The 57,671-nt window shown below is 58.6% G+C and carries 48 protein-coding genes; 21 read left to right on the forward strand and 27 right to left on the reverse strand.

Translation table 11 applies throughout. The annotated features are described in order from the left end of the window. The first annotated feature begins 298 nt into the window (after window positions 1-298). The 8 genes from PZA18_RS17040 (at window position 299) to PZA18_RS17075 (ending at window position 10,228) form a co-directional block, all read left to right on the forward strand. The gene (locus PZA18_RS17040; protein WP_284102076.1) at window positions 299-856 is read left to right on the forward strand and encodes a hypothetical protein; all 558 of its coding nucleotides are present in this window, start codon (window positions 299-301) and stop codon (window positions 854-856) included. Beyond that, on the forward strand, window positions 820-1,320 hold the full coding sequence (locus PZA18_RS17045; protein WP_284102077.1) for a hypothetical protein: 501 nt from the start codon (window positions 820-822) through the stop codon (window positions 1,318-1,320). Before PZA18_RS17040 ends, PZA18_RS17045 begins: the two co-directional genes overlap by 37 nt. A gap of 363 nt (window positions 1,321-1,683) precedes the next feature. Continuing rightward, window positions 1,684-2,877, forward strand: a complete 1,194-nt coding sequence (locus tag PZA18_RS17050; protein ID WP_284102078.1) for a phosphatidylinositol-specific phospholipase C — start codon at window positions 1,684-1,686, stop codon at window positions 2,875-2,877. A gap of 154 nt (window positions 2,878-3,031) precedes the next feature. Next, window positions 3,032-3,688 carry a head GIN domain-containing protein gene (locus PZA18_RS17055; RefSeq protein ID WP_284102079.1) on the forward strand — a complete coding sequence of 219 codons (657 nt, stop codon included), beginning with the start codon at window positions 3,032-3,034 and terminating at the stop codon, window positions 3,686-3,688. Between the two features lie 172 nt (window positions 3,689-3,860). Further along, window positions 3,861-4,346, forward strand: a complete 486-nt coding sequence (locus PZA18_RS17060) for a GNAT family N-acetyltransferase (RefSeq protein ID WP_284102080.1) — start codon at window positions 3,861-3,863, stop codon at window positions 4,344-4,346. Window positions 4,347-5,000: 654 nt separating this feature from the next. Continuing rightward, window positions 5,001-6,824 carry a S8 family peptidase gene (locus PZA18_RS17065; protein ID WP_284102081.1) on the forward strand — a complete coding sequence of 608 codons (1,824 nt, stop codon included), beginning with the start codon at window positions 5,001-5,003 and terminating at the stop codon, window positions 6,822-6,824. Between the two features lie 720 nt (window positions 6,825-7,544). Next, window positions 7,545-9,389, forward strand: coding sequence for a S8 family peptidase (locus PZA18_RS17070; RefSeq protein ID WP_284102082.1), 1,845 nt, complete (start codon window positions 7,545-7,547; stop codon window positions 9,387-9,389). 143 nt (window positions 9,390-9,532) lie between these two features. Further along, window positions 9,533-10,228: a class I SAM-dependent methyltransferase gene (locus PZA18_RS17075; protein ID WP_284102083.1), complete on the forward strand. Its 696-nt coding sequence runs from the start codon at window positions 9,533-9,535 to the stop codon at window positions 10,226-10,228. A 91-nt stretch (window positions 10,229-10,319) separates the two neighbouring features. Here PZA18_RS17075 and PZA18_RS17080 read toward each other — a convergent pair whose 3' ends face one another. Beyond that, a complete protein-coding gene (locus PZA18_RS17080) occupies window positions 10,320-12,491 on the reverse strand; it encodes a restriction endonuclease (RefSeq protein ID WP_284102084.1) in 2,172 nt (723 codons plus the stop codon). 238 nt (window positions 12,492-12,729) lie between these two features. Between PZA18_RS17080 and PZA18_RS17085 the strand changes: the two genes are divergently transcribed. Further along, window positions 12,730-13,617 (forward strand): LysR substrate-binding domain-containing protein, encoded by an 888-nt coding sequence (locus PZA18_RS17085; protein ID WP_284102085.1) that lies wholly within the window; start codon window positions 12,730-12,732, stop codon window positions 13,615-13,617. Window positions 13,618-13,740: 123 nt separating this feature from the next. Then, window positions 13,741-14,532: an SDR family oxidoreductase gene (locus tag PZA18_RS17090; RefSeq protein WP_284102086.1), complete on the forward strand. Its 792-nt coding sequence runs from the start codon at window positions 13,741-13,743 to the stop codon at window positions 14,530-14,532. 134 nt (window positions 14,533-14,666) lie between these two features. Here PZA18_RS17090 and PZA18_RS17095 read toward each other — a convergent pair whose 3' ends face one another. Beyond that, on the reverse strand, window positions 14,667-15,140 hold the full coding sequence (locus PZA18_RS17095) for a DUF4214 domain-containing protein (RefSeq protein WP_284102087.1): 474 nt from the start codon (window positions 15,138-15,140) through the stop codon (window positions 14,667-14,669). A gap of 343 nt (window positions 15,141-15,483) precedes the next feature. Continuing rightward, a complete protein-coding gene (locus PZA18_RS17100; RefSeq protein ID WP_284102088.1) occupies window positions 15,484-15,975 on the reverse strand; it encodes a DUF4214 domain-containing protein in 492 nt (163 codons plus the stop codon). A 643-nt stretch (window positions 15,976-16,618) separates the two neighbouring features. Between PZA18_RS17100 and PZA18_RS17105 the strand changes: the two genes are divergently transcribed. Both PZA18_RS17105 and PZA18_RS17110 read left to right on the forward strand, forming a co-directional pair. Beyond that, window positions 16,619-17,326 carry an SIR2 family NAD-dependent protein deacylase gene (locus PZA18_RS17105; protein WP_284102089.1) on the forward strand — a complete coding sequence of 236 codons (708 nt, stop codon included), beginning with the start codon at window positions 16,619-16,621 and terminating at the stop codon, window positions 17,324-17,326. Window positions 17,327-17,429: 103 nt separating this feature from the next. After that, entirely contained in the window at window positions 17,430-18,257 is an 828-nt protein-coding gene (locus tag PZA18_RS17110; protein ID WP_284102090.1) for a TIGR02452 family protein, read from the forward strand. 100 nt (window positions 18,258-18,357) lie between these two features. Here the strand turns inward: PZA18_RS17110 and PZA18_RS17115 are convergent, their stop codons facing one another. After that, complete coding sequence (locus tag PZA18_RS17115) at window positions 18,358-19,059, reverse strand: DUF2278 family protein (protein ID WP_284102091.1); 702 nt, start codon at window positions 19,057-19,059, stop codon at window positions 18,358-18,360. A 565-nt stretch (window positions 19,060-19,624) separates the two neighbouring features. On the opposite strand from PZA18_RS17115, the gene PZA18_RS17120 reads away from it, so the two are divergent. The 4 genes from PZA18_RS17120 (at window position 19,625) to PZA18_RS17135 (ending at window position 27,323) form a co-directional block, all read left to right on the forward strand. Beyond that, window positions 19,625-20,896 (forward strand): O-acetylhomoserine aminocarboxypropyltransferase/cysteine synthase family protein, encoded by a 1,272-nt coding sequence (locus PZA18_RS17120; protein ID WP_284102092.1) that lies wholly within the window; start codon window positions 19,625-19,627, stop codon window positions 20,894-20,896. 105 nt (window positions 20,897-21,001) lie between these two features. Then, entirely contained in the window at window positions 21,002-23,368 is a 2,367-nt protein-coding gene (locus PZA18_RS17125; RefSeq protein WP_284102093.1) for a hypothetical protein, read from the forward strand. Window positions 23,369-23,531: 163 nt separating this feature from the next. Next, window positions 23,532-25,718 carry a tetratricopeptide repeat protein gene (locus PZA18_RS17130; RefSeq protein ID WP_284102094.1) on the forward strand — a complete coding sequence of 729 codons (2,187 nt, stop codon included), beginning with the start codon at window positions 23,532-23,534 and terminating at the stop codon, window positions 25,716-25,718. 168 nt (window positions 25,719-25,886) lie between these two features. Beyond that, window positions 25,887-27,323 carry a vWA domain-containing protein gene (locus PZA18_RS17135; RefSeq protein ID WP_284102095.1) on the forward strand — a complete coding sequence of 479 codons (1,437 nt, stop codon included), beginning with the start codon at window positions 25,887-25,889 and terminating at the stop codon, window positions 27,321-27,323. A 34-nt stretch (window positions 27,324-27,357) separates the two neighbouring features. On the opposite strand, the gene PZA18_RS17140 is transcribed toward PZA18_RS17135, so the two are convergent. The 3 genes from PZA18_RS17140 to PZA18_RS17150 form a co-directional block, all read right to left on the reverse strand. Next, window positions 27,358-28,131 (reverse strand): hypothetical protein, encoded by a 774-nt coding sequence (locus tag PZA18_RS17140; protein ID WP_284102096.1) that lies wholly within the window; start codon window positions 28,129-28,131, stop codon window positions 27,358-27,360. A 177-nt stretch (window positions 28,132-28,308) separates the two neighbouring features. Beyond that, window positions 28,309-29,352 (reverse strand): hypothetical protein, encoded by a 1,044-nt coding sequence (locus PZA18_RS17145; protein WP_284102097.1) that lies wholly within the window; start codon window positions 29,350-29,352, stop codon window positions 28,309-28,311. A gap of 9 nt (window positions 29,353-29,361) precedes the next feature. Beyond that, window positions 29,362-29,826 carry a type III secretion system chaperone gene (locus PZA18_RS17150; protein ID WP_284102098.1) on the reverse strand — a complete coding sequence of 155 codons (465 nt, stop codon included), beginning with the start codon at window positions 29,824-29,826 and terminating at the stop codon, window positions 29,362-29,364. A 444-nt stretch (window positions 29,827-30,270) separates the two neighbouring features. Here PZA18_RS17150 and PZA18_RS17155 point away from each other — a divergent pair, with 444 nt between their 5' ends. Next, window positions 30,271-30,837, forward strand: a complete 567-nt coding sequence (locus tag PZA18_RS17155; protein WP_284102099.1) for a hypothetical protein — start codon at window positions 30,271-30,273, stop codon at window positions 30,835-30,837. Window positions 30,838-30,899: 62 nt separating this feature from the next. On the opposite strand, the gene PZA18_RS17160 is transcribed toward PZA18_RS17155, so the two are convergent. Beyond that, the gene (locus tag PZA18_RS17160) at window positions 30,900-31,211 is read right to left on the reverse strand and encodes a Dabb family protein (RefSeq protein WP_284102100.1); all 312 of its coding nucleotides are present in this window, start codon (window positions 31,209-31,211) and stop codon (window positions 30,900-30,902) included. Window positions 31,212-31,536: 325 nt separating this feature from the next. Here PZA18_RS17160 and PZA18_RS17165 point away from each other — a divergent pair, with 325 nt between their 5' ends. Further along, entirely contained in the window at window positions 31,537-32,757 is a 1,221-nt protein-coding gene (locus PZA18_RS17165; protein WP_284102101.1) for a glycosyltransferase, read from the forward strand. A 21-nt stretch (window positions 32,758-32,778) separates the two neighbouring features. Here PZA18_RS17165 and rlmD read toward each other — a convergent pair whose 3' ends face one another. Then, window positions 32,779-34,095: a 23S rRNA (uracil(1939)-C(5))-methyltransferase RlmD gene (gene rlmD, locus PZA18_RS17170; RefSeq protein WP_284102102.1), complete on the reverse strand. Its 1,317-nt coding sequence runs from the start codon at window positions 34,093-34,095 to the stop codon at window positions 32,779-32,781. A 359-nt stretch (window positions 34,096-34,454) separates the two neighbouring features. Then, window positions 34,455-34,973, reverse strand: coding sequence for an RNA 2',3'-cyclic phosphodiesterase (gene thpR, locus PZA18_RS17175; protein ID WP_284102103.1), 519 nt, complete (start codon window positions 34,971-34,973; stop codon window positions 34,455-34,457). A gap of 780 nt (window positions 34,974-35,753) precedes the next feature. Between thpR and PZA18_RS17180 the strand changes: the two genes are divergently transcribed. Continuing rightward, complete coding sequence (locus PZA18_RS17180) at window positions 35,754-37,022, forward strand: HD-GYP domain-containing protein (protein WP_284102104.1); 1,269 nt, start codon at window positions 35,754-35,756, stop codon at window positions 37,020-37,022. An 84-nt stretch (window positions 37,023-37,106) separates the two neighbouring features. Here PZA18_RS17180 and PZA18_RS17185 read toward each other — a convergent pair whose 3' ends face one another. Continuing rightward, window positions 37,107-37,832 carry a DUF4214 domain-containing protein gene (locus tag PZA18_RS17185; protein WP_284102105.1) on the reverse strand — a complete coding sequence of 242 codons (726 nt, stop codon included), beginning with the start codon at window positions 37,830-37,832 and terminating at the stop codon, window positions 37,107-37,109. A 630-nt stretch (window positions 37,833-38,462) separates the two neighbouring features. Here PZA18_RS17185 and PZA18_RS17190 point away from each other — a divergent pair. Further along, window positions 38,463-39,569, forward strand: coding sequence for a sensor histidine kinase (locus tag PZA18_RS17190; RefSeq protein ID WP_284102106.1), 1,107 nt, complete (start codon window positions 38,463-38,465; stop codon window positions 39,567-39,569). Window positions 39,570-39,697: 128 nt separating this feature from the next. Next, window positions 39,698-39,901: a hypothetical protein gene (locus tag PZA18_RS17195; protein WP_284102107.1), complete on the forward strand. Its 204-nt coding sequence runs from the start codon at window positions 39,698-39,700 to the stop codon at window positions 39,899-39,901. On the opposite strand, the gene PZA18_RS17200 is transcribed toward PZA18_RS17195, so the two are convergent. The 16 genes from PZA18_RS17200 to PZA18_RS17275 form a co-directional block, all read right to left on the reverse strand. Continuing rightward, window positions 39,846-40,751: a hydroxymethylglutaryl-CoA lyase gene (locus PZA18_RS17200; RefSeq protein WP_284102108.1), complete on the reverse strand. Its 906-nt coding sequence runs from the start codon at window positions 40,749-40,751 to the stop codon at window positions 39,846-39,848. The genes PZA18_RS17195 and PZA18_RS17200 overlap by 56 nt on opposite strands. A gap of 326 nt (window positions 40,752-41,077) precedes the next feature. Further along, a complete protein-coding gene (locus PZA18_RS17205; RefSeq protein ID WP_284102109.1) occupies window positions 41,078-41,668 on the reverse strand; it encodes a hypothetical protein in 591 nt (196 codons plus the stop codon). Next, entirely contained in the window at window positions 41,665-43,659 is a 1,995-nt protein-coding gene (locus tag PZA18_RS17210; protein ID WP_284102110.1) for an acetyl/propionyl/methylcrotonyl-CoA carboxylase subunit alpha, read from the reverse strand. Before PZA18_RS17210 ends, PZA18_RS17205 begins: the two co-directional genes overlap by 4 nt. A gap of 57 nt (window positions 43,660-43,716) precedes the next feature. Then, entirely contained in the window at window positions 43,717-44,508 is a 792-nt protein-coding gene (locus tag PZA18_RS17215) for an enoyl-CoA hydratase/isomerase family protein (protein WP_284102111.1), read from the reverse strand. Window positions 44,509-44,598: 90 nt separating this feature from the next. Then, window positions 44,599-45,039 (reverse strand): GFA family protein, encoded by a 441-nt coding sequence (locus tag PZA18_RS17220; protein WP_284102112.1) that lies wholly within the window; start codon window positions 45,037-45,039, stop codon window positions 44,599-44,601. A gap of 11 nt (window positions 45,040-45,050) precedes the next feature. After that, on the reverse strand, window positions 45,051-46,172 hold the full coding sequence (locus PZA18_RS17225) for an ABC transporter substrate-binding protein (protein ID WP_284102113.1): 1,122 nt from the start codon (window positions 46,170-46,172) through the stop codon (window positions 45,051-45,053). Between the two features lie 465 nt (window positions 46,173-46,637). Then, window positions 46,638-48,245 carry a carboxyl transferase domain-containing protein gene (locus PZA18_RS17230; protein WP_284102114.1) on the reverse strand — a complete coding sequence of 536 codons (1,608 nt, stop codon included), beginning with the start codon at window positions 48,243-48,245 and terminating at the stop codon, window positions 46,638-46,640. After that, window positions 48,242-48,616 (reverse strand): antibiotic biosynthesis monooxygenase family protein, encoded by a 375-nt coding sequence (locus PZA18_RS17235; RefSeq protein WP_308447415.1) that lies wholly within the window; start codon window positions 48,614-48,616, stop codon window positions 48,242-48,244. Before PZA18_RS17235 ends, PZA18_RS17230 begins: the two co-directional genes overlap by 4 nt. A 5-nt stretch (window positions 48,617-48,621) precedes the next feature. Continuing rightward, the gene (locus PZA18_RS17240; RefSeq protein WP_284102115.1) at window positions 48,622-49,761 is read right to left on the reverse strand and encodes an acyl-CoA dehydrogenase family protein; all 1,140 of its coding nucleotides are present in this window, start codon (window positions 49,759-49,761) and stop codon (window positions 48,622-48,624) included. A 61-nt stretch (window positions 49,762-49,822) separates the two neighbouring features. Then, window positions 49,823-50,422, reverse strand: coding sequence for a glutathione S-transferase family protein (locus PZA18_RS17245; protein WP_284102116.1), 600 nt, complete (start codon window positions 50,420-50,422; stop codon window positions 49,823-49,825). 1 nt (window position 50,423) lies between these two features. After that, a complete protein-coding gene (locus tag PZA18_RS17250; RefSeq protein WP_284102117.1) occupies window positions 50,424-50,891 on the reverse strand; it encodes a MaoC family dehydratase in 468 nt (155 codons plus the stop codon). A 29-nt stretch (window positions 50,892-50,920) separates the two neighbouring features. After that, window positions 50,921-51,685 (reverse strand): substrate-binding periplasmic protein, encoded by a 765-nt coding sequence (locus PZA18_RS17255; protein WP_284102118.1) that lies wholly within the window; start codon window positions 51,683-51,685, stop codon window positions 50,921-50,923. A 126-nt stretch (window positions 51,686-51,811) separates the two neighbouring features. Next, entirely contained in the window at window positions 51,812-52,996 is a 1,185-nt protein-coding gene (locus tag PZA18_RS17260) for an acetyl-CoA C-acetyltransferase (RefSeq protein WP_284102119.1), read from the reverse strand. 439 nt (window positions 52,997-53,435) lie between these two features. Then, complete coding sequence (locus PZA18_RS17265) at window positions 53,436-54,485, reverse strand: GNAT family N-acetyltransferase (protein ID WP_284102120.1); 1,050 nt, start codon at window positions 54,483-54,485, stop codon at window positions 53,436-53,438. 22 nt (window positions 54,486-54,507) lie between these two features. After that, window positions 54,508-56,211: an AMP-binding protein gene (locus PZA18_RS17270; protein WP_284102121.1), complete on the reverse strand. Its 1,704-nt coding sequence runs from the start codon at window positions 56,209-56,211 to the stop codon at window positions 54,508-54,510. Between the two features lie 138 nt (window positions 56,212-56,349). After that, on the reverse strand, window positions 56,350-57,513 hold the full coding sequence (locus PZA18_RS17275) for an isovaleryl-CoA dehydrogenase (protein ID WP_284102122.1): 1,164 nt from the start codon (window positions 57,511-57,513) through the stop codon (window positions 56,350-56,352). Window positions 57,514-57,671: the final 158 nt, after the last annotated feature.

Raw genomic sequence — 57,671 nt, forward strand, 5'->3', positions numbered from 1 at the left:
ACCAAAGCAAAACCCCGCCCGATTCTCCACAACATCCAACTTTTAAAAACCCCCCCCCCCCCCCCACCCCCCCGCCAAACCCTCCGGGCCGGGTCGATTTTTGGGGCATGGCGTCGTTAGGGTTCGTTTATTTAGCTCGCTAAACTGCACTCACCCTGCCTCGCCCTGCCCCAAAACTCGGCCCGGCGCGACCGGAAACAAAATGTCAACAGAGCCTAATACGCAACAGATGGTCAGACTGCTTTGAGAAACTGCTGTAATCCTGTCAACAGATTCGTGTCAAAGGAAGCCAACGAAGATGTTATTGCGATTATTCCCCCTCGGGCTGCTGGTCGCCAGCGGGTTTGCGACTGCGGCCCCCATGCAGAAATTGTCGCAGAACGAGTGCAAGCCGGTTGGCGAGAGCCTGATCCGTCAGCTCCCAGAGGCCTGGATTCCTTATCTGGCGCACACCAAGGCCTGCCCGCTGGCCAAACGCGGCGGCAAGGCTGCGGTGACGCTGGTGTCGATTTTTACCATCGAATACTACGAAAAACAGCCCGACTCTGCGCCCTGGGAGAATTTTCCACGTCCGCTGTTGCTGGATCGCCAGGGCAAATGCCTTGGCCAGCTGGCCGAGCTTTATCCTGACGAGCAGCCCCGTGAACTGATCCTGCATTACGGAAAATGGCAAGGCGCGCTGCCAGGGCTGATTCAGGTGCAGGTCAAAGACCCGACACCGGGTGGCGATTACCGTCTGCCCGATCTGAACTGGAATGCCCGGCAAGGCAAGTATCTGGTTGCCGATACGATTGATCCCGACCTCAAGGAGAAGATGCAATGCCCAATGATTTCGAAATCGCAGTCAGCAAACTGAAGGGCGCCGAAGAAGCCGCTGCCGCCGCGCATCCTGGCTCCTGCAGCCACGCGGTTTGGGCGGTTATCAAAGAGTATGTGCCCGACCAACCTTATATGACTGCCAACGCCCTTGTGCATTTTCTGGAAGGTTCGCCCAAGTGGAAGCTGGTGCAGCCGGCCGAGCTGGCCGGGTTGGCCAACCAGGGGATTCTGGTGGTAGGGGGCAAGACGGAAAGCGGCAATGGCCATGTGATTGCCGTTTACCCCGGCGAGATGAAACCCGCAGGCGGATACAGCTACACCAAGGATGGCAAGACCATCAAGATGCCGCCGCGTGGCCTGTATGCGCGTGCGATGTCCACATCGCTTGGTGGTTGGGCTGGCGCGAAGAGTGTGGGCGACAAAACGGTTTGGGATTCCTGGGCCAACGATGCCAAATTCAAGCAGGTTAAATTCTGGCGTTACGACCCGGAAGGCAAATAATCAGATTTTGTCCTGCGAATCGGTATCCATAAACGGGCGAAAGGCCCGTTTATTTTTTTGGGCATGTAACCCGGATAAAAACAGTTTTAATCTGGAATGCAATAAAGGCATTCGAATGCCCGAGGGGTGGTCAGGAATATTGCCTGAAAGGTGGATTTGTAATGCTGAAATCAGGCGCTGAATGAATGGTTGATTGATTTTTATCCTCTGTATGAATAATGGATGGCGAAATAAATTGGACGTGATAAGCGCCAACACCATGCATGGCTGAATATTGTCGATCCAGATTCCTCTGCCTTACATTGGTCGTGGCCCGATTCAGATGACTGAATCGGCAGAAAATGGAAGAGACGAGGAAAATAAATGCTGACAATCAAAAGGCTATTCATGGCATTGGCGTTGTTGCCCGCCATCGCACAGGCGCACCTGCATCCGGCTTATTCCCACGATGCCGATACGGGGTACCGCAATCCAGACTGGATGAGCGTCGTGCCTGACAGCACACCATTGCGGCTGATGTCGATTCCTGGCACGCATGACACGATGTCGTTTTATGGTGGCGATATAGTGCAAACGCAAAGTGCGTCGCTACCCGTGCAAATGGAATCAGGCATCCGGTATTTTGATATTCGATGCCGCCATATCCAGAATACTTTTGCGATTCACCACGGTCTGGTTTACCAGAAGACCATGTTTGGGGATGTCCTCAATAGCATGGTTGATTTTCTGAAAAGGCATCCTGGTGAAACCTTGCTGGTAAATGTTCAGGAAGAATATACCCCCGCCAATAACAGCCGCAGTTTCGAGCAGACTTTTGCCGAGTATCACACCCGCTACGCGGGATATATCTGGTTACCCACCAGCCAGAAACCGATTCTTGGAGAAACCCGCGGCAAGATCGTTTTTGTGCAGAATTTTGCCGGCGAGAAAACCTGGGGCCTGAAAGGGGATTCATTTCAGGGAGATAACCCCTGGGTACTCAACACCAATTGGGATTTGTATAACAAGTGGGAAAAGGTCAAGGGCAATCTGCGGCTGGCGGCAGCCAATGCCAGCACTGGCAGCATTCTGAACGGGTTGTCCGGCTCGACTGGTGCTTTTCCCTATTTTGTGGCGAGCGGCCACTCCAGCCCTGGCACCGGTGCGCCGCGTCTGGCGACGGGGCTGACCACTCCTGGCTGGAACGGCAGTTACCCTGACTTTCCGCGCGTCAACTGCTTCTGGGGCATCTGCACGATTGCTTTCGAGGGCACGAATACGCTGACCTATCAATATATTCAGGCCACCCGGCCCAGCTATGTTGGCATTGTCGTGGCCGACTTTCCGGGGGGCGGGCTGATCGACAGTGTGCTCGAACTCAACTACCGGGCTTGCGGGCGCTGGCAGGACAGAGGCGTTGCCACCTTGGGGCAGGTGTTTATCCACTACCACGCGCCAACCGGGCGTCACCGCTACTTCAAGGCGCGGAAAACCGGGCCCTATGCGGCCTTCCCAGGTAGCCAGACCAGCAACGCCGATTGGCAATATCTGGGCGAAGACAAGCGCTGCCGTGCCTGATACCCGGCGTTAAAACGTCACCCACCCCAGGGGCCGATCGCTGCATTCCATCGGCCCTATCTGCATTGTGTCGTGCCAATCTTGCCCGAATTGTGCAAATGCCCGTAAAAGGAGGGATGACAAATCAAGCAACAGAACCTAATCGGAGATCCCCATGCAAAAGTCACTTCTCTTCATCGCCGCCACCCTGGCCTCACTGGCCTGTCAGGCTGAAACCGTCAAGGGCAACGGCAAACTGGCGGAACAAAACCGGCAGTTGGGGGATTTTCAGGCTATCCGCAGCGAAGGCGCATGGAACCTGGATGTAAGCATCGGTGCTGCCCCTTCGATTCGCATCAAGGCCGACGAAAACCTGCTGCCGGTGATTGAAACGCTGGTCGAAGCCAATCAGCTGGTGATCCGCTTCAAGGATCGCCAGGACGTGCATGTCAAGAATACCAACAGTTTGAAGATCGAAGTCACCGTGCCGGAATTGCGTGCCTATAGCCATGCCGGTGTTGGCAAGACGGCGTTTCACGGGCTGAAGGGTGAGAAATTCTCGGTGAACTACATGGGGGCTGGGCTGGTGTCGGGTACGGGCAAGGTGGATAAATTCGACGTTGTTGCCAAAGGAACGGGCGCGCTGGATTTCTCGGCCCTGAAGTCCCGTGAGGCGGTGGTCGGGCTGTCAGGTGTGGGGTCGGTGAGTGTTTACGCCAGTGATTCACTCTCCGCCAAGGTCGATGGCATCGGCTCGCTGACCTATTACGGCAATCCCGGCAAGATCAGCAAAACGGTGTCTGGCATTGGCGTAGTACGGTCTGGCGACTAGGTTCTGTAAATCTGACGTCAATAGAACCTGGCGGCGTGCGGGGCAGTAGCTTGCGGACACTGTATTGATGGACCAAGCGATACAGGGTCACGCGCAATGGCTGTGCTGGGCCTGTGCGCGGTAGGCCGGCAGGGCCTAAGCTGGAGCATTCGGAACCGCTATCGAGGGCAAAATGCAGCAACCGGATCTCCCCCCTGAATACCTGATGCGTCCGGTCCATCCGGCTGATGTCGAGCGGATTGGTCTTCAGCGCTACCGCATGTTTACCGAGGCCGGCTGGCCGGATGACGAGCGGATGCAGGCCATGAATACCGCCTTCATCCCCTGGCTGGAATCAGCTTTGGCGCGTGGGGAATATTTTGGCTGGATGATTGAGCATCAGGGCGAGCCAGTGGCTGGTCTGGGCATGTTCTGGCTGTCCTGGCCGCCCCATCCGCTGGATGCCGGCACCCGCCGTGGCTATCTGCTGAATATCTACACCGAGCCCGCGCACCGAGGCAAAGGACTGGCGTCGGCGCTGGTCAGGCAAGGATTGGCCACCTCGCGGGCGGCGGGTGTTACCGTGACCGCCTTGCACGCCACCAAGATCGGCCGACCTCTGTATGAAAGCCTGGGCTTTAGCGGCAGCAGCGAAATGTTCTGGATCGAGCCGGCCTAGGTTCTGCTGCGGTTGGCGTCATGATGCACTGCTGCGTCAAATTCATGGCCTGGTGCGGGGCCTTTCGGCGCCCCGCGTTGCTTGCCCGGTCGGGCTGGTCGTGCCTATCTCCTTGTAATAAAAACGCTTGTCCATCGCCGTGCGGCGGTTGGCTGGCAAAGTATGCGTGACCGGATTAGCCTGATCGGCCTAGTACCTCAACTGCCGATGATCAGGGCTTCACTGAGGATTGCCCTGTCGCGACTCCCCCCCGGAAAAGGGCGTGCTCTCTGCCTTTTCAACCAGTACAGGGCCCGACCTTAACCCGCCTGCATTCAGACATTGCATTGCACAAGCGAAGAGCCGGAATTTCATTCTGTTGGACAATATCGCAAGGCCTGGAAACGTTATACCGTAACGCTGACTGTCACCGCGCATGGCGGTCGTACAGGGAGAGTCTGGCCATTAAATAACGATGAATCAGAGGCTTGGCATGAATAGAGGCATGCACAGGCATCAGGCCGCCAAAGAGTCTCCTGTCGTATGACCGCTGGATATTGCGTGATGATCGGACAACCCAGGCTCTGTATCGCCTGCTGTCTATCCGGATGGCGGGCGGTGCTGGTACCCCTAGCGCTGGTGGAGCCCCGGCGCGATGACAAAGGAGAAGTCCTCATGAAGCAAACCAATAAGCCTGCGGCCAAACTGAGCCAGACAGGCATCGCTGTAGCCCTGGCCTTTCTGGCAGCGGCTACCGCACAGGCTGACCAGCGTATCACCAAGCCAGTAATCGATACTGACCAGTTGATTGTGAAGTACCGCAATAGCGGCTTGTCTGCACAGCAGCTCAACAGCCCAAGCGCCGATACAGCGATTGCGACCATGCAGGCCCAGCGCATGAGCCAGGTTCAAGGCGCCCTGCAGCAATTTGGCGCAATCGGCACACTCAAGCGCACCACCGGGCTTGGCTCGCAGGTCATCAAGCTCGACAAGCGTCGTAGTCTGGCGGAAGTCGCTGCCATGGCTGCCAAGATCGCCAAGGATGACCCCAATGTCGAATATGCTGAGCCGGATCGGATCAAGCTTCCGCTGGCGGCTGCACCAAACGACACCAATTGGAGCAAGCAGTGGGATCTGCAGAATTCCTCCATCGGCATCAACGTTCCCAACGCCTGGGATCTTTCTACCGGTAGCGGTGTGAATGTAGCGGTGATTGACACCGGTTACCGTCCGCATGCCGACCTGGCTGCCAATATCCTGCCGGGTTACGACATGATCAACGATACGGCCGTAGCCGTAGATGGCAATGCTCGGGATAGTGATGCCAGCGATCCGGGTGACTGGCAGGCACAGGGCGAGTGCCCGGCACCCAATAATGGCGCACACAACTCCAGCTGGCATGGCACTCATGTGGCCGGCACGATTGCAGCCGTGACCAATAACGGCGTGGGTGTCGCAGGGATTGCACCCAACGCCAAAATCGTACCGGTGCGGGTGCTGGGTAAATGCGGTGGCTACGATTCGGACATTGCCGATGCCATGATCTGGGCATCCGGCGGCACGGTTGCCGGCCTGCCTGCCAATCCAAACAAAGCGCGGGTGTTGAATCTGTCGCTGGGCGGTTCCGGCCCGTGTGACAGCACCTCGCAGGCAGCCATCAACACCGCCCGCGCCAACGGCGCCGTGGTCGTGATTGCGGCGGGCAATGACTCGATGGACGTCAGCGATGCCAGCCCGGCCAACTGTAGTGGTGTGGTTGCGGTGGCCGCTTACGACAAGACCGGTGGCCGTTCTTATTACTCCAACTTCGGTAATTTGATCACCCTGGCGGCACCAGGCGGCGCCCAGAACAGTGCCAACGATCCGAACGGCATTTTGTCTACGCTCAACAGCGGCACCAAAGGTCCGGGTAGCGACAACTACATCTACTATCAGGGTACTTCGATGGCTGCTCCGCACGTCGCGGGGGTTGCCGCCCTGATGCTCGCTGCCAAGCCAAGCGCCACGCCGGACGAGGTCATTGCTGCGCTCAAGTCGTCGGCTCGGCCATTCGTGGCTTCCTGCCAGGGTTGCGGTGCCGGCATGCTCGATGCCTATGGCGCCGTCAAGGCCATCAAGGGGGATATCATTGATCCACCAGCCACAGGCGAAACCGAGTCGAACAACACGCTAGCGACTGCCAATGCCGTCACCGCGCCCAAAACCTTGAGCGCCACCATGGGTAGCAGCACAGACGTGGACTACTTCTCGGTACAACTGCCCGCAGGCAGAACCCTGCAAGCGGTGATGACGCCAAACGCCTCGTCGGATTACGACCTGTATGTATACAACTCCGCAGGCTCACAGATCGGCAGCAGCGAGAACGGTAAGGGGAGTGCCGACACCGTATCGGTGGCCAACACAGGCTCTTCTACACTTACCCGCTATGTGAAGGTCGTGTACTACTCAGGTGGCACAGGTAGCACCAATGGCAAATACTCGCTGAAACTCAGCTGGTAAGCCGTTCCCAATCCTGTCGTCACTGAAAAGCCATCCCCTTGCGGGATGGCTTTTTTCATTGGCGATATCGCCTGCGCCATGGCTGGGCCGGTTTTGAGGCTTATCGTTGCTGACACCAAAACGACCGGGCGCGTCCAGAAATAAAATGTCAACAGAGCCTGCCGGGCAAGATGACCCGATACTAGTCCAATTGGCTGACTTGGCGGCCTGGGAGAGGGAGGGCTTCAGGCCTGATGGGGTATGTGCAGATTTTCTGTCTGAATAATGTTTCTATTTGATTAAAATTGTAAATTTCATTGTTTTGGCATCAACTGATGGCGGCCATTGCGGCGCACAACAGCAAATTCGAAAAATCCGCCTGTTGGAGAATTTTGTCACATCGCAAATCGGGCTACCGTATAGGCACAAATTTGTTGCGAGGTGATGAGGCTCTGTTGAAATGGGTTTTGCGCACAACCTGCCATGCAAAATCCATCTCAATAGAGCCTGAGTGCCAGCCCAAGACCTAGGGCCCCGGCCGCCACCGTTGAAAGCGCATGCACGCCCAAAAGGCCTGTTGCCCGCGCCGTCCCGCAGACCGTTCCCGCCAGGCGGGATTACCCAGTTAATACACACAATAACCAGGCTCCTCGCCATCGCTCAGCACGTTTCTGAGTGGGGTGTGGCTATTACTTGGCGTCGGTGGAGCCCCGGCGCAAAGCACAAAGGTGAAACTCTAAAATGAAGCAATTCAATACAAATAAGCCTGTCGCCCGACTGAGTCAGACAGGCATCGCTGTAGCTCTGGCCTTGATGGCAACCGCTGCCCATGCGGAACAAGGCTTTGCCGCCGCTGCGGCACAACAGGGCACCCACACCGATCAGCTGATCGTGAAGTACCGCACCAGCGGCCTTTCCCTGCAACAACTGAACAGCCCCAGCGCCCAAACCGCCGCCGCTACTGTGCGTGCGCAGCGCATGACGCAGCTGCAAACGTCGCTGCAGCCATTTGGTGCCATTACCGCGTTCAAGCGTACGACGGGTCTGGGCGCACAGGTGATCAAGCTTGACCGCCGTCGTACCGTTGAAGAAGTGGCCGCCATGGCCGCCAAGATTGCCAAGGATGATCCGAACGTTGCCTACGCCGAGCCGGATTACATCATGCAGCCCTTGGCTGCCGCCCCTAATGATCCGCGCTGGAAAGATCAGTGGGACATGCAAAATTCCGCAACAGGCATCAACCTGACCAAAGCCTGGGATATTTCCACCGGTAGTGGGGTGGTCGTGGCGGTGATTGATACCGGCTACCGCCCTCATGCCGATCTGGCGGCAAACGTGTTACCTGGCTACGACATGATCACCGAAGCCACTCGTGCCAACGACGGCGATGGCCGTGACAACGACGCCCGCGATACCGGTAGCTGGGTGGCCTCCGGTGAATGCCAACCCGGATCTAGCGCCCGGGATTCCAGCTGGCACGGTACACACGTTGCCGGCACCATTGCTGCGGTGACCAATAACGGCGTCGGCGTAGCGGGGATCGCACCGAATGCCAAGATCCTGCCAGTGCGGGTTCTGGGCAAGTGCGGTGGCGCGACGTCCGATATCGCTGACGCTATCGTTTGGGCATCTGGTGGTGAAGTGCCGGATATTCCGACAAACACCACGCCAGCTCGCGTGCTCAACCTGTCGCTCGGTGGCAAGCGCTCGTGTACCGAAACCCAGACCTATCAGGAGGCGATTGACAAAGCCATTGCCAACAAGGCGATCGTTGTCGTTGCCGCAGGGAACTCTTCAATGGATGTTTCGGGCTTCACCCCCGCCAGCTGCCGAGGTGTCGTGGCAGTAGCGGCCTACGGCAAAAGTGGCGCTCGGGCTTCCTACTCCAACTACGGTGCCAAGATTGCGCTGGCCGGGCCGGGCGGCGAGTGGGAATTTGAGAATGACCCGGAAGGCATTCTGTCTACCGTGGACGTTGGCACCAAAGATCCGGTGAAAGATGGCTATACCACAATGGCCGGAACCTCGATGGCCGCCCCGCACGTTGCGGGTGTCGCCGCGCTGATGCTGGCCGCCAAGCCATCGGCTACAGCAGATGAAGTTGTGAGTGCACTTAAGTCATCGGCCCGTCCTTTCACTGCGTCGTGCGACCAGTGCGGGAGCGGCATGCTCGACGCCTATGGCGCGGTCAAGGCGATCAAGGGTGAAATCGTTCAGCCACCCTCGGGTTCGAGCGAGGTCGAGCCCAACGATGGCCGGCTTGCGGCCAATGCGGTGACGGCACCGAAAACCCTGAACGCCACCATGGGCACCACCGCCGATCTGGACTACTACTCGGTGCAGCTGCCAGCCGGCAAAACACTGTCTGTTGCCATGGCGCCAAACAGCGACTCTGATTACGACGTCTACCTCTACAGCGCGTCTGGCTCCTTGCTCAAGAGCAGCGAAAACGGCCCTGGCGAAGCGGATCGTGTGTCAACGACCAACACCTCCACCAAGGCCCAGACCTACTACATTGCCGTGCAGCACTATCAGGGCGGTTTCGGTGCAGCCGATGGCAAGTACACCGTAAAGTTCAGCTGGTAAGCTTCCCGGCTTTCCGGTTTCATCCGTCTTTCTTCAAAGCCATCCCGCGAGGGGTGGCTTTTTTTTCAGGGTTGCTGCAACCAATACCTTCAGACAGATGCACAATCACCCCCGCCCCCTTTGTTGCAAGACCAGGAACCCCAATGCCCATCGAATTCGACCAGAACTACGCCACAATCTATGACCACAAAATCCGTAAGCTGATACCCGGCTATCTGCTCCTGCACGAGCTGTCACGCCATACCTTGCAAGCGTTGTTGCCGGTGCAGGCAAAGATTGTGGTGGCGGGAGCAGGGACCGGGCAGGAAGTGATCGAGACGGCCACTGCCAATCCGGGCTGGCAATATTGTCTGGTCGAGCCTTCGGCCCCGATGCGGGAGGAAGCACAGCGCCGGGCCGAGGCCGCTGGCATTGCGCAGCGGGTATCGTTCCGGGCGGGCAGGGTAGGGCTGGATGCCGAGCTGGAGTCTGCGCCGTGTTTCGATGCAGCCTTATCCCTGCTGGTGTTGCATTTTGTGGCAGGCGAAGCGGCCAAACTGGCTTATTTGCGCCAGCTGGCGGGTTGTCTGCATCCGGGCGCGCCTTTGCTGCTGGCCGATATGGAAGGGGAGCGCGATTCGGCGGTGTTTGCGCAGCAGATTGCCATCTGGCATCGGCAGCAGCTGGCGAGCCGAAGTCATCCAGAAACGGTGGCGCTCGACTTCTCCAAACTCGAAACGGACATCTACCCGCTGCCGGCGCTGCGCCTGCAAGCGCTGCTGGAGGAAGCCGGATTTACGCCGCCCATCGCGTATTTCCGCGCCTGGCAGATTGCCGGCTATTACTGCCATCGTCGGTAGTCTGCCGACCGAAAAGAACCGAATGCCGGAGATGCTGAAACGGCGAAATACAAAGCGCCACCTTTGCCGGTGGCGCTTTGTCTGGCGGGTATCAAGCCCAGTGCTTGGTCAATGTGGTATTGCCGCCACCTTGGTCGAGCCGGGCCAACTCGCTTTCATAACCATCGGTGACTTTCTCCGGCGTGCCAAGTACCGGCTTGGGCTGACTTTGGAAGTGCGCGCTGACCTCCTGCCTGATCTGCTCAACCAATGACACGCCCTCGCTCGACTCCGCGTCTTTGCCGGCTTTTACAAAAGCGAGCAGGGTTTCTGTCGTGGCGGGTTTGACGCCGAGCTTGGCCAACGCTTCCAGGCCCTTGCCTTCCGGATTGTTTTTCAGTAGCGGCAAAATCTCGCCGTTCATGACTCGGTCGGTGGCGGTCGCGACAAACTCCGAGCCGGTCTTGCGCCGTATTTCAATGGCCTCTTCAATGAACTGGCTGGCCTGTTCATTGGTGATATTGTCGAACTCGTTTGCGATATGGGCGCGCAGCATCGTCCGGTTATCCGAGGTGTAGTTGACTTCACCGTTGGCAATGTAGCCCGGCATGTGGCCGGTCAGCCCCGCAGATGACGCCTTGACCGTACCCAGTTGGGGTGACACGACAACCGAGGCAACCTCGGTCTTGACCTGATTTTCGACGGCTGCGGCCACGCTGTTTTTCGGATTGGACAGGTGGTCACGTGCGTCGAGGAAGTCACGGACCTGGTTGGCCAGTACCTGAAAGCTGGCCAGAGCATGTGGCTCTGGTGCTTCTCCCAGTGCCACGCGAACCGCCGCCAGCTTCTGGGTGATTTCCTCGCGACTGGCTTTGCTTTGTACCGCCGCATCTAGCGTATCGGCCTGGGTCAGCCCCAGGGAGTGGGTTGTCTCATGTATGCGGGTTGTGGCCTTATCCAGATAGTTATGCGCGACCCGTGGTGCCAGTGAGTTGACAGAGGCGCCTACTACCAGCAAGCCATTGCCATTGCCGGAACCTTCAGTCTGCAGGCCCAGCACGGTTTCATAAGGTTTGTCTGAATACACCTGATCCATGTCGTATGCGGGTTCGAGTTCGAGTTTGTTGCGTTCGCGTTCCAGTTCGTGTTTGAGTTCGAGTTTGCGTTCGGGTTCGAGTTCGAGTTCGAGTTTGCGTTCGAGTTTGCGTTCGAGTTCGTGATCTCTGATTAGGTTTTTCAGGACGTGACCGACTGTACCGGGTTTGTCCGGATCCTGGCCGAGTGCATAGACATAAAAGTCCGCTTCGATTTTCCCCTTCTTTGCTGTGGAAGGATCTGCATTCCTGGCAACGGGCTCGGAAAATTCAAGCACGACGCCGCCGTCTTCCTTCGGTGTGATATTCAACTTGTCGACACTAACCAGATGATCTTTCGCGGTCGCTGGAGCGTACTTCAGCTGATTGCCGTCAAGTAATACTGGCTTGGTACTGCGAATCATCCAATCCACCTTGGCCGCGCCCAACTCACCGGCTCTTTCCACTGCGTCGATGCCGGCATTGGGGCCGTGTACGACAATATGCTTACCTTTGAAGCGATCCGGGTCTGTATCGCTGGCGCGCATGAATTCATCCAGATCCATAACCGTGCCGCCTTTGTGCAAGGCTGGCTTGTCGTTGAGTGTAATGTTGTCGAAGCGCTTTTCTGTGGCGGTTGGATCGGTGCTTTCCCCCCAGATGCTCGAATGCGGACCGGCGCCCATGCCCAAGACCACCTGTTTACTTTTAACCGACTTGCCGTTGTCGAGAGCAATAATGAATTCGCCTTCTGTGTTCCTGGTAATGCCGGTTATGCCCTGCTTCAGATGTTCAGCCCCCAAATCCAGCGATTGCTTGATCTGCGCGTCATTGCTGGCTGAAAACTCACCGCGATCGGCATATGTCGGATCATATTTCGGGGCGTGGTCACCCCATTGGTCGATGATCTGATGTTGATGGTTGATATAGCCGGTGCCACGTACTTCCGGTTTCCAGGCATCCTGCTGGCCGATGATGGTGACCTTGCTGTGTAGCGGGGCATCAGCTTCTGCGCCGCTATGGCGGCTGTTCAGCTCGTTCAGGGCATAGGCAATGCTGCTGCCGACGCCGATAAAAGTGACTTCGCGCACACGGTCGGGGTCTAGTGGTGGCTTTTCACTCGATACGCCGACCGTTGATTCGGTTTTGGAAACCGACTGGCTGGACTGGATAAGACTCGGGCTGATCAGGGTGGGGGCGATTTTCATCATGATGGAAGCTCCTGCTAATTTAATTAATGAATAAAAGTGGTGTTGAGATGGGCCCTGCAGGGCAGGGTGCATCTCAACGCAACCTTTTCAATGGCACTGCACGCTACATCGAGTAAGTGGATAGATAGGGACTTTCTATCCATTAATATTCATTAAATTTTTCTATCGAACAGGGCTGGCAGTGGCTATTGGTTCCGGTGCTTCCGCCTGTACGGTCCGTTTGCGCGACAATTAGCGAATGAAGAAGCGATACTTGCCCTCCCTGCATGCCCTGCGTGCATTTGAAGCGGCGGCGCGGCATCTGAGTTTCAGCCAAGCGGCTGAAGAGCTGCATGTCAGCCAGAGCGCCATCAGCCATCACATCCGGCAACTTGAAGAAGAACTGGGGCAAGCTCTGTTCGTACGCCTGACCCGCGCCCTGGCGCTGACACCAGCGGGTGAGGCCATGCTGCCGCTCGCCCGCCAGGGTTTTGATCTGCTGGCTGAGGCGGCCCGCAAGGCGCGAGAGTGCGAGCGCGCGCAAGTGCGCGTGAGTGTGCTGCCATCGTTTGCTGCCTACTGGTTGGTGCCGCGTCTGTCACGGTTTCAAGCGGCCTATCCGCAGATCGAGATCATTCTCGAACCGGCGCTCGATATGGCGACCGTCGGTGCTGGAGGTGTCGATCTGGCCATCCGCTACGGCTATGGGGACTGGCCAGGGGGAAGGTGCCAGAAGCTGATTGACGAAACCCTGACACCGGTATGCCTCCCCAACGACCTGCCACGCCTGCAGCAAGCACCGGCCGGCAGCCGGCTTGGCGAATTCACCCTGCTGGCGACCAAACCCTTACCGCGCAATGAATGGCTGCAATGGGCAGCAGTGGCGGGGGTCGATCTATCCTCCGCCCGATTCCTGATGCTGACCGATTACAACATCGTGCTGCAGGCGGTGCGGCAAGGGCAGGGGCTAGCCTTGGGCCGGCGCAGCCTGCTTGGTCTGGTGTTGCAGCAAGGGGAGTTGGTCGAGCCCTATCCCCAGTGGTGCCTGCGCGGCGAAGTGGGTTATTGGCTGGTGCTACCTGAATCCCCGCCGGCACTGGCGGTGCTGACCTTTTGCGACTGGTTGCAGTCGGAAGCGCTCGCATGAGCCAGACTCATCCATCCCTTGCAAACAAGCCTTTTGTCAGCCTTGGGGCGTCAGCTCAAGATACCCACATGGCAACGCATGGTGCGTGTCAGACATTTTCAGATTGGTTTTGAGGAGCGGGAGATGGATTTCGGAATACGAGGCAAGACGGCGCTGATCTTGGGTGGCGCAAAGGGGCTGGGATGGGGTGTCGCCAAGGCACTCGCCGCCGAAGGCGTAAATCTGGCACTGCTGTCGCGCGATCATGATGCGCTCGAAACGGCGGCCGAGCGGCTGCGTGAGCAATACTCGGTCGAGGCGTACCCGGTTATCGGGGATCTGAACGATTGGGCCAGCATGGCGGCAGCAATCGACGAGGCTGAGAGTCGCCTGGGCGGCCAGATCGACATCCTGCTCAATAATGGCGGCGGGCCACCCCCTGCAGCCATTTCCGGCATTGCCCCCGAACTCTGGTTGCAGCAGTTCAACGCAATGGTGTTGTCGCTGATCCGCACGGCAGACCGCGTCGTACCCGGTATGCGGCAGCGGGGCTGGGGCCGAGTGCTGACGGTAGGTTCGACATCGGTGGTTGAACCCAACCCGATCTTGGCGATGTCCAATACCTTGCGCAGCACTTTGGTGGGCTGGAGCAAAACGCTGGCGTCTGAAGTCGCCCGAGATGGCGTTACCGTCAACTTTCTGCTGCCGGGCCAAATTGCGACGGCGCGTACCGAGTTTCTTGACGAACAGGCCGCCCAGCGTAGTGGCGAAACCCGCAGTCAGGTCAGGCAACGTAAAGAAGCCACGATACCGGTCGGTCGCTACGGCACGCCGGACGAATTCGGTGCGGTGGCTGCCTTTCTCGCCAGCCAGCAGGCCGCTTATCTGACCGGTTCAATGATTCGGGTGGATGGTGGGATTCTGCGCTCGGTGTAGAAGGTTCGGAGGGGGCGAGACACACAGCCCTTGCACATCAACCGACGCGGCAATGGCATAAATAAAAACCCCATCCAGACGGGTCTGGATGGGGTTGCCAAGGCGCAGCTGACTAAACGATGGGACAGCGTCGATTAGTTGCAGTAAGTGCCCAGACGGTTGACTTTGAATTCTTCCGAATTGGCAAAGAAGCGCGCGATATCAGCCAAAGGCGCTGCCTTGAAGGTCACCATCGTGTACTGGGAATCCCAAGTGGCACCTGGATGAGCTGCCCACTGCAGCAGCTCGTTGGCACTAGGGTCGCGTTTGAGAACTGCGCGGTACAGACGGTTAATCTGGGTTACCGCAGATAAGTGCTGATCTTGCAGCTCTTGAGAGCCGAAGAAAGCAGCGGCCAGCGAGGCTGCTTGCGACTGCGAGCAGGTTTGAGAATTGATAGCGTTGATATAAAAATTCATGCCACCTGCGTCAGCAGCGCGATTCAGGCCAATTTCATATAAAGAATTCAGATAGCCAACTTGACCTTGTGTAGCAGCCATTGCAGCAGGTGCTGCGGCAGCAACAGTCAGGCCAATTAATGTCGATTTGATAAAGGTATTCAGTTTCATTTTGCAATTCCTGATAATTTGATTTGAAGTTGCCAGTTGTTTGTTGCTTTAGGCAACGGACTCAAATTTACCAGTAAATCTTGTCTGTACCAAGAGTATGTTTATGGGTTTTTCTTTTGATTGCATGGTGTTTTTGTAACTAATTGATATTACGTGGATATTTAATTTGCAATGCCAAGAATTACCACTTTCCTGCAATGGCGTTTAATTGTTTTAAATTAAATAACAATGCGTTCTTCTTTATATAACAAATTGAGTTTTTGTGGCCTTGTATGAACCAAAGCAAAAAGCCCCGCTCTGGAATTCCAGAGCGGGGCTTTGTCAGACGGTATTGTCTGTCTGCTTATCTGCAGTATGCGGGCAGACGTTGGGTCCTGAACTCGTCGGTGTAGACAAACTGTCTGGCAAGGGAGGCCAGGGTTTCAGCCGAGAAAGTGGTGGTTGAGACTTTGGGGTCCAAGCTTGGCCCCATGGTGCTTGAAGCACCGAACTGAGAGTAATAGAGAAGCTCTCCAACTGCCGGATCGCGACCTAATATAGAGACAAATATACGATTAACTAGCTCGGAAGAGGGTAGGTGTTGGCTTTGCAATTCAGGCGAACCAAAAAAGGTGCTGGCTAGCGATGCGGCCTGTGCTTGTGAACAAACCTGCTCGTTGAGCTTTTCAATATAAAAAGCCATACCCCCTGCGTCGGCAATACGGCCAAGGCCGTTATTATATAAGCTATTCAGATAATTGATTTGGCCTGCGGTAACCGCTGCCATGGCAGCGGGAGCTGCAGCTGCTACGGTTAGGCCAATAAGTGCGGATTTGATAATTGAGCTGAACTTCATGTGATGATTCCTATTTATGCGGACTAAACGTTGCCTGTTATTCAGTGTAATGAATAGCGATGCGAAATTTATCAGTAAATAAGGATTTCGCCAATAGTATATTTGCCATTCTGTAGGATTGTTTGTCTGTATGATAAATGAATTTGTATAAGATATTGATTTGTAATGAATACTACAAAATAAAAGTGAAAATTACCAAGCAATTGGGTTGATGGGGATGATTAATTGTTCCTGAAAATAGAACTAAAGATTGATTGATTGTTCTGAATGTCATGGTCCGCATCCAGGAGAGTATCCGCATCGCATGTGAAAAGGGGTAAAAACATTCACGATAAGAAGCCCCGACTGGGTATCTGATATGGGGTTACTCACCTAAAACGCCCTGCTGCATACTCATCTAACAGGTGCTTCTGAGTTTGATGGATATATGGAATGCACTATCTGATTTAGTGATACCGGTTTGTAGAATCTGCTGTGCGGATCTTGGGAAATTTCTATCGCTCCAAGGGTTGCATTACATCTCATGCACAGGCCCGTACCGGCAGGCTGGCTGTCCCCGCCGTTTATTGGTAGTTTCACCGAACACATGGCCAAAAATGCTTTGAGATGGCGGTGGCCGATTTAAATAATTGGTAGATAAAAAATGGAAAAACAAAAGATTGTGGTCTTTACGGGGGCCGGTATCAGTGCCGAAAGTGGGGTGAAGACGTTTCGGGATATGGGCGGCTGGTGGCGTGAGTATTCGATAGAGCAGGTAGCCTCGCCAGAAGGCTGGCAATTGAATCCGGAGGCGGTGCTGGCTTTTTATAACGAACGCCGGGAGGGGGTGGTCGGTGCCGAACCCAATGCAGCCCATCTGGCGATTGCCGAGCTGGAGTCGGCATTTGAGGTTGTGGTGATTACCCAGAATGTCGACGACCTGCACGAGCGGGGTGGGTCGAGCCGCATCCTGCATGTGCATGGCGAGATCCGCAAGGCGCGGAGTACGGCAGATGCCACGCGTATTTACCCCATACCGGGTACGCAGCTGCTGCTTGGCGATCGGTGCGAATTGGGCAGCCAGTTGCGACCCCATATCGTTTGGTTCGGCGAAGACGTTATGCATATGGCCGAAGCGACCGAGCACTTCCGGACCGCCGACAAGGTGCTGGTCGTGGGGACTTCGCTGACCGTATATCCAGCGGCGGGGCTGTTGCGGCACGCCCGGCAGAATGCCGAGAAGTACGCTATCGGCCCGGAGCCGATGGATGTGCCCTGGGGCTACCGCTTTCTGCGCGGTACTGCTACCAGCAAAGTGCCGCATGTGGTGCGCTGCTGGCTTGAGCAACGCTCACCGACACCTGCCAGTTAAGCGCCGGGTGTCGGCTTGACGCTTGTTGGGGGGGCAGGGTTGCATTGAGTATTGATTCGATTCGATTCGATTCGATTTGATTTGTTTGGATTGGAGGTGACGCGTGTCACTCAAAGAAACTGCGGCACAGACACTGGACGTCCTGGCTGCCGGGGGCTTTCTGGCGCCGGATGGCCGGCAGATATCGTTGCAACCGGCACTGAGCCGTGCCGTGCAGCACACCCGTCTTTACACGCCCAACCAGGCGCTGGCGCTACTGGAAGAGCCTGCCTCAGCGCCATCGGGCCCGCTCAGCGTCGAAGTGACGGATGAGACGACTCAGATAGCTGCCCGGCGGCTGGTCGAAACCGAAGGAGTGAATGATCTGGTTCTCCTCAACTTTGCTTCGGCACGTAACGCGGGGGGTGGCTTTATCAACGGTGCCAAAGCGCAGGAGGAAGACTTGTGCCGCTGCTCGGGTCTTTATTCTTGCCTGATTGAGCAGCGCCAGTATTACGAGGCCAATCGCGAGAACCCGTCGGCGCTCTACACCGATCACTTGATCTACTCACCGGAGGTGCCGTGGTTTCGTGCACGGAGCTGCGACCAGCCGGACACGGTATTTCTGGCCTCGGTCATTACGGCCCCGGCACCTAATGCCGGAGTGGTGCGCAGGCAGGAGGCCGATCGCCAGCAGGAGATCGAAACGGTACTGCGGCGTCGGGCCGGGCTGGTGTTGGCAGTGGCCGCCGCCAATGGGCATCGCACAGTGCTGCTGGGGGCCTGGGGATGTGGCGTATTTCAGAACGACCCGGCCATGGTCGCAGACGCTTTTGCCACTTGGCTGGAATCGCCTCGCTTTGCAACCGCGTTCGACCGGGTGGTGTTCGCCATCTATAGCCGGTCCGCCGACGAAACGCTGGAGGCGTTCAAGCGGCGGTTTGGGGCTTAGGCTTTGTTGATGCGGCAGAGTAACTACTTGGGTTTCAAGGAAAACCTGAAGCGATCGCATTCAGGTTTTCCTTTTTTGGTCAGTAGCTTATAAGCAAGTGCTAGCAATTCCCCTGGCAGTTTCCGTTATTGTCGGTTTGCAGGCACTGGCCAGAGAACATGAAGAAAAACGCATTGGCGCTGCCATCCTGATTCAGGATGAACAGTGCCCCATCCTGATAGATGCCGTTATCCGCGCTTTGGTGTTGCGATGACGGCGTACCTTGGTTCAGATGCACATCATCCATGCCGCGCGGCGGTAGGCTGCTGTTTTCTTGATAGCGGCTATGGCCATAGCTGCTGGATTGACGGTACTGATCATCCTCATCGTCGTAGTAAGTCCCGAAGACCAGCAATTGCGCGCCGGTTGTCAGCGCGGCGGATAACTGCGAGCCGATCTGGTTTGCGGAGGCCGGTGAGCACTCCGCCAAAGCCTGTACCACATTGGTGAATTCACTCTGGCGTATCAGGTCGAGTGCGCCGCTGCCGGGTTGGCTCCGCAAAGGCAGAAAGCCTGGCGAAAACGGGCTCAGCGGAGCGAGGATGATATTTTGCATGTCCTTTGCGCTCACCGTGGTGTTGATCATCATCACATTGGGTGAGCTGCTGCTTTGAGAGTCGATATTGACCTGATAATTGCGGTTGCCATCGCTACCGATCAAATTGAAATGAGATAAACCCGAGTAACTTGAAGTATGGGTTCCTTCAACTTCGGTTACAGTCAGCGCTAAGAAGCCATAGGTTTTATTTCCGGAAAACGGCATTCGGACCTCCTGAGTGATAGGGGCAGGCAGGGAGCGTGAGATATCGCTGGCATGCCGTTTGAGACACAGCGGCCCGATTGGGGCAGCCTTTTGGGTCGCAAACAGGCACTACAGGATTTCACGGTTGGTTGTAGGCTCTGTTGACATTTTATTTCCGGATCGCGTTTCGTCGGATTTGGGCCTGAAGCAAGGCAAAAAGCGCGCCGCTTAGTGGTAAGCCACGCGATTTTTAACGCGGCAGCAGGCCCAAACCCGGCGAAACCCTCCGGGCCGGGTCGATTTTTGGGTCATGGCGTCGTTAGGGTTCGTTTATTTAGCTCGCTAAACCTCACTCACCCTGCCTCGCCCTGCCCCAAAACTCGGCCCGGCGCGACCGGAAACAAAACGTCAACAGAGCCTGGGGCGCCCCTATAAGGTGTAGGCAAGGCCGTGAGGTTTTGCAGAAAATTTGATGGTTTCCGACCGCTTCGGGGCGGCTGTCGCACAAAAAGCGCCTGCCGTGTCAAATCGGGTAAATATTTGATGCTAGAGTCTGGGCTCCAACCTGTTCAGGAGCCCTGCAACGATGAAGTTCGAGTCTTTGAGCATCCACGCTGGTTACAGTCCCGACCCCACCACCCGTGCGGTAGCGGTGCCTATCTACCAGACCGCAGCGTATTCATTCGACAACACCCAGCACGGTGCCGATCTGTTCGACCTCAAGGTCAGCGGCAATATCTACAGCCGTATCATGAATCCGACCAACGATGTGCTGGAGCAGCGGGTGGCTGCGCTGGAAGGCGGCATCGGAGCGCTGGCCTTGGCTTCGGGCCAGGCGGCGATTACTTATTCGATCCTGACCATTGCCGAAGCGGGCGACAATATCATCGCCACCAGCACCCTGTATGGTGGCACCTACAACCTGTTTGCCCACACCTTGCCGCAATACGGCATTACGGTGAAGTTTGTAGATGCCAATGATCCGGGCGCCGTCGCCGGCCTGATTGATGAGCGGACCAAGGCGGTGTTTGTCGAGTCGATTGGTAATCCGCTGGGCAATGTGGTGGATTTCGGCGCGTTTGCCGAAGTGGCCCATGCGGGCGGCGTGCCGCTGATCGTGGACAACACGGTAGCCACCCCTTACCTGACGCGGCCATTCGAGCATGGGGCCGACATCGTGGTGCATTCGCTCACCAAATATATTGGCGGTCATGGCACCAGCATCGGCGGCATCATTGTTGATTCGGGCAAGTTCCCCTGGGCCCAGCACAAGGCGCGCTTCCGCCGGCTGAATGAGCCGGAAGTCAGCTACCACGGCGTGGTCTATACCGATGCGCTGGGGCCAGCTGCCTACATTGGCCGTGCCCGCACCGTGCCGCTGCGCAATATGGGAGCTGCGCTGTCGCCGTTTAATGCCTTCCTGATTCTGCAGGGGCTGGAGACACTGGCGCTACGGATGGAACGCCACAGCGAAAATGCGCTGAAAGTGGCCCGTTATCTGCAAGGCCAGTCCAAGGTGAGCTGGGTGAACTATGCCGGTCTGGCCGAAAGCCCGTCGCGCCTCTTGGTGGATCGTTACTTCGGCGGCAAGGCTTCCGGCTTGCTGACCTTCGGCGTCAAAGGTGGCCGCGAGGCCGGGGCGCGGTTCCAGGATGCCCTCAAGCTGATTACCCGCCTCGTCAATATCGGCGATGCCAAGAGCCTGGCCACCCATCCGGCCTCTACCACCCATCGCCAGTTGAACCCCGATGAACTGAAAAAGGCCGGCGTCAGCGAGGATATGGTGCGGCTGTCGATCGGTATCGAGCATATCGACGACATTCTGGCCGATCTCGAACAGGCGTTGGCAGTCGCCTGAGCGGGCGGTCATGGCGAGGGATGCCCGCATGTGCCGGCACCCTCGATTGAAAGGCCTCTCCTTCGCTGAGCTGCGGGGAAGGCAATCTGTCTGGCTGGTCGTCCAATGAATGTTCGAATCTGCAAAGTGTTGATCCGGTGCGGCATGTTTCTGGGACTGGGCTTGTCGTTGACGGCGAGTGCGGCGACTTTTGACCCGGCGGCGACAGACCGCGCTTTTGCCGGGCTGCTGTCGATGACTGCGGCGAAACCCGCTGACGGTTGGTGGGACGGGACGCCTCGTCTGCGCCGTCCCCCCCGCAATGAGGCTGAACTGCAGCGCTGGCTGGTGCAGCAGCGCGCCCTGGGGGCCGACTTTGATGCGTACCGATATCAGGGCACCTTGCTGCACCATGCGTTAAGAGCGGGTTTCGAGCAGACAGCGTTGTGGCTGCTGGAACAGGGGGCCAACCCACGGTTGGGTCTGCAGGATTGGGATAAGACCAAGGTTTTGGATCTGGCAGAGCGCTACCAGCGTAAGCAGGTGTTGGCGGCGCTGGCCCGTCCCCCCTACCAGCTGGTGAAGCCCCCTCAGCCTATTGTTAGCGCCGATTCGACCACACCTCTGCGCAAGCTGCTGGCGATGACAGATCAGGATCTGGCTTATCGCAAACTGATCGAGGCCATCCACCGCGAGTTCTTCACTACTGACCAGAGCATCGAACAGTTCGAGCCAAGCCACTTGGCCAAGCGCATTGCGCCGGTGCGTCAGCTGCTGGCCGGGTTGGATCAGGCCCGGTTACGACGAGCACTGAACGATCCGGCCTCGCTCAGGCACTGGATGGCCTGGAGCAGCATACTGACGCCAGACGTGTTTGCCGAGCAGCTGGCGCGGGTGGAGGCGCAGACGCTGAAGGTGCATGCGAAGATTGCCCTCGCCGCCATGACGCAGCATGTGTCACCGGGCAATCCTGCCCAATCGGTGGCCAGTGCCAACTGGCGCCTGTTGCTGGGGCGCCTGCCCAAGTTGAATGCCCTGCCGGCAAGCAATGGGCAATTGCCCCCGTTGTTTGTTTACACCGAACCCGCGCTCTGGCCCCTGTTGCTGGAGCGTGGTTATCAGCCGCAGGCGGCCAAGCTTGAGTTGGCAGGGCTGAAGCTGGCGCAGTTCGATACGGCGCCGGTGGCAACGCTGATCCGATCCATTGCTGAGTGGCGCGGAGAGTGGGCGGAGGCCATGCTGGCTCCATACCAAAGGCAATGTGTATTTTTGTGTGCCGGCGAGACCGAAGCTTTGCCTGAAACACTGGTGCCTGCCATCAAGACAGCGCTGGCTGAGGGGGCTCGGCGCCCACAGATTGAGATGCGTGGGGATATTGTGTTCCGGTCCGATCCGGAGCGGATCAAAGAATTGAAAGAGCTTGGCATTCTGCATAGCCCGTCTGTTCCGCCTGATCGTTTTCAAGCCATGCCTGTCGAGTGTTCCTTGAAGGTGGAAGGTAACTTGCGTCAGCGCCTGGTCGAGAAGGCACCCGCGACGGGGGATCGTTCGGTAAATCTCGGCGATATAACCTTGCTGGATTTACCCGATGGTCAGGGCTGTGGCGTGTTGCTGTCAGGCGATGAATCTGTCATTGACTATCTCGCGGGGCAGCCATATGGCTTTGACGGGCCTGAGCCTTCTCTCAATCCGAGCTGCCCCGATCCGGTGGCGGCCACTACTCTGCTGGTAAAAGGCCAGTCGGGGTATGTCGAGTCGAAAGCATTGATTGACCTGAATGCAGTTGGCCTGCAGCAGCGTTTTATCGATAAGCAGACCGGGCAGGTGTTCTGGTTTGCCTGGCGGTCCCTCGGAAGGTGCTGGCCAGATGAAGAAAGCCTTCTGGGGTGGGTCAAGACAGCCAATGGCTGGGTGTTTCAGCCGCTGTCGCGCAATGAGGTGACCCATGACTTCTGGCGCTATGTCGCGTCTTTACAGAAAGATCACCCGCTGATGCAGGTGCTGCGTCATAGCCAAAAGCCTGAAAGTATTTGGGAAAAGCCGGTGGTTGAACGAGTGGAGTCTGTGTTGGATCAGGCACTCGATGGCGATCACCAAGTTCTCACCACAGCCGTGCTGGCAGGCGATTGGGGCACAGTGCGCAAGCTGATGGCGCAAGGTGTTCCGGTTTGGTGGCAGGCGCCTATGCTGAAAACACTGCTGGAGGCGCCTGACCCGCCTGCGAGAAAGCGCCAGCTTCTGCGTGGCTGGTTAGACGAAGTGGTTTTGAAGCAGTCGCAGACGTTGTACCCGTCAGAGCTTCTGCCCTTGCTCGATTGGTTTGATGCAGCCGATTGGCAAAAGCTGCTGGCACGAAAGCCTGTGGATCTGGGCGATGCAGCGCGCGAGCGCGGTAAACGGGCCTTGGCCTGCTTGTTTGACCATTCGGTTGGCCGGATCTGCCCGAACTCCTTGCCTGCCAACACAATCAGATTGATACGGCGTTCGGAGTAAGTGCTGTTGTCTTTGCAGGGGCTGGCGCTGCATTTTCGATGCCAGGGCTGGTCGGCGAGGGGGTAAGTTCATTATCATCTATGCCTTTTGCATAATTGGCTGCTTGATTCTGCCGGCCCCGCCTCGAATGGGGCAGGTCGGCGTGATCCGGCAAGATGTTTGAATGAATGACAAGGCTGCGCAGTATCTCGATGCTTACCGCCAGGGACAGGAAGTGGCAGGCGGTATTCTTTACTTCAAAGCACTGCAGCAAAGCCGCCTCGACGGCAGTGCCGACAGTCTGGACCGGATAGATGCCTTGCTGGCCCAACTGCGCAGCAAGGTGCAACCGCAGCCAGCCGCGTTTCTTGGCCATCCGGCCGCTTTCAATTTCTGCCTGTTTCTGGCGTTTTACCTGGGTGATTATCTGAGCCGGGCGGCAAATCGACCGCTCGACTGGCTTGCGCGTGAACAGGCTGCAGACCATTGGCCTGAACAGGTAAAGCGGCCCGATGGATTGGCTGGGGAAGTCGTCGGGCTGATCGGCGACCAGCCATTCCTGCCGCTACGCTGGTTGGAGCGCCGCCTGTTTACCGACGCTACGGATTCCTGCCGTCGCTGGCTGGAGGATGCGCTGCACCGGCTTTCGGCGCCGGGAGAGGGCGAAGCATGCCTGCTGACTGATGAGGGGGAGGCGCCGGATATTCGCTACGCCGATGGGCGGCGTGTCGAGCCTGGCGATGGCGTACTGGCGCAGGCCGGCGTGTTGCCTGGCCGGGTCCGCCGGATGATGCGGACTGTCGATGCCGGACCGGTCGTAGAGGTGGAACTGACAGGCTCCGGACAGCAGGTATGGGTGCTTGCCGCGCGGGTGGCAGCGCAGTTGCAGCGATTACCGGAAGACATTGCCCCGACGGTAGATGAGGTGACCAGCTACTTTGAGGGGCTGCTCGCGAACGGTCCGCGCCGTGCTGACTGGTCGGGCCAGGAACATGCGCGTTATGCCCTGGCCAAGCTGCATGAAGCCGGTCTGCTGGGGGATGGTAACCCGGCTCGCATGTTGACGCTGTGGCAACAGGCGGCCGATCTGGGTTACCCGCCCGCTGAATTCGAAATGGGCCAGCTGTTTTTGCTCGGCCGGCACAAGCCAAAAGATGCCGAGCGGGCGCTGATTTTCCTGCATCGCGCCGCCAAGGCGGGCTGGGCGCCGGCCATGGCCCTGCTCGGCGATATTTTTCGTGCCGGAGAGGGAGTGCCTCCCAATTCGGTGCGGGCCGAGGAATGGTATCGACAGGCACTGGCCCAGAATGAGCCCGCTGCGGCGTATTGGTCTGCTCATGCCTTGATGGCGGAGGAGGGGAGCGAGATGCCCGAGCTGGCCCTGGAGTGGCTGGGCCAGGCTGCCATTGCCGGGGTGGCGGCAGCGCAAACTACGTTGGCGCGATGCTATGAAACGGCTGCGGGCGTGCCTCGGCATCCTGCAAGGGCGGCGCACTGGTATCAGAAAGCGAGTGCGCAGGGAGATGCGGTAGCGACCCAAGGGCTGGCAGATCTGTATGCGCAGGGGCTGGGCGTCGCCAAAGATGTTCCCCGTGCGGTTGGTTTATACCGGAAGGCGGCAGAAGCTGACGTGACGGTAGCTTGGTATCGCCTCGGCTGTCTGTTTGCCGAAGGGCGCGAGATTGCGCGGGATCTGGATCGTGCTTACGACTGGATGAGAAAAGCCGCAGACCGTGACTTTGCCGATGCCAAAGCCCGGCTGATGCAAATCAAACAGGCGCGGGTGGTCGGGCAGCTCGACAAGGCACGAACAACCTTGAAGCTCGCTGACAAATTACCGGTGGAAGTCCTGTTCAAGCTGGCCGGCGAGCTGGCCGACCCCGATCTGCCGGAAACCTTGCCACTGGCTTTTGAGCTATATCACCTGAGCGCCCGTCGTGGCGAAACCCAGGCGATCTACCATGTGGCCAGCTGTTATCGCACGGGCAGCGGTATTGCCCGTAATCTGGAAAAAGCGCTGAAGTGGTATCTGCGTGCGGCAGAGACCGGTAGTGCCCAGGCCCTGCATGATCTGGGCCTGTATTACGAAACCGGCGAGCTGGGGCCGTTCAACCCCTCCCTGGCGTTTGAATACACCCAGCGCGCTGCAGTCAAAGGCGATCATCGGGCCTCTTATCGGTTGGCGTGCATGTACCAGGAGGGGCGTGGGGTCGAGCAGAATCTGGAAGAAGCGCGGCAGTGGATGTTGCTGCCAGCCCAGTATCGCTATCAGGACGCCGAACTCCGACTGGTACAGCTGCAGCAGGCGGGCAGTGCCAAGCGCTCGGGGCTGTCTTTGCTGGGCCGGCTGCGTTGGCCCGGCAAGTCTTGAGCGTTGCGGATTCTCATATAAAGAAATTTCGCTGAAAAAATTTTGCTTCTTGTAACCCGTTTCGCAGGCTCCGGCCGTTTCATCGGCATGTTCAATTTGAAGCGCTCTGGTCTGGATTACTGAAGAGGCCATGACCGGAGCGATTCGTCCACCTGATGCGAGGTTTCCATGACCCTGTCTCTACGCCTGCCTTTCAACGCGATCGCGATGGCTGCCACCGCGATTTTTTCCGTAGCCACCTCGGCCGCGCCGATGCCCGATGGTGGGGGCGATCTGGTGCAAATACCCAAACCTGTGATCTATACCAGCCCCCTGTATGGCGTGCCCGAATTCAGTCCTCCCAAGGCAACGAGCTGCCCGGCCGACGCTAAAACCTTCGGTACGCCGGGGCTGGGGGCTGGGGGCCAAGTGCTGCGGGAGGATGTCGCCGTGATGTCGGCTCCAGGCGGCGGGAGAGACCGTGTAGCCGTAAGTGGATCCGTCATGAAACGGGCACCCAAGCCAGTGGCAGTCTATGCCGAGGCACCACCGCCTCCGCCAGCGGCGGCTGCGCCGGCCTTGCAGAAAGGGGGAGGCAACGAGCCGGTGAAGGCCGGATTTGTCGATGACAATGCCGACTTTGGCGAATATCAGGCTTATCTGCAACGCAATGCCCAATTGCAGGGCTATCGGCCACGGGATGTCAGCGAGCGCTATCGGGTGCTGGTGCGCAATGGTGAGGGTAAGCCGGTTGCCAATGCCCTGGTATCGGCCACGCTCGGTCAGGAAACTGTGGTCTGGGCGCGCACGGATCAGAAAGGACAGGTCTGGTTCGCCCCCAATGCGGTGTTCAACCCCAAGTTGCGGGATCAGGACTTGCTGATCTCGGCCCGGCTGGGCGATAAAGCCGGGTCGGCACCGTTGGTGCGGGGCCAGAAGCAGGGCGTCACCCTTCAGCTGAATACTCCGGTTGAGGCGACGACGGGCCTGGATCTTGTCTTTATCGTCGATGCAACCGGTTCGATGTCGGCAGAGATCGACAAGCTGCGGCGTAGCCTGAGTACGATTGCCGACCGCATCAACAAGCTGCCGAATCGACCGAATCTTTGCCTGGGTATGGTGGCTTATCGTGACAAATATGACGAATTCCTGATCAAGGGCCTGCACCTGACCGCCAACGTGGCCAATCTGCAAAAAGAGTTGAATGGCCTCTCGGCTGCAGGCGGCGGGGACCGGCCGGAAGCTCTGAACGAAGCGCTGAAGGAAACCGTACACAAATTACAGTGGCGCGGTGGGAATACCACGCGGGTAGCGATTCTGGTCGCCGATGCCGAGCCCCATATGGACTACGGCGGCCCGTATTACGATGAAACGGCCGCTGCTGCGCTGGCCAAGGGAATCCGCCTGCATGCCGTGGGGGCTAGCGGGCTGTCGAAGGAAGGCGAGTTCGTCTTCCGCCAGCTGGCCCAGTACACCGGTGGCAAGTTTGTCTTCCTGACTTATCGCGATGCCGCCGCTCCGGAACAAGGCGCCGGCGATCAGACCGTCCACGATGTCAAAAACTATTCCGTCGATACGCTGGATGATTTGATCGTACGGCTGATTCAGGACGACCTTGCCCACTGATTGCTGGCGACCGCAAACCTGACGTCAATCGAACCTAACCCCTGTCGCGAACCCGTGGTGGAGCCGCCAGCAGGACGATTTCACCATCATCAGGCAACATCAGCTTCGCGTCCCGGGACTGGACCTCGTCCCCCCGGACCCTGGCGCAGTGGAGGGTCTGCCCGAAACGACCGGTGTGCAGCTCGTCGGCTTTCAGGTTCAGGGTGACTTTGCCGCCCTCCTGCAGCGCGATGCTGCGCCCGGCGATGGGGCTACAGGCGCCGATGGCGTCTGCATCGGCAATGAATGGGCGTGCATACCAGGGGAGAAAGGCTCTGAGCGCCAGATTGCCGTCGGCAACGGCCTGCTGCACCCGACGCATGGTCCACCCTTCCGGCCCATCCGTCGGGATCAGCATCAGATGCACCCCCATCTCACCGGACTTCCGGTTCAGATAGAAATGCCCCTTGTCCTTTGCCAGTCGCTCAATCACGGGTATCACAAAAAAGCGCCCCTGCTGCAGTGGAATATCGAGATCTTCGTTTTCCGAGCTGATCTGCAGCTGCAGCCTGTCCATGTTGACATCCGTCCTGGCTGGGACCAGCCGCATGCCGAGCATTATCCGGCCGGCGGTTGCCTGCTGTACTTTGTGAGCAACTTCATAAGCCTGCTGATAGGGCACGGCAATCGCAGACCGCGAAGCCACGACCTGCACCGATTCGACTTTGACCGGTTCGGCAGAGACAAGAGGAGAGGGGTCGGCATAGGCTGGGGCCATCAACCCCAGGCAAAGCGACAACGCCAGACCATAGTGGGAGATCCTGAGCATGAATGGTTTCCGGTAGCGTCAACGGTGACAGAACGGCTTTGGTATGCCGGCGCCAGCAAAAGTTCGGGTGTGACGATCAGAAACTGCTGCGGTTGCAGGGAATGAATGGCACGGCCGGCATGAAAAAAGCCGTGGCAGTAAAGCCACGGCTTGCCGGGACAGCCCTGTGGTGATGACTTAATCGGGGTTGATCACGATATGGGTCTGGCTCCCCTCAACCATATCAATGACACCCTGCGGACCAACGTTGGCCAAAGAATTAAGGTGGGTGAAGAGGTCGCCGGCGTGTTTGAGCCACTGCCCCCAGGTCTTGGTGCCGTGCCCTTCCAGCTGGAAGAAAGTATCGCCATGCGAGGTTTTGCCGGCCAGCAAATGGCCAAAGCCATTACCGTCCCCTCCTACATCACTCATGGGTAGGTCGATGCCGTATTGTTCGCGGTCGATGCCTTCATCCATGGTGGTGTAGTGCGACGACTTGCCTTTGCCCGAGCGATCGACCATTTCCAGACCGTCGATGCCTTTGAAGGCATCAAGGGTTCCGGTTCCCTTTACGACGACGTGCGCACCATGCAGCAGGGCTGCGCGATATTCCTCTTTGCTCATCTTGGTGTAGGTGGGCTTGCCATTCTCATCGGTACCCGTACGTCGGTAAGCCTTGTCACCGAGATCATCCATGAGCTTGATGGCATCCTTGTGTTGGGTGCTGACGCCTTTATTTGACTGTACGTCATCAAACATCTTGCTCAGCGTCCCCACACGCTCCTTGTCGGAGAGCAGGGTGTCCGGGTTGCTCTCATAAGGCGATAGAAGCGAAATCACTGTACTGCCGACCCCCATGCCGACGCCAATGCCAGCCTTCATGCTGAGGTCTACCCCTGTCATGGCCAGGTCAACGGTGTCAATCTTGTCGCTGCCGATCAATTTATCGACCGTCTTGACCGTAGCCGTCGTGACAAGCGTGGCCTTAAGGCCCTCGGTGGCGACATAGATACCAGAAGCAAGCCCTGCACCCACTCCCAGCAAGTTTCGACCTAGTGCCATGCTGTAGCTGGCAACTTGTTTGCCGCTGGGCGTGATGCTGGACGAACCCCCGCCAGATTCTGGTTGCACCAAGGCGTCTTCAAAGGTCTTCGAGCCCTGAACCTGCTCTTCCTGGTCGTGCTCTTGCACGTGGCTAACCTGCACACTACTGATACTAAAACTGTCTCCGCTGATGCTCATGGGAATACCTCACGCAAAGGAGGGTGTGCCGCCGACACTGGCCTGACCGGCTGCAGCATCGCCACCTAATTGACCTGCCTTGCCCATTGCCTGAATCTGCGCAATCAAGGCCACCAGGCTTTCCAGCTCTTCGGCCAGCCAGTCGGCACTCAGACGGTGAGACGGGAAGCTTTTGAATACCACAACGCTGCCCGCTTCACGGTTGGCGGTGAATGCAGCACCTTGGGTGGCTGTACCGAAGGCATGCATACGCAACAGGTTCTCCAGCAATTCAGCCTCTTCTTCCGGGCGTGGCCAGCGCAGTAGCTCATTCCAGACCACGACACGCTTGCCGCTATCGACCACATCGATGCGAAGCACGGTCTGGTCTTTCAAGGTGATCGACAGGTTTTCTGTCATCGGGCTGGGGACTTGCAAGCCCAACTGTGCCAGTGCGTTAGCAATGATCTGGGTGGCTTCCTGGTTCATGGTCATATGGCCTCCTGTTGCGGTCATCGGGTGATTCGGTTCGGTCTTTGCCAATTCAGCAGCATGCCGAACTGGTCGATGCTGCTTGAGTAACCGCCCAAGGGGGATGGATCACCGATTCATCAGGAAAAACCACCTTGACAGACCGCCACATCGCAAGCAGCCATTTTTAATGAGACTTCGTATAGTGGAAGGGTGCTCGAAACATAGCGTCGGCAAGGCTCGGCTTTGCTGGGGCGAAATACGACATCCGACTATTCCAATGGGATTGTGACGGGCATAATCGTTACCCCCATGCCGGCTGCGTGGCCGGGCGGGTAATAAGGTGGCGATCTAAAGATTAATGGTCAGCACCTGTTCGGTTTGGCATTCAGGTTTGAGGCGCACGATGCGCCCGCCAGCCGGGTTTGCTGAAGAGTGATCAGGTGTTCAGAAACGAATGAGGTATTTATGAGCCAGGGTGCGGTCCGTGTGTTGTCACTGCTTTTTTGCGTGATTGGTTATGTGCTGGCCTATACGTTCTTCAAACAATCGCTTTTTCCGCTGGTAGCGCTGTTTGTGCTGATTGGCACAGCCTATGGCTATGCCTTTTTCTTCTCTGAAAACTCGTTCTACAGCCAGAACGAGTTATTTGGCTGGATACGCACCAACGCGCAGAAGCTTGCCGATGGCAAGGTGCTTGAATTCAACGGTATGCCCGTCAATCGCGACACCCAGCTGGTGGTGTTCCATGCCTGTTCGTCTTTCATTGCCAGCTCGGTGATGCTTGACGTGCCTTGCCAGCTGGACCCAAAACCTCAGGAACAAAGCCGGGTACGGGCGAAGGCCATTGCGGTGTCGGTACTCACCGGCATCTGGGGAATCAAGGGTGTGATGTGGACGAGAGAGGCCATCTCGAAAAACCTGCGTGGCGGGACCAAGGTCTCGGTCGGTACGCTGGCCAAGCGGTTGATGGCCAGCAACAAACCCGCCGAGGCAAAGGGTAGCCCCAAAACCAGAAAAGCCGAAAAAGGATAGGCTCTGTTGACGTTTTATTTCCGACCGGAAACAAAACGTCAACAGAGCCTAGGGGCAGGCTGTCAAGCCGCCAGGTAATCCACAACCAGAACCTTGGCCAGCACCGGCTTCAGTCTTTCGACGAAGGCAAGGTGCGCAGGGTGGTCGCGGTAGCGGTCGCAGGCGGCCGAGTCGTCAAATGTGAGCAGGAAAGCATGGGTGAAGCCCTGGTCCAGCTGCTCGGTGCTGATATTGACCCCCCTTTCAAACGCGCGAATGTCGGAAATCTGACTGGGCAACTGCGCAAAGTCGTTGCTGAGGCGGCGGAGTTCGTCGTCCGAAGCGGTGGGGTGGAAGGCAAACAGGACAATGTGGCGATAGTGGGCGGGCGACATGGCAGCAAAGGAATGATTGGTTGGCCGATCACTATAAAACGTCGGCGCGTCGCCTGTCTGGCGAAACCGCTCCGGAGCAGGTCGGCCTTTGAGGCTGGCTGTTGTTGCAAAGCCCTTGCATGGAATGACGATGCGGTAGGCTTGGCGTCTGGGCCCGCGTCAACATCCGATCCTTCAGGACCGGGAAAAGGGGTCCATAGCGCCTTGGTACCGTTGATGTTTTCTATACCGGTTGCGCGCCGTCTGGTGTTTTTGTCTCGCCGACTTCATCCCGTAACAAACCCCCTCTAGCCTGTCACCATTGCACACTTGCAAGGGGCGTGGCGTGAAGATCCTGCTGATTTCCGATGTGTATTTCCCCCGCATCAACGGGGTATCGACGTCCATCCAGACCTTTGCGGAAGAGTTGCAGACGCTGGGGCATACCGTCCATCTGATTGCGCCGGCCTACCCTGCAGAGTGGGAGGATCGGCTGCCTACTTGGCGGATTCGCTCGCGTTATCTGCCGTTTGATCCGGAAGACCGGTTGATGCACGGGCGGGAGGTGAAGGCGCTGCTGCCGGTGTTGCGGGATGAGGATTATGACCTCATTCACATCCAGACGCCGTTTCAGGCCCACTATCTCGGGTTATGGCTGGCCCGCCGGCTGGGGGTGCCGACGGTGGAGACTTATCACACCTTCTTCGAAGAATACTTGCACCTCTATCTACCTTTGCTGCCCGCCTTTATGGCCAGGGCGGCGGCGCGCTGGTTCAGCCGGTCGCAATGTAACGCCGTGGACACCGTGGTGGTGCCCTCCGGCCCGATACGCTCGGCGCTTGCCGCTTACGGGGTGAGGCAACCGTTGACCATTCTGCCGACAGGTATTTGTCCCGAGCGTTTTGCAACGGGCGTGGGGCGTCGATTTCGCGCTACGCACGGGATTGCCGATGAAACTCCCATCCTGTTGACGGTCGGGCGCGTGGCGTTTGAAAAGAACATCGACTTTCTGGTCCGCATGTTCCGGCAAGTGCTGGTCAGCAGGCCGGATGCCCTGCTGATCATTGCTGGTGAAGGTCCGGCATTGCCCTCCCTGCAAAGGCAGATCAGCGATCTGGGGTTGGTGCCGCAGGTACGACTGGTTGGCTATCTGGAGCGCCAGCAAGCGCTGGTCGATTGCTATGCAGCGGCTGATGTGTTTGTCTTTGCCTCCCGAACCGAGACCCAAGGACTGGTGTTGCTGGAGGCAATGGCGGCGGGCACTGCGGTGGTATCGACGGCGGAACTTGGCGTCAAGGACGTGCTGGTAGACGGTGAGGGCGCTTTGATAGCGCCGGAAGATGAAACGGTGTTTGCGGCCAAGGTCTTGGGGTTGCTGGAGGATGCGGATGCCCGGCTGACGTTGGCGGCAAGAGGTCTGGCCTATGTGGCGAAGTGGTCGGCACCCGCCATGGCGGGGCGTCTGGCCACGCTCTACCGCACGTTGCTGACCAAACGGACGCCACCGGATCTGGACCCCCAGCGCCTGCCGCCGACCGAATCGGCGCAAGAGGCCGCACCGCACTGAGGCGGCACGGCATAGCGTCCGTCAGTCCGCCAGCGCTTCGCGTTCGAACCAGGCAATCGACTCAACGTGGGCGGTATGCGGGAACATATTGACCACCCCGGCAGCCTTCATGGTGTAGCCCTTGGTGTTGACCAGGACATTGGCGTCTCGCGCCAGGGTGGCGGGGTTGCACGAGACGTAGACAATGCGGCTTGGCGCGTTGTCGGCATCAATCGATTTGCAAAGCTCCATGGCGCCATCGCGTGGCGGGTCAATCAGCAGCTTGTCGAAACTGCCAAGCGCTGCAAACGACTCTGGCGTGACTTCAAACAGGTTGGCGACACGGAACTCGGTGCGGTCGGCAAGCCCATTGAAGCGCGCATTTTCACGCGCCCGTTGCACCAGCCCTTCACTCCCTTCCATCCCCAGTACCGTTGCACCCCGACGGGCAATCGGTAGCGTGAAGTTGCCCAGTCCGCAGAACAGGTCGGCAATGCGCTCACCCGGTTGCGGGTCGAGCAGATCCAGCGCCCGTTGCACCAGAACCCGGTTGATATGCGGGTTGACCTGGGTGAATTCTGTGGGCCGATAGGGCATGACCACGTTGAACTCGGGCAGGCTATAGGTCAGCGCCGGGGCATCCAGTGGGTAAAACGGGTAGGCGGTATCCGGACCCTTGGGCTGCAACCAGATCTGCACACCATGCTGATCGGCAAACTGCCGTAGCAGTGCTTCGTCGTCGCCATTGAGTGGCTCCATGATGCGGAACACCAGCACATCCACCTTGTCGCCGATGGCCAGCTCGACCTGTGGCATCCGCTCACGGATCGACAGCTGCATGATCAGTGCCCGCAAGGGCAGCAGCAGGGCCGAAATGCGGGCCGGCAGGATCTCGCAGCGTTGCATGTCGGCGATGAAGCTGGAGCGCTTTTCATGAAAACCAACCAGCACGGTTCCCTTCTTGGCGACATGGCGGGCAGACAGCCGGGCGCGATGGCGATAACCCCAGGTCGGGCCGTGGATCGGCGAGAGAATGCGCTGGCTTTTAACCCGGCCGATATGGGACAGATTGTCTTCGAGCACCCGCTGCTTGATCGCGACCTGGGCCGAGGCATCAACGTGCTGCATCGAGCACCCGCCACAGACGCCAAAATGCTGGCAGCGCGGTTTCACGCGCATGAAGCTCTCGCGCAGGATGCTGATGGCCTGGGCGTTCTCGAAGGTGGGTTTCTTGCGATAGCTGCTGTAGACGACTTGTTCAAACGGCAAAGCGCCATCAATGAAAATGGCTTTGCCGCCGACATGGGCGACGCCGTGGCCTTCAAAATCAAGCGACTCAATGTCGGCGATGGGATTCATGGCAAATACTCTGCGGACAGGCAAAAGGGGGCGAATTATACCCGTTGCCGGCTGGCTTGGGCGCTTTGGTGCCGGTTGTCGGGTGGGAAGCAGGCATCAGGCTCAGGCAGGTGAGAATGGCTGCAGTACGCCCGGCGAGGTTTGAAATGTGTTGCAAGGTTCTGAACTGAGAGCCTAGCCATGCTTTGCATGGCACCAAAAATGAAGCCGGCCCTGAGGGAGCCGGCTTGGCAAGGAGGCGGCAACCGCCGCCTTCGAGGGAGACTTGGAGACAACATGCAACAGACGATCTTGTTTCGTTATAGAGAGGGGGCTGGGTAAAGCAAGGCAGGCAAACCAGCCAACCGACAGGCGGCAGCCTAGGGATACTCCCCCAGCAGCACATATTGGGCTTTGTCGTTAGCAAGACGGGACTCAACCAGTGCAATACGCGATACCGGCCAGTTCACAGGATTAACCGCTGGCGCGGTGCGGCCGGGCCTAGCACGGCGCAGCAAGGTGACATGCGGCTTGAAGGGCTTGATGTCGAAAAAGAACTGGTGTTTTTCCAGCAGCAGCCGAATCGCGTCGGCCAGCTCATTCAACTCGCGCGGAATGCGGGCCGGGGCCATCCAGCCGATGCCATTGCCAGCCCAGATGCCCAGTTTGTCGAGCTTGAGCAGAAAAGGCTGAAACTGAAAAGTGGCCAGCACTGACTGCAACTCGCCAATACGGGAAGCCGGGGTGTCACCGAGAAAGGCGAGTGTCAGGTGCAGGTTGTCGGTAGGGGTCAAGCGACCGGCGCATTGACGATGCAGGCGCTCGCTGACTTGCTCCAGCTGTTGTTTGACGGCCGCATCCGGCCATAAGGCCACAAAAACTCTTGCCACTTCGCTCATCGAGGCGTCCCCCCGTTGACGTTACCACGGGCCGAAGCGGGTGATGGGCGCCGATGCCCGGGTATATGTTTTTCCATTTTAGGCACTGTTTCCAACGTGTTTTCCTGAAGTGAAGACGGGCAGGGTGCTATTGACGCGTTTTCTCAATCTGAAAAAAAGTGCCGACATCACCTACTTCCAAGGCAGTGGTCTTCGCTACGTCCGCATTTGGCAGACCGGTTCTCTATAACTAATAGCAGGCTTCTGGCGCCAATTCCGGCTGCATGTTGGCCATTGACAGCTACATTTGAATGGAGGGTCGCTGCAAGGGGCCAGAGGCGCTGCTTAAATCAGATTATTTGTGTGCGGCTTGTTCAATCTCTGTCGCGTATCGCCATCAGCAAGGCAGGGGGCGGTACACAAGCCGGCCTGCAATGGATACATGGCAGGGCGATAGACGGTGGTTCCTGATGTACGCGGCACGCCGGAACCCGCCAGGCCAAATCTGGTGGTGCAGCCCGGATAGCGGCATAGCAGGGCCTGAACCGGTTTCGGGCGCCATATGCAAACCTGCTTTGAATACGTGCTATGACTCAAAAGCGCGCAGAGGGGCGGACAGTACACGTTTTTTTGCTTTCGCCCAATCCGTAGTTGGACTTATTCGACAAGAAACAGTGTTTTTTTGGCTTTTTGCAGAAAGTGCATAAGCGGGTTCTAACGAAGGGTTGCAGATCAAGACCTTGCCGGATGCTTGATGGTGATCAATGACCATCCGGCGGGGCCTTGCACGGGAGGACATTGATGACGCAGGAACCGGGCCAACACTACGTGCTGCCAGACCAGCTGTGCATCGGCCTGTACGTATTTATCGATCTCAGCTGGCTGGAGCACCCGTTTGCGTTGAGCAGTTTCAAGATCAAGACGGATGAGCAGCTGAACATCCTGCGGTCGCTGGGGCAGTCCCGCTATCGCTACGATCCTGCCAAAAGCGATGTGCTGCCGCCAGCCGCCAATCCCGATCCGCCTCCCGTGATCAAGGCAGCGCCGGGGGAGCATGACGCAGCGATTGCCGCCAAGAAGGCGCGCCTGGAACGACTGCAGAAAGCCCGGCACGCCATTGTCGATTGCGAAAAGCATTTGCTGAGCACTTCACGCATCGTTAAATCGTTGACGCGGAATCTGTTTGCCAAGCCGCAGGAGTCGGTCAAGGATGCCAATCAGCTGATGGATCTGATGCTCGATTCCATGCTTACCGACAAGGATGTGGCCATCCACCTGATGAGCGACAAGGTGGCGGGAGAGGAGGTCTATCAGCACAGTCTGAACGTTGCGGTGCTGGCCATGATTGTTGCCAAGGAGCTGGATCTGCCGCGCGAACAGGTGCGATTACTGGGGCTGGGGGCCTTGTTCCACGACATTGGCAAGGTGGAGGTTCCTGAGCGCATTCTCTACAAGACCACGCCGCTCACCAATGCCGAGCGGGAATTCCTGCAGCAACATGTGGCGTATGGGCTGAAGCTGGGCAAGACCATTGGCCTGCCGGCCGAGGTCATGACGGTGATTTTCCAGCATCACGAGTACGTCAACGGCACGGGCTACCCGAAAGGTGCCAAGGGGGAGGCCTTGTCGATGCTGTCGAAAATCGTTTGTGTCGCCAACGACTACGACAACTTGTGCAATCGCCCCAATCCCGCCGATTCGCTGACGCCGCACGAGGGGCTGGCGCAGATGTTTGCCCAGAACCGGGCGCGCTACGAGCCCTCGGCACTGAATGTGTTCATACGTTGTCTGGGGGTATACCCGCCCGGTACCGTCGTGGTGTTGACCAATGAAGTGCTGGGGATTGTGGTATCAGTCAACTCCAGCAAGCCGCTACGGCCTTGCGTGCTGATCTACGATCCGAACGTGCCGAAAAACGAGGCGGTGATTGTCGATCTGGAAGAAGAAACCGATTTCACGATTGCCCGCTCGATTCGCCCCGGCCAACTGCCCAAGCCGGTGTTCGACTACCTGAATCCGCGCAAGCGCATGACCTATTTCTTTGGCGGTACGCTGGGTGGCGACAAATAGCCACCCAGCGTCAGCGCCTGGGCTGGTGGCGCCACAGCCCCTCAATCCAGATCGTCGGTCGCATCTGGCTTCGGGAGGTGGCGCTTATTCGGCACAGACGTAGGCAGCGGGCTTGCTGCGCGGAAACCAGGTCTTCACCGTTTTGGGTGCCGTGCGTTCGCCTTTCTGCCATCCGGTTGTGGTGCAGGTCATGGTGGGCGTAACGCGCTGGATCTGCTTCTGGCAGCGGAAGTTACGTGTGCCATCCGCATTCGACGACACAGTCTGGGTCAGGAAAACCGGATTGCTGCTGCGGTCATACGCGGGCCGGGTGGGGTCGTCATAAGGCTTGGTGTCAACGGGATAGACCTGGCCATCCAAAGTACAGCCACTGGCTGCCGGGGCGCAGTAGGTTGGCAAGATCCCGCCAGTAAACTCTTCCGAGTTGATAAACGCCTCAATAACCCCGCCCAAAGTGACAGCCTTGCTGTCGATCAAATCTCCCCAATACACCAACCCGCCATCATCGGGAACACGGTTGAGCACGACACGATAAACCCGGCTCAGCTGCTGCGCCGTGGTGAGGTTGGCATTGTTAAATTCAGCTGAAGTAAAAAAGCCCAGCGTCAGGCTTTTCACTTGCTCTTGATTGCAAGCCTGCGAACTGATGGTGTTTGAAAAAAATGTCCAACCGCCTTCATCTGGCGCCCGATCCAGCCCGATGCGATAGAGCCGGTCCAGATAATCCGCCTGGCCCGGCGTAATGGCCTGGGCCAGGGAGGTGGCGCCCAGACATAACAATATTGTGGCGATAAATTTATTTGGTTTCATTTATTTATATTCCTGGTTTGTATTCAAAACGATCTGCCTGGTTCTAATTGGCAGGCCGGCAGGCTAGCACGATGAATACCGCAGGGGCAATTGATGGATTGCTGCCGGATTTGAGTGGTGACAGGCCATACCAATGGCAGGATGGTTCTCCAAAGCACTCAATACTGGTAGGTTGGATAGCCCTTTGAAGAAATGTACATATCTATCAATTCAGTGCAGAAGATATGGGATTGCTTGCATCAATGTGGATTAGGCGTTCAGGGGTTTTAAAATAACCAGAAAAATAAGGGAATCTGGCGGATGGGCTGAATAATATTAAATGGCTTTTGTTTTAAAAATCGGAACATTGTGTTCTGAAAAATATTCCAATATTCAAATCGTGATTATTCCCGGCATACCATAAGGCATTTATTTGCGATGGGTGAAGACGGTCTGAATAGTGCCACGCGGATTGCCAGCCGCCAGATCGTCAGGCTGGCGGAGAAATAGCACAGGGCTGCGCTGTCGCCTACCCGTGGTCAGGCGATGAATGGCAGCAGATACAGGCAAGAAAGCCTGTTGCCTGGCTGGCGACATACGATAATCAGAACGTCGATAGCCTTATCACATACGCCCTGGCGGGAGGCCCGGATGAGCGTCAGCAAGCGATTTACCGAGGCAGCGCATACCCTTCTCATCATTGATGACAGCCCTGTCAGCACTGAACTGATGGCGGACTGTCTGCGATACCACGGGTATCGGGTACTGACGGCGGAAGACGGAACCGCTGGCATTGATCGGGCCAGGATGGTACGTCCCGATTTGATCTTGCTGGATGTACTGATGCCGGGAATCGACGGTTTCGAAACCTGTCGCCGTCTGCAGCAAGACCAGACAACCGCCGGCATACCGGTCATGTTCATGACTTCGCTATCGGATACGGGGGACAAGGTTCGCGGTTTCGAGGTGGGGGCGGTGGATTATGTGACCAAACCCTTGCTGCCCGAAGAGCTGCTGGCACGGGTCCGTAGCCAGCTTGCGCAGTCTGACCTCAAACGCCAATTGCGTCGGGCGAATGAAGAGCTGGAAGCCTTCGGCTATGCGATCTCGCATGATCTGCGGGCACCTTTGCGTGCTGTTGAGGGCTTCAGCACTCAGTTGCTGGAAGACCACGCCGCTCAGCTGGGGCCGGAAGGCTTGCATTGCCTGGGGCGGATCCGTACTGCTACTGATCGCATGCACCGCCTGATTGATGATCTGCTGGGTTTGGGGCGGGTAATGCAGCTTGATTTGCATCGCATCGAGTTCGATCCAGCGGAACTGGTGCAATCGCTGGTGACGGTATTACAGGCATCTGCGCCGGAGCGTCAGGTGGGTTGGTGCATTGAGTCGGTGCCGCGCATCCAGGCTGATCCGCGCTTGCTGGAAATTGCGCTCCAGCATTTGCTGGCGAACGCGTTCAAGTTCACCGCTCATCGCGAGCGGGCGGAAATCACCTTCGGCAGTTTCACCGAGGGTGACCGCTCGGGCTTCTTTGTGCGGGATAACGGTGCAGGTTTTGATATGGACCACGCCGACCGACTGTTTGAGGTGTTTCACCGCATGCATCACGAAAGCGACTTCCCTGGCACCGGTATCGGGTTGGCTACTGTACGGCGGGTGGTGGAGCGACATGGCGGTGATATCTGGGCAGAAGCTGCGGTTAATCAAGGTGCTACCTTCTATTTCACGCTGCCGGCGCTTATGTCGGGTTTGTGAGAATTTGAGTTCTCGGCAGTTCCCGGCATAAATCCCGTTGAAGTTTTCGCGGCATAGCCCGATATTGCAGTCAAGGGCAACAAATTTTGTTGCGTTGACAACCGCGTTATGCGGAGGAGGGTAGGCCCATGGTAATGATGCTGGACATGAGCAGTGGCGAGATCGAACGGCCAGTCGTGCAAGACGACCAGCCGCTCCCGATGGTTGCCAGACTGCCGGGTGAGCTGGCGTTGCGGCTGGTACCCGTTTCTGAAGCCATTGATGCGGAACGTCGCTTCAAGCGCTCCGTGCAGCCAATGCAGCCGCCACTTTGGATGTTGGCTGACGATTGAGTTGTGCGTTGATAAAGCGGCCGGCCTCGGCCAGACGGTCGAGGTCGATGCCGCAATCGATCCCCATCCCTTGCAGTAGATACACCACATCTTCTGTTGCGACATTGCCCGAAGCGCCTTTGGCGTAGGGGCAGCCGCCAATGCCTGCGGCAGAGCTGTCCAGAGTGGCAACACCCATTTCCAGTACCGCGTAAAGATTGGCCAGTGCTTGGCCCCAAGTGTCATGAAAATGAGCAGCCAGCTTGTCGATCGGCACGACGCGGCTGACCGTTTCGATCATGGCGCGTGCCTTGATCGGCGTGCCTACGCCAATGGTGTCACCCAGCGAGATTTCATAGCATCCCATATCCAGCAATGCCTTGGAGACCCTCGCCACATCGGCGAGCGGAACCTCGCCTTGATAGGGACAGCCCATGACGCAAGACACGTAGCCACGTACGGCGACACCCTCCGCGCGGGCAGCGGCGAATATGGGCTCGAAACGTTGCAGGCTCTCTTCAATGCTGCAGTTGATGTTTTTTTGCGAGAAGGCTTCCGAGGCAGCGGCAAATACCGCAATTTCATCAACACCGACGGCACGGGCGGCTTCGTAGCCCTTCATATTGGGGACCAGCACCGGGTAGCGGACACCCTGCCGCCGCTTTAAGCCCTGCATGACCTCGGCGTGATCGGCCATCTGTGGCACCCACTTGGGGGATACAAAGGCCGTGGCTTCGATCACCTTGAGGCCGGCGTCCGCCAGCCGGTCGATGAATTCCAGCTTGATGTCAGTGGATAGCGGTGTTTTTTCGTTCTGCAGGCCGTCACGCGGGCCAACTTCCACGATGGTAACTTGCTTTGGGTAACTCATGATTTCTCCTTCTGCTAATCGGACCTGGCTTGACCGGAAACAAAACGTCAACAGAGCCTAGGTTCTGTTGACGTAAGATTTGCAGATCGCGTTTCGCCGGAAAACGGCCTGGAACAAGGCGCAGAGCGTGCCGCATAGTCATTCTATGCAAACGTTCTGCAACACAGGGCCAGGCCGTTTTCCGGCGAAACCCTCCGGGCCGGGTCGATTTTTGGGGCGAGGCGTCGTTAGGGTTCGCTCATTTAGCTCGCTAAACCGCGCTTACCCTGCCTAGCCCTGCCCCAAAACTCGGCCCGGCGCGACTGTAAACCTTGCGTCAACAGAACCTAGTCCGTCAGTCGCAGTGCCATGGCATTCAATTTGTCTGCCAGTTCGGCATCGCTGAGCGGCTTGCTGCGCCGGCTTTCGATGCGAATGGTCAGTAAACGGCTCCAGTCTTCTCCCCAAGCCGGCAGCAGCAAATGCGTTACCACCATCTGGGACGGGGGTGGCAGCACCGGCAGGACATGGGATTGCGGTGGCCAGTCGGTTTTGTTGCGGGCGATCTGGGTCAGCACCTCGAAGCGGCGACCGCCGAATATGAAGCTGCGGGGCCGTGGCAGGGCCCGGATGCCATTACTTTGCTCGGCAAGCTTTTGTTGCTGCTTGCGAAGCGTTGGCCCTGGCAGCCGATAACGCTGGTCACGGGTGCGCAAGCCGCTGATCCAGAAACCATCACCCGCTTCTGTCTGGAAAGAGGCCAGAAACGGTTGGGTTTCGGCGCCGGAAGGGGCGCTGACCACACTGGCGTCATCCGGGGCTTCCAGTGTCAGCCCGAAACCGGGTTCGTTGATGGTCAGCGCCTTGGCTGCGCACGCCCACAGCGTCACCAGAGTCAGGGTGACGCTACGGCGGAACAGGCGGGTGCTGACACTCACACGACGCTCGCCAGGACGGTGCCGGCGCTGACCTGCTCGCCAGGCTGATAATAGACGGCCTCGACCTTGCCGGCAGCGGGCGCGGCGATGGTGTGCTCCATCTTCATTGCTTCCAGGATCAACAGAGGTGAGCCAATTTCCACGGTGTCGCCAACCTGCGCCAGCACGGCAACCACCGTTCCTGGCATCGGTGCGGTCAGCCCGCCGGTTTCGGCCTCTGCCTGCAAGCCCGCCAGCAGCGGATTGAAGGGCTCCAGGGCGATGCTGGTGCCTTCTCGTACCAGTGTCAGGCAGTCCGGGCGGCGGACAACGCTGACACTGAGGCGGCGGCCGTCGAGGTCGGCATACAGGCGACCATCAACACTCAGATCCCCACTGGCGATGATCTGGCGATCGCCGATGTCCAGCTGGTAATGGCCCCGTCGAAAGTAAGCCATGACGGCATATTCCTTGTCGCCGTGCCGGAAGTGCAGCGCGTTGCGGCTATCCTGATTCAGCCGCCAGCCGGTGGTGGCATGCCAGGGCGATTCGGCATCGTTTGAGCGGCTACGGCAGGCTTCGCGCTCACGCTCGATGCGCGCCAGCTCGGCCAGTGCGGCCAGAGCCAGCCACTCGGCGTCGGGCTCGGGCGGCGGGGGAATCAAGGCATCGCGATGGCGAGCAATAAAGCCGGTGTCCAGCTCGGCGGCGGCAAAGGCTGGGTGGGCTGCCAGTTGCTGCAGGAAAGCCAGATTGGTCGTCAGGCCGACGATTTCATAGTCGGCCAGCGCAGTACGCAGACGCGCCAGCGCCGCCTCGCGGTTCTCGCCCCAGACGATGAGTTTGGCGATCATCGGGTCGTAGTACGGGCTGATGCTGTCGCCCGAGACAACACCTGAATCCACCCGCACCAGCGCGGTCTCCTGCGGGGTCTTCAAGTGGGCCAGATGGCCGATGGCGGGCAGGAAGTCATTGGCTGGGTCTTCGGCGTAGATACGGGCTTCGAAGGCATGGCCACGAATCGCCAGCTCGTCCTGCAAGAGGGGCAAGCGCTGCTTCGACGCCACCCGCAGCTGCCATTCGACCAGATCCTGACCGGTGATCATCTCGGTGACGGGGTGTTCCACCTGCAGCCGGGTGTTCATTTCCATGAAATAGAAGGCGCCGGTGAGTGTGTCGAAAATGAACTCGACCGTGCCCGCGCCAACATAGCCAATCGCCTTGGCAGCGGCGACGGCCGCTTCGCCCATCTCGCGGCGACGTGCCTCGGTCATGCCGGGGGCGGGTGCTTCCTCCAGTACTTTCTGGTGCCGGCGCTGCACCGAACAATCGCGCTCGAACAGGTAGACGGCATGGCCCTGCGTGTCGGCAAAAACCTGAATCTCGATATGGCGTGGTTTGGTGAGGTACTTTTCGATCAGCACCTTGTCGTCGCTGAAGCTGGCGAGTGCTTCACGTTTGGCCGATGCCAGCTGACCGGCGAAGTCTTCTGCCCGCTCGACAATCTTCATGCCCTTGCCGCCGCCGCCTGCGCTGGCCTTGATCAGTACCGGATAGCCGATCCGGTTGGCTTCGCGCTGCAGAAGGTCGTCCGACTGATCATCGCCGTGATACCCCGGCACGAGCGGTACGCTGGCTTTTTCCATCAGCGCTTTGGCGGCCGATTTCGATCCCATTGCGGCAATCGCCGAGGCGGGTGGGCCGATAAAAACGACACCAGCGGCTTCGCAGGCCGCTGCAAAGTCTTCGTTCTCCGATAGAAAGCCATAGCCGGGGTGTATGGCTTGCGCGCCTGACCGGCGTGCGATGTCGAGTATCAGTTCACCTTTCAGATAACTCTCTTTGGGCGCTGCCGGGCCAAGCCGGTACGCTTCGTCGGCCAGCTTGACATGCCGCGCATCGGCATCGGCATCCGAGTAGACTGCGACGGTGCGAATGCCCAGCAACTTGGCAGTTTTGATAACGCGGCAGGCGATTTCGCCTCGGTTGGCGATCAGGATCTTCTTGAACATGGAAAACTCGGGTTTCTGATGTGGTCGGTCTGGTTTGGGTTCTACGGCTAACAGAGCCTAGTGAGGCTTTACCCAGCTGGCGCTGCGCTTTTCCAGAAAAGCGCTGACGCCTTCCTTGCCCTCGGCGGAGGAGCGGATGCGGGCGATGCTGTGGGCGGTGTCGTCGATCAAGGCTTCGTTCACCGGCCGGTCGCTGACGTTGGCGATCAGGCGCTTTGCGGCGGCCATGGCCTGCGGGCCGTTGCCCAGGAGGGCGGCAATCCAGCCTTCGACGGTGTCATCGAGAGAATCAGCGGGGGTGATGTCATGAATCAGGCCAAGCCGCAATGCTTCTTCTGCATTGAAGCGCTCGGCGGTCAGAAAATAACGGCGAGCGGCCGATTTGCCGATCTTGCCGATTACATAGGGGCTGATCACAGCGGGAATCAGCCCCAGTTTGACTTCGCTCAGGCAGAAGCTGGCTTCGGGTGCGGCCACGGCGAGGTCGCAGCAGGCAACCAGCCCGACGCCGCCGCCAAACGCTGCGCCTTGCACCCGCGCAATCGTGGGCTTGGGCAGGCTATCGAGTGTCTGCATCAGCCGGGCCAGGCCCATGGCATCGTTGTAATTCTCGGTCTCGCCGTAGCTGGCCATGCGGCGCATCCAGTTCAGATCGGCGCCTGCAGAGAAGCTGCGGCCGCGCCCGGCCAGAACCACGATCCGCACCGTCGGGTCTTGCCCGAGTCCGGCGAAGGTGTGGGTCAGGTCGGCAATCAGTCCGTCATCAAAAGCGTTGTGCAGATCGGCGCGATTGAGCCAGACCGTGGCAACGCCACGGGCGTCGGTCTGAATGTCGAGATTGGCGGTCATGATGTTTCCCTCTTCTGGTCGGTTGTCCGGCGGTGCCGGACTGATTCGGTCGGTGATGCCGGGTGTAGGCTCGCCGTTGGCGGGGCCTGGTTATTTTCCGGCGTCGTCCAGCAGTTCGGTGCCGGATTCGCCCCCGTAGTGCGGATGCTGATCGACGGTTGGTGCCCACTTGACATGGCTATCCCAGAACACATGCGCAGTGGGCTCGCGGTCGAGCGGAGTGAGCAGGCTGGCCAGGGTGATGTGCATTTCCCCTGGCCAGCGGCTGGATTGAAAAAACAGCCGGCTGCCACAGTCGCGACAAAAGCCGCGACGGGCAGCTGCTGACGATTGATGCCAGTGCAGCAGGTTCTGGTCATCATGAATGTGCAGGCGACACTCTGCGATGCCGAACCAGGTGACAAAGGCCGCGCCGTGCGAACGTCGGCATTGCGTACAGTGGCAATGTGCCGCCCAGAGGCTGGGCGGCGTCACTTCAAATTCAATCGCGCCGCACAGGCACTGACCTTTGATCACGGGCGGGTTCGGCATGACGGGCACTCTTAATGCGCCAATCGGCCATCGGCGCCGATCATGGTCAGCTCGACGTAACGTGAGCCTTGGTTGCGACGGTCAAAGTCAACGGTATAGCCACCGATATCGACTTTGCCCATTTCTTCCATGGCCTTGAGTACAGTCGCCCGGTTGGCCGAACGCCCACCCGCACGGCGGATGGCTTCCACAGCCACCTTGGTGTTGATGAAACCTTCCAGTGTGTAATAGCTGGGCTTGGTTTCCGGCGTGTATTTCTTCATGGCATCGTGCATCTCGCGGATGACGGCAATGCGCGTGTTATCGAAGTAGGGCGCAATCTGGGCGATGCCGATGCCGTGGGCCAGCTGCGGACCGAGTTCTTTCACCAGGTTCTCGTAATTGACGGTCGAGAGGTGAAACAGCTGTGCGGTGCCGCCGGCTTGCCGGTATTCACGCACAAAGCTGACGGTGGGTTTCAGCGAGGAAATCATCACGATCGCCAATGCCCGGCTCTGCGCCAGCTTGACTGCGGCAGGCTTGCCGTCGTTCAGCTTGTTGTCGTAGCTCGCCGCATCGACCAGCGGCATTTTGTTGGTGGTCAGCGCCTTTTCCAGCGCTTCCTTGCCGCCCATGCCGAATACGCCGCTTTCGTGGTAGACCGCGACATCCACCAGACCCATGCCTTTGAGGATATCGACGATGCGGACGATTTCGTCGGCGTAGCTGGCACGCAGGTGAAACACATTGGATGGGCTCTCGCGCAGGTTCGATGCCCCCGTCAATGTGCCAACCAGCGCGACTTTGTTGGTGTCGAGCAACTTGCTCTTCAGCAACTCGCCGGTGGTGGCCGTACCCAGATACGAAGTCAGAATCAGTGCGTTTTCCTTTTCCAGCAGGGTGTGGGTGTTTGTCACGGTGTTGTCGGGTTTGTACTGGTCATCCAGCGTAACCAGCCTGAGCTTTTCCCCGCTGATACCGCCTTTGGCGTTGACGGCTTCGATGTAAGCTCGGGCCCCGGCCATCAGGCCCTTGCCCATATCGCCGACAGCGCCGCTGAGCGGGGTGGATTGACCCACGACGATGTCGGCGTGAGCGATACCAAGACTACAGGCGGTGCAAATTGCGGTGCGAGCGATCAGTTGACGAATCATCTTTCATGTCCTCCAAGCATTAACGAATCAACGAAATGCCATGCCGGCAGCGCGGACATCGGGAGTGGTACGTTGTCGCGTGGCGCGCCAACGTACGCTCGAAAAGTCCGTGTCATGCCGGGGATGTACCCACATCAGCCGGAGGACGTGCAATGTGCAGACCTGCCTGATTTGACAGCTGTCTCGCCATTTGGATCAGGTTCTAATCGTCTCCCTCAAGCCCATCTTGCCGGTGAAGCGGCCTGCCGGATGCGCGTGAGCGCAGGGTGCAAACCACTTTTGAACAGTGCGGCAGGCTGGTCTCGGTCCTGCGGCACTGTCCGGGGCTTCTGTGTTGACATCCGAATCCGCCATCTCACAATTTTGCGCACTGCATCAATGTGATTGAAGGATTCCGCTGAGTGAATGACAGTCAGGTAATGTCAGACATCACAAGGATTCCCGCCCGACGTTCACTCAGTGACGCTACATTCTAAACACACCAAACTTGGTTTCTTCCAGTGTTTTATTCAAGCTGGCTGAAATAGCCAATCCCAACACCATGCGCGTGTCCTTCGGGTCGATGATGCCGTCATCCCATAAACGGCTGGTCGCATAGTAGGGATGGCTCTGGGCATCGAACTGTTCGCGCAGCGGTTTCTTGATGGCTTCGCGCTCTTCATCGCTCAGTGTCTTGCCCTGTTTGGCAAGACCTTCTTCCCGAACCTGGGCCAGCACCCCTGCTGCCTGCTCGCCCCCCATCACGGCGATTCGCGCATTGGGCCACATCCAGAGGAAATTGGGGTTGTAGGCACGACCACACATACCGTAGTTGCCGGCACCGAAGCTGCCACCCACGATCACCGTAAACTTGGGTACCTTGCTGGTTGCCACTGCCGTGACCATTTTGGCGCCGTGCTTGGCGATCCCCTCGGCTTCGTATTGGCGGCCTACCATGAAACCGGTGATGTTCTGCAGGAAGACCAGGGGAATGCCACGCTGCGAGCACAGCTCGATAAAGTGGGCGCCCTTCATGGCTGATTCGGAAAACAGCACGCCATTGTTGGCGACGATGCCGACCGGGTAGCCGTGGATATGGGCGAAGCCCGTTACCAGGGTGGTGCCGTAATGCTCCTTGAATTCATCGAAGCGGCTGCCATCGACGATGCGGGCAATGACCTGGCGGATATCGAAAGGCTTTTTCAGGTCGGCACCGACGATGCCATACAGCTCGTCCGCGTCGTATCTGGGCGCCTCGACCGGCCGGGTGGTCACCGGCATGGCTTTTTTCCAGTTGAGATTGGCGACCACACGTCGCACCAGATCCAGCGCGTGCGCATCGTTGAGGGCATAGTAGTCGGCGACGCCACTGATTTTGGCGTGAACATCGGCGCCACCGAGTTCTTCGGCGGTGACGACTTCACCGGTTGCGGCTTTCACCAAGGGGGGGCCGGCCAGGAAAATCGTGCCCTGATTCTTGACGATGACCGAGTAGTCGGACATGGCCGGCACATAGGCGCCGCCCGCTGTGCAGGAGCCGAGCACGGCGGCAATCTGCGGGATGCCCTGCGCACTCAGATTGGCCTGGTTGTAGAAGATGCGACCGAAGTGGTCGCGATCCGGAAAAACCTCGTCCTGATTGGGCAGGTTGGCGCCTCCGGAGTCAACCAGGGCTATGCAGGGCAGGCCATTGGCGGCGGCAATCTCTTGCGCCCGCAGATGCTTCTTGACGGTGGTCGGGTAGTAAGTGCCGCCTTTCACTGTGGCATCGTTGGCAATGATCATGCACTCGACGCCAGAGACCCGGCCGATACCGGCAATCAATCCGGCGGAGGGCACCTGATTGTCGTACTGGTCCCAGGCGGCCAGCTGGGCGACTTCCAGAAAGGGCGAGCCGATGTCGAGCAGCTGGGCGACACGGTCGCGTGGCAGCAGCTTGCCACGGGCGGTGTGGCGGTTGCGGGCGGTTTCACCGCCGCCTTGTTCAATCTGAGCGACTTTTTCGCGCAGATCGGCCACCAGTGCAGCCATCGCCGCATGATTGGCCTTGTATTGCTCGGATTTGGGGTTGACCTGACTCGGAATGGTATTCATTGCTGAGACGATTCTTCAGATGGGGCGGTTGAGGTGTCCAAACGCTCAGTATCGAAACTGTAAGCACGTTCGACCTTGGCAACACGGGTGGTAAAGGCGCGATACCAGCGGCCACGGCCGTTTTCCCGTGCTATCTGGTGTTCGGCATGCGCCTTCCAGCCGGCAATGGCCGCTTCGCTTTCCCAGTAGCTGACCGTGATGCCGAAGCCGTCAGCCCCCCGCACCGATTCCACGCCGAGAAAGCCAGGCTGCTGGGCTGCGAGTTCGACCATGCGTTCTGCGGTCAGGCCATAGCCTTCCGGGTCGGTTGCTGCGCGTTGATTGGTAAAGATTACGGCGTAATAAGGCGGTTTGGGGGTATTGGCAAACATGGGGCTTATACCTCGTTGCCGATGGCGCGGCCGATGACGATGCGCTGGATGTCGGAGGTGCCTTCGTAGATCTGGCACACGCGCACATCACGATAGATGCGCTCGACCGGGAAATCGCAGAGGAAACCATAGCCACCATGAATCTGGATGGCATCGGTACAGACCTGCTCGGCCATTTCGCTGGCAAACAGCTTGGCCATTGATGCTTCCTTCAGGCAGGGCTGGCCGGCATCCTTCAGCACGGCGGCGTGCCAGATCAGCTGGCGGGCGGCTTCGATACGCGTGGCCATGTCAGCCAGCCGGAAGTTGACGGCCTGGTGTTCGTAAATGGGCTTGCCAAAGGCGATGCGTTCCTTGCTGTAGCGCAGCGCGCACTCATAGGCCGAACGTGCCATGCCCAGCGCCTGGGCAGCGATGCCGATACGGCCGGACTCCAGCGACGACAGTGCAATCTTGTAACCATCGCCTTCATTGCTGAGGCGGTTGGCAACCGGCACCCGGCAGTTGTCGAGGACGATTGCGCAGGTGTCCGAGGCGTTCTGGCCGAGCTTTTTCTCGATGCGCGAGACGATATAGCCGGGAGTGTCGGTCGGGACGATGAATGCGGACAAGCCTTTCTTGCCGGCTTCCGGGTTGGTGACGGCAATGACGATAGCGATCCTGCCGTTCTTGCCGTTGGTGATGAACTGTTTGGCGCCATTGAGCACGTAGTGGTCGCCATCGAGCACGGCCCGGGTCTTGATGGCGCCGGCATCCGAGCCGACCTGCGGCTCGGTCAGACAGAATGCCCCGATCCATTCGCCGCTGGCGAGTTTCTTCAGGTATTTGTCTTTCTGAGCATCACTGCCGAAAGCGTGGATAGGACCACAGCCGACAGAGTTGTGTACCGAGACGATGGTCGAAAAGGCGCCATCGCCGGCAGCCAGTTCTTCGATGGCCACGGCGGCGGCCAGGTAATCCAGCCCGGCGCCGTTCCATTCGGTCGGGATGGTGAGACCCATCAGCCCCAGCTCGGCCGCGACGGCAATTTCGTCATACGGAAAAGCGTGGGTTTCGTCGCGCAGGCCGGCGGTGTGCCAGAGGGACTCCTGGGCAAAAGCGCGAACGGCGTCGCGGATCATCTGGTGATCTTGATCGAGGATCACGGCTTACTCCTGTGAAGGGCTGAAAACAGCTGTAAACGACATTAATCGGAAAAAACGGCGCTCAGGCCCGGCTGGCAGCAACTGCGTAGGCGGGCCTTGCCAGACAGCGGCTTAGCCATTCCGCCAGATTCGGCCAACGGCCCAGGTCCATCTTGTGAATGAGGTTGATAACGCTGGCCACGTTGAGGTCAGCGATGCTGAAGGTATTGCCGATCAGCCAGTCTCGGCCGGTCAGTGCCAGTTCCAGCCGGTCAAACGGGCGGGTGAGTTCCTGTGCCGCCAGCTGGGCTTTATCGGCGTCGCGCAGGCTTTCGGGCAGCCACAGGCTATGGCTGGCCCAGCGGGTATAGGGGGCTTCCAGGCTGGTGGCGGCCCAGAGTGTCCACTGCCACAACAGCGATTCGGCATGAGGGGCCTCGGGCAGCAGGCGGCCGGTCTTATGGGCAAGATGGACGTTGATGGCCAGCGATTCGGCCATGACAAAGCCGGCATCATCAATGGCCGGGATACTCCCGGCCGGATTGATGCGCAGGTATACCGGGTTGGCAGAGGCTTCGCGCCAGTCGATGGGCTCGTGCTGGTAGGTCAAACCCAGTTCTTCGGCCGCCCACAGAACCCTGAAGGCGCGGGAGCGGGCGGTGCCGTATATGGTGAGGGTCATGCTAGACAGTCTCCGTTCGGGCCTGGACCCAGATCGCGTTTTCCAGACTCATGGCAAGCTCGCCATGCTGGTTGAAGGTACGCCATGCCAGTTGCACGACACCGAAACCGGGCCGTGACTGTGAGCGCTTGCGCGACAATACATCGAATTCGGCCGTCAGGGTGTCGCCGGGCTTGACCGGGCGATGCCACATCAGCTTGTCGATCTGCAGGCCGACCAGGCCATTGGCGATCCGGGACAGCTCGGAATCGGCCAGCATCCGCATGGTCAGGGCGGCGGTCTGCCAGCCCGAGGCCACCAGACTGCCGAACACGCTGGCCTCGGCCGCAACCGGATCAAGGTGAAACGGTTGGGGATCGTAGCGGCCGGCAAAGGCCGCGACTTCGGCGGAGTCGACATGGATGGGGCCGGCGCGGAATACCCGGCCAGGGTTCAGGTCTTCAAAGTACAGAGGGCTGGAATCTGTCACGGCAGGTATCAATCAAGGTTACGTCGGGGTCACTGCAAGGGTGACCGGTAGGTTTCCATCAGCTGGTCGAATGCACCGCGCTCACGCAGCTGCTGCACAGCCTGAATCACCTTGTTGGCGTTGATCGGGCTGGCTTTCGGAATCGCACATTCGGTAGGCGTGGTGGAAAACACCAGATCACTCATCACCAGTTGGCTCTTGGCTTCCGGGTTGTTTTTCAGGTACAGCGCTATCTGCAGGTCAGTGCTGATGACGGCACCCACCAGATGCCGCTCCAGCAGACGGAAGTTCGCGACATGGTCGGTCTGGTAGGTGGCCCGGAGGCTGCCGTCACGCAGCATGGGTTCGAGCGGCGGGTAATGAAAACCCAGCATCAAGCCGATATTCAGACCACGCAGATCCTGATAACCACGGACATCCAGCTTGTCCTGACGATGCAGCAGGATGCGCTCAACCTGCGGTACGGTCGGGCCGGTCCAGAGCAGGTCTTCGGGCTGCGAGGTCCATTGCCTGGAGGTGAAACAGACCAGATCGACATGCCCCTGACGCAAGGCCAGATCGACCCGTCGGCGTGACAGCACGATGTACTGTGTGGGCATCTTCAGCTGGCCGGCGATCAGATCGACCATATCCTTGATCAGCCCGCCTGCAGGCTTGCTGCGCGCGACATCGGCGAATTCCACCATTGGCGGCGAGTCGCATTCGCAAATCACGGCCCGCAGGGGATTGGCCATGCCGGTCGAGGCCAGACACAGGCTGGCGGCTGCCAGTAAAGAATGTCGTAAAGGGTTCATGATCCACCTCCAGATCGGTCTGCTGTGCCGACGGGGCGCACCTGCCGCGCAGGCGCCCGCCGAAAGCCGCAGGTATCCGGCAGCGCGTGCCGGACACCTGGCGGCAGGCCGATCAGATCAGTTTGATCAGATCAGCTCGATGGCCAGCGCGGTGGCTTCACCGCCACCGATACACAAGCTGGCAACGCCACGTTGCTTGCCATACTTCTTCAGTGCGTAGATCAGCGTTGTCACGATCCGCGCACCCGATGCGCCGATGGGGTGGCCCAGTGCGCAGGCGCCGCCGTGAACATTGACCTTGTGGGCGGGCAGATCCAGCTCATGCATGGCAGCCATGGTTACCACGGCAAATGCTTCATTGATTTCATACAGATCGACCGAGTCGGCACTCCAGCCGGTCTTCTCGAACAGCTTTTTCATGGCGCCAACCGGGGCGGTGGTGAACCAGCCCGGTTCCTGAGCGTGGCTGGCGTGGCCAACGATGCGGGCCAGTGGCGTCAGACCACGGCGCTGGGCTTCGGACTCACGCATCAAGACCAGTGCTGCCGCGCCATCCGAGATCGACGACGAGTTGGCGGCGGTGACGGTGCCGTCCTTCTTGAACGCGGGCTTGAGACCAGGGATTTTTTCCGGCTGGGCTTTCATGGGCTGCTCGTCCGTATCGACGATGACATCGCCTTTCTTGCCCGCCACCGTGACGGCGGCGATTTCATCGCGGAACCAGCCACCTTGCACGGCCGACTGCGCGCGTGATAACGAAGTCAGGGCGAATTCATCCTGTGCCTGACGGGTAAAGCTGTACTTGCTGGCACACTCTTCGGCAAAGGTGCCCATCAGACGGCCTTTATCGTAGGCGTCTTCCAGACCGTCGAGGAACATATGGTCTTTGACTTCACCATGACCGAGGCGGAAGCCGCCACGGGCCTTGGGCAACAGATAGGGGGCATTGCTCATGCTTTCCATGCCGCCGGCGATCATCACGCTATTGCTGCCGGCCTTGAGCAGATCGTTGGCCAGCATGATGGCCTTCATGCCGGAACCGCACATCTTGTTGATGGTGGTGCAGTTGGCCGACAGCGGCAGGCCGGCACCAAGGGCCGCCTGACGTGCCGGTGCCTGGCCCTGACCTGCTGGCAGTACATTGCCCATGATCACTTCTTCGACGTCGGTGGCGGCGATGCCAGCACGCTCGACGGCAGCACGGATGGCGCTTGCACCCAGTTGTGAGGCAGTCAGGCTGCTGAAGTCGCCCATCAGGCCCCCCATCGGGGTGCGGGCGGCCGATACGATGACGATGGTGTCGTTGCTCATGTGTTGTCTCCTTGTGGGGTGTTCAGTCCGGGTCGATTGGGTCGGGCGCTGTTGCGGTTTTTCTCCGGTTGTGCCGGGCCGACTGTTCGGGCCTAGGCTCTGTTGACATTTTATTTCCGGATCGCGTTTCGTCGGATTTGGGCCTGATGCAAGGCGAAAAGCGCGCCGCTTAGTGGGCTAAGCAAGCGATTTTCAACACCGCAGCAGGCCCAAATCCGGCGAAACCCTCCGGGCCGGGTCGATTTTTGGGGCATGGCGTCGTTAGGGTTCGTTTATTTAGCTCGCTAAACCTCACTCACCCTGCCTAGCCCTGCCCCAAAACTCGGCCTGGCGCGACCGGAAACAAAACGTCAACAGAGCCTTGCATCAGGCATTCAATCCGCTGAAACGCGGTGCAAAAATTAAAATGTCTACAAAACCTGAGTGCTGTTTAGTTGCTTCAGGTCTTGGTGGCGGGTTGCGATGGGGAGGTACCCATCGGAAAACCGCTCGCCAAGCGATCATCTGCCGCCATGTCCGGGCGCAGACGTGCATACAGATGCTGGTCTATCGGCTTGCCAGCCTTGAGCAGGCTCCGGCGCAGCGTGCCTTCGTGCTCGTAGCCATTGACTTCCAAAGTACGCACGGCACCGTGGTTGCCATCGAATATATAAGCTTCGATTCGTTCTACGCCGCGCAGTTGCAAGCCGAAGTCGCTGACGGCACCTACAGCGGCACTGGCGATGCCGCGGCCCCAGCGGCTGTCTGTCAGCCAATAGCCGATGCTGGCACTGCAGGCCGCGTGCCCGCTGCCTTGTGTCAGTGAAATACTGCCGGCGGCTTCGCCATCCACTTCGATGGCCCAGTTGAAGCTACTGACTTCCAGCCAGCCACCCCCAATCCAGTCTTCGGCATCGGCAAGCGAGTAGGGCGAAGGGAAGCGGTCATCCAGCCAGCTGGTGATTCTGGGGCTATTGGCGTGGCGGGCCAACGCCGGGGCGTCGGCCAGTTGCCAGGGCCGCAGTCGTGCCCCATTCAGCGCCAGTGTCGGGGTTGCGGTGGGGTAGAGCAGCTCATAGCGCTCGCATAGCAAGGGGGTCTGTGCATCCAATATCAGATCGGCAGGCCGGGTACGGCTGAAGTAGTCGAGATGCGCGGCATGCCATGCTGCGTAATCCCCTTCGCCTTCGGCCAGCGCAAAGTCTTCCGGAACTTCGCCCAACGCATGCTCTACCACCGATACCAGGCGAATCACGCACAAGGGGTGCCCGGCATGGTCGGTGATCAGACTCACATCGCCGACCGTGCCCTGATTCGCCGGATCCTGGTCGGCCCAGTATTTGAGGCCGCAGCTGGCAGTCTTCACCCCGGACCGCACCAGGGAGCCGAGCTGACGTGCCAGCTCTGGGGTATCACCAAAATGCCAGACGGTGTGCGGCGTATCGACCGGCATGCCGGCCGACTTGCAAGCGGTGAGCCAGAACTGGCGCTGAAGCGAATGCGGTGTCATGTCGTGACGTGGCGGCATGGGTTCAGGCGGTGACGGCGGCAACCAGCCCCAGCTCTTCCGACATGATTTCACGCATGCGGAATTTCTGGATCTTGCCGGTGACGGTCATCGGAAAGCTGTCTACAAAGCGGATGTAGCGCGGGATCTTGAAGTGGGCGATCTGGTCCCGGCAGAAGGCACGGATGTCTTCATCGCTGGCGGCTTCGCCTTCCTTCAGAATGACCCAGGCGCATAGTTCCTCGCCATATTTGGGGTCTGGCACGCCAACCACCTGCACATCGCGCACTTTGGGATGACGATAGAGAAACTCTTCGATTTCCCGTGGGTATAGATTTTCACCGCCCCGGATCACCATATCCTTGATGCGGCCAACGATATTGCAGTAGCCCTCGGCGTCGATCACGCCAAGATCGCCGGTATGCATCCAGCCAGCCGCATCAACGGCTTCACGGGTTTTGGCCTCGTCAGCCCAGTAGCCGATCATGACCGAATAGCCCCGGGTACACAGCTCACCCGGTGTGCCACGCGGCACGACCCGGCCCTCACCATCCACAATCTTGACTTCCAGGTGCGGGTGGATACGGCCGACGGTTGAGACGCGGCGATCCAGCGGTTCGTCGGTGCCACTCTGGAAGCTCACCGGCGAGGTTTCGGTCATGCCGTAGGCGATGGTGACTTCGGCCATATGCATGTCGCTGACCACCCGCTTCATGACTTCGACCGGGCACGGCGAGCCGGCCATGATGCCGGTCCGCAGGGTGGAAAGGTCATATCGGGTAAAGTCGGCATGGCCCAGCAGGGCGATGAACATGGTCGGGACACCATGCAAGCCGGTGCAACGCTCGGCCACCACGGTTTCGAGTACCGCTGTCGGGTCGAAGCTCTCATCGGGGTAGACGATGGTGGCGCCGTGAGTCGTGCAGGCCAGATTGCCAAGCACCATGCCGAAGCAATGGTAGAGCGGAACCGGGATGCACAGCCGGTCGGCAGGGGTCAGTTTCATTGCCTCGCCAATGAAATAGCCATTATTGAGGATGTTGTGATGGCTGAGGGTGGCGCCTTTGGGAAAACCCGTGGTGCCCGAGGTGAACTGGATATTGATCGGATCATCGAATTGCAGCGTCGCGGCAACTTGCTCCAGCCGTGTCATGGCCTCTGCCGGCGCGGCTTGCAACAGACCGGAGAAATTCAGCATGCCGGCTGAGTGTGCATCGCCCAGGCGGATCACGACCCGCAGGTCTGGCAGGCGCGCGGCCTTGAGCAGGCCCGGTGTGGCGTGGTCCAGCTCAGGGGCCAGTTCGTGCAGCATGGCGAGGTAGTCACTGGATTTGAGTCGCGGGGCGAGCACCAGCGCACTGCAGCCGACCTTGTTCAGGGCGTATTCCAGCTCGGCGACGCGGTAAGCCGGATTGATATTGACCAGGATCAGCCCGGCTTTGGCGGTGGCGAACTGCATGACGACCCATTCCGCACAATTGGGCGCCCAGATGCCGATACGGTCTCCGGGTTCCAATCCCAACGCCAGCAGATGGGCGGCGCAGGCGTCCACTTTCTGTTTGAGCTCGGCGTAGCTCCAGCGAACATGCTGATGGCGGACGACCAGCGCTTCCCGATCACTCCAGCGGGCGGCCGCCGCATCGAAGTTGGCGCCGATGGTCTGGCCGAGCAGGGGTTGGCTGGAGGTGCCGCTGACATAGCTGGGCAGGGGGTGGGGTAGTGCGGTCATACAGGTCTCCTTTCGCGCCGCGTGGTGGCGGTCTTCGCTGCTGTACTTCCAGTCTTGGGTCTGCCCCGGCCGAGTTGGCGGTGCGGGGCAGGGGTGTCACGTCATGCCGCAATCCGATGCAGAATCGTTGACCGGCTGTCAGCGTGTTTCGTTGAACAATTCACGGCCGATCAGCATGCGGCGGATTTCGCTGGTGCCTGCGCCGATTTCGTAGAGCTTTGCATCGCGCCAGAGACGTCCGACCGGGTATTCGTTGATGTAACCGTTACCACCGAGTGTCTGAATGGCTTCGCCGGCCATCCAGGTGGCTTTCTCGGCAGCATAGAGAATAGCGCCGGCAGCATCCTTGCGGGTAGTCTCGCCACGATCCAGCGCCCGGCCAACGGTGTAGACATAGGCGCGGCAAGCGCTCCAGGTGGCATACATATCGGCCAGTTTGCCCTGCATCAGCTCGAATTCGCCGATAGCCTGACCAAACTGCTTGCGCTCATGCACATAGGGCACAACAGCGTCCATACAGGCAGCCATGATGCCCAGCGGGCCGCCGGCCAATACGGCGCGTTCGTAATCCAGACCACTCATCAGCACGTTCACGCCACGACCTTCGGCACCCAGAATGTTCTCGGCAGGCACTTCCACATCGTCGAAGAACAGCGGGTAGGTGTTGGAGCCGCGCATGCCCAGCTTGTCGAGCTTGCTGCCATAGCTGAAGCCCTTCATACTTTTTTCGATCAGGAAAGCGGTGATGCCCTTGGGGCCGGCGTTGACGTCGGTCTTGGCGTAAACCACCAGCACATCGGCATCGCCACCGTTGGTGATCCACATTTTCGAACCATTCAGGACGTAGCGGTCACCGCGTTTGTCGGCACGCAGCTTCATGCTGACCACGTCAGAACCGGCATTGGGCTCGCTCATGGCCAGTGCGCCGACGTAGTCGCCCGAAATCAGCTTGGGCAGAAAGCGGCGCTTCTGTTCTTCATTGCCATTCTTGCGGATCTGGTTGACGCATAGATTGGAGTGCGCGCCGTACGACAGCCCGACCGAAGCCGAGCCTCGGGAGATTTCTTCCATTGCCACGATATGGGCGAGATAGCCCATATTGGCGCCACCATATTCTTCTTCGACCGTCAGGCCCAAAACGCCCAGATCACCGAATTTCTTCCACATGGGGGCAGGAAAAATATTGTCGCGGTCAATGTCTGCAGCGTGGGGGGCAAGCTCGGCATCAACAAAGTTGCGGACGGCGTCGCGCAGCATGTCGATTTCTTCACCGAGGCCGAAATTAAGTGAGGGAATTAGCATGGTGGGGTCTCCTGAAGCGCAGCCAGTGCGCATTCGCATAGGTGGTCGGTCGTGGTCGGCGCCACGTTGTCTTTGGCCTGCGCCGCAGGGCGTCACCCCTTGGCGTGATGGCTTCTGGTCTGATACGAACCTGGATACAGATTTTGCACAGCCGCATT

The sequence above is a fragment of the Parachitinimonas caeni genome (assembly GCF_030129945.1).
Classification (GTDB): Bacteria; Pseudomonadota; Gammaproteobacteria; order Burkholderiales; family Chitinimonadaceae; genus Parachitinimonas; species Parachitinimonas caeni.

What these genes read in the sequence shown, in the direction of transcription:
- PZA18_RS17060 (WP_284102080.1), top strand. Translation starts at nt 3,861, where the DNA reads ATGCAGCAACCGGATCTCCCCCCTGAATACCTGATGCGTCCGGTCCAT.
- PZA18_RS17210 (WP_284102110.1), bottom strand. Translation starts at nt 43,659, where the DNA reads ATGTTCAAGAAGATCCTGATCGCCAACCGAGGCGAAATCGCCTGCCGC.
- PZA18_RS17275 (WP_284102122.1), bottom strand. Translation starts at nt 57,513, where the DNA reads ATGCTAATTCCCTCACTTAATTTCGGCCTCGGTGAAGAAATCGACATG.
- PZA18_RS17120 (WP_284102092.1), top strand. Translation starts at nt 19,625, where the DNA reads ATGAAGTTCGAGTCTTTGAGCATCCACGCTGGTTACAGTCCCGACCCC.
- PZA18_RS17225 (WP_284102113.1), bottom strand. Translation starts at nt 46,172, where the DNA reads ATGATTCGTCAACTGATCGCTCGCACCGCAATTTGCACCGCCTGTAGT.
- PZA18_RS17125 (WP_284102093.1), top strand. Translation starts at nt 21,002, where the DNA reads ATGAATGTTCGAATCTGCAAAGTGTTGATCCGGTGCGGCATGTTTCTG.
- PZA18_RS17260 (WP_284102119.1), bottom strand. Translation starts at nt 52,996, where the DNA reads ATGAGCAACGACACCATCGTCATCGTATCGGCCGCCCGCACCCCGATG.
- PZA18_RS17215 (WP_284102111.1), bottom strand. Translation starts at nt 44,508, where the DNA reads ATGACCGCCAATCTCGACATTCAGACCGACGCCCGTGGCGTTGCCACG.
- PZA18_RS17270 (WP_284102121.1), bottom strand. Translation starts at nt 56,211, where the DNA reads ATGACCGCACTACCCCACCCCCTGCCCAGCTATGTCAGCGGCACCTCC.
- PZA18_RS17105 (WP_284102089.1), top strand. Translation starts at nt 16,619, where the DNA reads ATGGAAAAACAAAAGATTGTGGTCTTTACGGGGGCCGGTATCAGTGCC.
- PZA18_RS17080 (WP_284102084.1), bottom strand. Translation starts at nt 12,491, where the DNA reads ATGATGAAAATCGCCCCCACCCTGATCAGCCCGAGTCTTATCCAGTCC.
- PZA18_RS17115 (WP_284102091.1), bottom strand. Translation starts at nt 19,059, where the DNA reads ATGCCGTTTTCCGGAAATAAAACCTATGGCTTCTTAGCGCTGACTGTA.
- PZA18_RS17140 (WP_284102096.1), bottom strand. Translation starts at nt 28,131, where the DNA reads ATGCTCAGGATCTCCCACTATGGTCTGGCGTTGTCGCTTTGCCTGGGG.
- PZA18_RS17065 (WP_284102081.1), top strand. Translation starts at nt 5,001, where the DNA reads ATGAAGCAAACCAATAAGCCTGCGGCCAAACTGAGCCAGACAGGCATC.
- PZA18_RS17130 (WP_284102094.1), top strand. Translation starts at nt 23,532, where the DNA reads ATGAATGACAAGGCTGCGCAGTATCTCGATGCTTACCGCCAGGGACAG.
- PZA18_RS17150 (WP_284102098.1), bottom strand. Translation starts at nt 29,826, where the DNA reads ATGACCATGAACCAGGAAGCCACCCAGATCATTGCTAACGCACTGGCA.
- PZA18_RS17245 (WP_284102116.1), bottom strand. Translation starts at nt 50,422, where the DNA reads ATGACCCTCACCATATACGGCACCGCCCGCTCCCGCGCCTTCAGGGTT.
- PZA18_RS17180 (WP_284102104.1), top strand. Translation starts at nt 35,754, where the DNA reads ATGACGCAGGAACCGGGCCAACACTACGTGCTGCCAGACCAGCTGTGC.
- PZA18_RS17100 (WP_284102088.1), bottom strand. Translation starts at nt 15,975, where the DNA reads ATGAAGTTCAGCTCAATTATCAAATCCGCACTTATTGGCCTAACCGTA.
- PZA18_RS17085 (WP_284102085.1), top strand. Translation starts at nt 12,730, where the DNA reads ATGAAGAAGCGATACTTGCCCTCCCTGCATGCCCTGCGTGCATTTGAA.
- PZA18_RS17045 (WP_284102077.1), top strand. Translation starts at nt 820, where the DNA reads ATGCCCAATGATTTCGAAATCGCAGTCAGCAAACTGAAGGGCGCCGAA.
- PZA18_RS17040 (WP_284102076.1), top strand. Translation starts at nt 299, where the DNA reads ATGTTATTGCGATTATTCCCCCTCGGGCTGCTGGTCGCCAGCGGGTTT.
- PZA18_RS17265 (WP_284102120.1), bottom strand. Translation starts at nt 54,485, where the DNA reads ATGACACCGCATTCGCTTCAGCGCCAGTTCTGGCTCACCGCTTGCAAG.
- PZA18_RS17190 (WP_284102106.1), top strand. Translation starts at nt 38,463, where the DNA reads ATGAGCGTCAGCAAGCGATTTACCGAGGCAGCGCATACCCTTCTCATC.
- PZA18_RS17090 (WP_284102086.1), top strand. Translation starts at nt 13,741, where the DNA reads ATGGATTTCGGAATACGAGGCAAGACGGCGCTGATCTTGGGTGGCGCA.
- PZA18_RS17135 (WP_284102095.1), top strand. Translation starts at nt 25,887, where the DNA reads ATGACCCTGTCTCTACGCCTGCCTTTCAACGCGATCGCGATGGCTGCC.
- PZA18_RS17235 (WP_308447415.1), bottom strand. Translation starts at nt 48,616, where the DNA reads ATGTTTGCCAATACCCCCAAACCGCCTTATTACGCCGTAATCTTTACC.
- thpR (WP_284102103.1), bottom strand. Translation starts at nt 34,973, where the DNA reads ATGAGCGAAGTGGCAAGAGTTTTTGTGGCCTTATGGCCGGATGCGGCC.
- PZA18_RS17195 (WP_284102107.1), top strand. Translation starts at nt 39,698, where the DNA reads ATGGTAATGATGCTGGACATGAGCAGTGGCGAGATCGAACGGCCAGTC.
- PZA18_RS17220 (WP_284102112.1), bottom strand. Translation starts at nt 45,039, where the DNA reads ATGCCGAACCCGCCCGTGATCAAAGGTCAGTGCCTGTGCGGCGCGATT.
- rlmD (WP_284102102.1), bottom strand. Translation starts at nt 34,095, where the DNA reads ATGAATCCCATCGCCGACATTGAGTCGCTTGATTTTGAAGGCCACGGC.
- PZA18_RS17055 (WP_284102079.1), top strand. Translation starts at nt 3,032, where the DNA reads ATGCAAAAGTCACTTCTCTTCATCGCCGCCACCCTGGCCTCACTGGCC.
- PZA18_RS17155 (WP_284102099.1), top strand. Translation starts at nt 30,271, where the DNA reads ATGAGCCAGGGTGCGGTCCGTGTGTTGTCACTGCTTTTTTGCGTGATT.
- PZA18_RS17145 (WP_284102097.1), bottom strand. Translation starts at nt 29,352, where the DNA reads ATGAGCATCAGCGGAGACAGTTTTAGTATCAGTAGTGTGCAGGTTAGC.
- PZA18_RS17050 (WP_284102078.1), top strand. Translation starts at nt 1,684, where the DNA reads ATGCTGACAATCAAAAGGCTATTCATGGCATTGGCGTTGTTGCCCGCC.
- PZA18_RS17160 (WP_284102100.1), bottom strand. Translation starts at nt 31,211, where the DNA reads ATGTCGCCCGCCCACTATCGCCACATTGTCCTGTTTGCCTTCCACCCC.
- PZA18_RS17075 (WP_284102083.1), top strand. Translation starts at nt 9,533, where the DNA reads ATGCCCATCGAATTCGACCAGAACTACGCCACAATCTATGACCACAAA.
- PZA18_RS17200 (WP_284102108.1), bottom strand. Translation starts at nt 40,751, where the DNA reads ATGAGTTACCCAAAGCAAGTTACCATCGTGGAAGTTGGCCCGCGTGAC.
- PZA18_RS17185 (WP_284102105.1), bottom strand. Translation starts at nt 37,832, where the DNA reads ATGAAACCAAATAAATTTATCGCCACAATATTGTTATGTCTGGGCGCC.
- PZA18_RS17230 (WP_284102114.1), bottom strand. Translation starts at nt 48,245, where the DNA reads ATGAATACCATTCCGAGTCAGGTCAACCCCAAATCCGAGCAATACAAG.
- PZA18_RS17255 (WP_284102118.1), bottom strand. Translation starts at nt 51,685, where the DNA reads ATGAACCCTTTACGACATTCTTTACTGGCAGCCGCCAGCCTGTGTCTG.
- PZA18_RS17070 (WP_284102082.1), top strand. Translation starts at nt 7,545, where the DNA reads ATGAAGCAATTCAATACAAATAAGCCTGTCGCCCGACTGAGTCAGACA.
- PZA18_RS17095 (WP_284102087.1), bottom strand. Translation starts at nt 15,140, where the DNA reads ATGAAACTGAATACCTTTATCAAATCGACATTAATTGGCCTGACTGTT.